Source organism: Pseudoalteromonas sp. SCSIO_11900 (assembly GCF_000576475.1).
Lineage (GTDB): Bacteria > Pseudomonadota > Gammaproteobacteria > Enterobacterales > Alteromonadaceae > Pseudoalteromonas > Pseudoalteromonas tetraodonis.
The window spans coordinates 2,462,155-2,519,825 of record NZ_KK070023.1; the positions used below are offsets into that span (position 1 = coordinate 2,462,155).

52 protein-coding genes and 2 pseudogenes (2 of these 54 only partly in view) are annotated in these 57,671 nt (G+C 41.2%); 25 read left to right on the top strand and 29 right to left on the bottom strand.

Annotation, left to right across the window (positions count from 1 at the left end; translation table 11 throughout):
• The 3 genes in view from BG00_RS11440 to BG00_RS11445 are tightly spaced (at most 3 nt apart) and all read right to left on the bottom strand, a layout consistent with a single transcriptional unit that may run on beyond the window.
• On the bottom strand, positions 1 to 103 hold the beginning of the coding sequence (locus tag BG00_RS11440; RefSeq protein WP_253861384.1) for an alpha/beta hydrolase-fold protein. It extends 251 nt beyond the left edge of the window; 103 of the gene's 354 nt are visible here — the first part of the coding sequence; the start codon lies at positions 101 to 103; the stop codon falls past the left edge of the window.
• A 3-nt stretch (positions 104 to 106) separates the two neighbouring features.
• Positions 107 to 232 (bottom strand): hypothetical protein, encoded by a 126-nt coding sequence (locus BG00_RS18430; protein ID WP_301336082.1) that lies wholly within the window; start codon positions 230 to 232, stop codon positions 107 to 109.
• Positions 229 to 738 (bottom strand): GNAT family N-acetyltransferase, encoded by a 510-nt coding sequence (locus BG00_RS11445; RefSeq protein WP_036982724.1) that lies wholly within the window; start codon positions 736 to 738, stop codon positions 229 to 231. The genes BG00_RS18430 and BG00_RS11445 overlap by 4 nt, the downstream gene beginning before the upstream one ends.
• A 99-nt stretch (positions 739 to 837) precedes the next feature.
• Here BG00_RS11445 and BG00_RS11450 point away from each other — a divergent pair, with 99 nt between their 5' ends.
• Positions 838 to 1,041, top strand: a complete 204-nt coding sequence (locus tag BG00_RS11450; RefSeq protein WP_036982727.1) for a hypothetical protein — start codon at positions 838 to 840, stop codon at positions 1,039 to 1,041.
• A 357-nt stretch (positions 1,042 to 1,398) separates the two neighbouring features.
• Here the strand turns inward: BG00_RS11450 and BG00_RS17445 are convergent.
• Together BG00_RS17445 and BG00_RS11455 are read right to left on the bottom strand one after the other, a co-directional pair.
• Positions 1,399 to 1,590: pseudogene (locus BG00_RS17445) on the bottom strand (DMT family transporter); the annotation flags it as partial.
• A gap of 179 nt (positions 1,591 to 1,769) precedes the next feature.
• Positions 1,770 to 2,264 (bottom strand): exonuclease/endonuclease/phosphatase family protein, encoded by a 495-nt coding sequence (locus BG00_RS11455; protein WP_202807721.1) that lies wholly within the window; start codon positions 2,262 to 2,264, stop codon positions 1,770 to 1,772.
• Here BG00_RS11455 and BG00_RS18150 point away from each other — a divergent pair.
• Positions 2,236 to 2,340: pseudogene (locus BG00_RS18150) on the top strand (integron integrase); the annotation flags it as partial. The gene BG00_RS11455 and the pseudogene BG00_RS18150 overlap by 29 nt on opposite strands.
• Before the next feature lie 86 nt (positions 2,341 to 2,426).
• On the opposite strand, the gene BG00_RS11460 reads toward BG00_RS18150, so the two are convergent.
• The 7 genes from BG00_RS11460 to BG00_RS11490 form a co-directional block, all read right to left on the bottom strand.
• Complete coding sequence (locus tag BG00_RS11460; protein WP_036982730.1) at positions 2,427 to 3,197, bottom strand: SDR family oxidoreductase; 771 nt, start codon at positions 3,195 to 3,197, stop codon at positions 2,427 to 2,429.
• A gap of 9 nt (positions 3,198 to 3,206) precedes the next feature.
• Positions 3,207 to 4,106, bottom strand: coding sequence for a 3-hydroxyisobutyrate dehydrogenase (mmsB, locus tag BG00_RS11465; protein ID WP_036982733.1), 900 nt, complete (start codon positions 4,104 to 4,106; stop codon positions 3,207 to 3,209).
• 4 nt (positions 4,107 to 4,110) lie between these two features.
• Positions 4,111 to 5,268: an enoyl-CoA hydratase/isomerase family protein gene (locus tag BG00_RS11470; RefSeq protein ID WP_036982735.1), complete on the bottom strand. Its 1,158-nt coding sequence runs from the start codon at positions 5,266 to 5,268 to the stop codon at positions 4,111 to 4,113.
• A complete protein-coding gene (locus tag BG00_RS11475) occupies positions 5,268 to 6,047 on the bottom strand; it encodes an enoyl-CoA hydratase (RefSeq protein WP_036982737.1) in 780 nt (259 codons plus the stop codon). Before BG00_RS11475 ends, BG00_RS11470 begins: the two co-directional genes overlap by 1 nt.
• A gap of 10 nt (positions 6,048 to 6,057) precedes the next feature.
• The gene (locus BG00_RS11480; protein ID WP_036982739.1) at positions 6,058 to 7,215 is read right to left on the bottom strand and encodes an acyl-CoA dehydrogenase family protein; all 1,158 of its coding nucleotides are present in this window, start codon (positions 7,213 to 7,215) and stop codon (positions 6,058 to 6,060) included.
• Between the two features lie 118 nt (positions 7,216 to 7,333).
• Positions 7,334 to 8,824 (bottom strand): CoA-acylating methylmalonate-semialdehyde dehydrogenase, encoded by a 1,491-nt coding sequence (locus BG00_RS11485; RefSeq protein WP_036982741.1) that lies wholly within the window; start codon positions 8,822 to 8,824, stop codon positions 7,334 to 7,336.
• 70 nt (positions 8,825 to 8,894) lie between these two features.
• Entirely contained in the window at positions 8,895 to 10,076 is a 1,182-nt protein-coding gene (locus BG00_RS11490) for a thiolase family protein (RefSeq protein WP_036983450.1), read from the bottom strand.
• A gap of 329 nt (positions 10,077 to 10,405) precedes the next feature.
• Between BG00_RS11490 and BG00_RS11495 the strand changes: the two genes are divergently transcribed.
• The 9 genes from BG00_RS11495 to BG00_RS11535 all read left to right on the top strand — a co-directional run bounded on the left by BG00_RS11495 (position 10,406) and on the right by BG00_RS11535 (position 19,876).
• Positions 10,406 to 10,840, top strand: coding sequence for a MerR family transcriptional regulator (locus BG00_RS11495; protein WP_008114692.1), 435 nt, complete (start codon positions 10,406 to 10,408; stop codon positions 10,838 to 10,840).
• A gap of 37 nt (positions 10,841 to 10,877) precedes the next feature.
• The gene (locus BG00_RS11500; RefSeq protein ID WP_036982743.1) at positions 10,878 to 12,053 is read left to right on the top strand and encodes an isovaleryl-CoA dehydrogenase; all 1,176 of its coding nucleotides are present in this window, start codon (positions 10,878 to 10,880) and stop codon (positions 12,051 to 12,053) included.
• Positions 12,054 to 12,063: 10 nt separating this feature from the next.
• The gene (locus BG00_RS11505; protein ID WP_036982745.1) at positions 12,064 to 13,671 is read left to right on the top strand and encodes a carboxyl transferase domain-containing protein; all 1,608 of its coding nucleotides are present in this window, start codon (positions 12,064 to 12,066) and stop codon (positions 13,669 to 13,671) included.
• A 12-nt stretch (positions 13,672 to 13,683) separates the two neighbouring features.
• Entirely contained in the window at positions 13,684 to 14,454 is a 771-nt protein-coding gene (locus BG00_RS11510; RefSeq protein ID WP_016899945.1) for an enoyl-CoA hydratase/isomerase family protein, read from the top strand.
• Between the two features lie 8 nt (positions 14,455 to 14,462).
• Positions 14,463 to 16,454: an acetyl/propionyl/methylcrotonyl-CoA carboxylase subunit alpha gene (locus tag BG00_RS11515; protein ID WP_036982748.1), complete on the top strand. Its 1,992-nt coding sequence runs from the start codon at positions 14,463 to 14,465 to the stop codon at positions 16,452 to 16,454.
• Positions 16,454 to 17,350: a hydroxymethylglutaryl-CoA lyase gene (locus tag BG00_RS11520; RefSeq protein WP_036982749.1), complete on the top strand. Its 897-nt coding sequence runs from the start codon at positions 16,454 to 16,456 to the stop codon at positions 17,348 to 17,350. Before BG00_RS11515 ends, BG00_RS11520 begins: the two co-directional genes overlap by 1 nt.
• 29 nt (positions 17,351 to 17,379) lie before the next feature.
• Positions 17,380 to 18,078: a CoA transferase subunit A gene (locus BG00_RS11525; protein WP_013464896.1), complete on the top strand. Its 699-nt coding sequence runs from the start codon at positions 17,380 to 17,382 to the stop codon at positions 18,076 to 18,078.
• Between the two features lie 15 nt (positions 18,079 to 18,093).
• Positions 18,094 to 18,750, top strand: coding sequence for a 3-oxoacid CoA-transferase subunit B (locus BG00_RS11530; RefSeq protein WP_013464895.1), 657 nt, complete (start codon positions 18,094 to 18,096; stop codon positions 18,748 to 18,750).
• 247 nt (positions 18,751 to 18,997) lie between these two features.
• On the top strand, positions 18,998 to 19,876 hold the full coding sequence (locus BG00_RS11535; RefSeq protein WP_036982750.1) for a LysR family transcriptional regulator: 879 nt from the start codon (positions 18,998 to 19,000) through the stop codon (positions 19,874 to 19,876).
• An 842-nt stretch (positions 19,877 to 20,718) separates the two neighbouring features.
• On the opposite strand, the gene msrA is transcribed toward BG00_RS11535, so the two are convergent.
• Complete coding sequence (msrA, locus tag BG00_RS11540) at positions 20,719 to 22,005, bottom strand: peptide-methionine (S)-S-oxide reductase MsrA (RefSeq protein ID WP_036982751.1); 1,287 nt, start codon at positions 22,003 to 22,005, stop codon at positions 20,719 to 20,721.
• Between the two features lie 360 nt (positions 22,006 to 22,365).
• On the opposite strand from msrA, the gene pxpB reads away from it, so the two are divergent.
• The 6 genes from pxpB to BG00_RS11570 all read left to right on the top strand — a co-directional run bounded on the left by pxpB (position 22,366) and on the right by BG00_RS11570 (position 29,687).
• Positions 22,366 to 23,022 carry a 5-oxoprolinase subunit PxpB gene (gene pxpB / locus BG00_RS11545; RefSeq protein ID WP_036982753.1) on the top strand — a complete coding sequence of 219 codons (657 nt, stop codon included), beginning with the start codon at positions 22,366 to 22,368 and terminating at the stop codon, positions 23,020 to 23,022.
• Complete coding sequence (locus BG00_RS11550) at positions 23,019 to 23,960, top strand: 5-oxoprolinase subunit C family protein (RefSeq protein WP_036982755.1); 942 nt, start codon at positions 23,019 to 23,021, stop codon at positions 23,958 to 23,960. Before pxpB ends, BG00_RS11550 begins: the two co-directional genes overlap by 4 nt.
• 287 nt (positions 23,961 to 24,247) lie before the next feature.
• On the top strand, positions 24,248 to 25,915 hold the full coding sequence (gene asnB, locus BG00_RS11555) for an asparagine synthase B (protein ID WP_036982757.1): 1,668 nt from the start codon (positions 24,248 to 24,250) through the stop codon (positions 25,913 to 25,915).
• Between the two features lie 770 nt (positions 25,916 to 26,685).
• The gene (locus BG00_RS11560) at positions 26,686 to 28,266 is read left to right on the top strand and encodes a BCCT family transporter (protein WP_036982759.1); all 1,581 of its coding nucleotides are present in this window, start codon (positions 26,686 to 26,688) and stop codon (positions 28,264 to 28,266) included.
• Between the two features lie 78 nt (positions 28,267 to 28,344).
• Positions 28,345 to 28,845, top strand: a complete 501-nt coding sequence (locus BG00_RS11565; protein WP_036979831.1) for a transposase — start codon at positions 28,345 to 28,347, stop codon at positions 28,843 to 28,845.
• A complete protein-coding gene (locus BG00_RS11570) occupies positions 28,842 to 29,687 on the top strand; it encodes an IS3 family transposase (RefSeq protein WP_250653896.1) in 846 nt (281 codons plus the stop codon). The genes BG00_RS11565 and BG00_RS11570 overlap by 4 nt, the downstream gene beginning before the upstream one ends.
• 78 nt (positions 29,688 to 29,765) lie before the next feature.
• Here BG00_RS11570 and BG00_RS11575 read toward each other — a convergent pair whose 3' ends face one another.
• From BG00_RS11575 to BG00_RS11590, 4 genes are all read right to left on the bottom strand, one after another.
• Positions 29,766 to 30,467, bottom strand: coding sequence for a 3'-5' exonuclease (locus tag BG00_RS11575; protein WP_036982761.1), 702 nt, complete (start codon positions 30,465 to 30,467; stop codon positions 29,766 to 29,768).
• Positions 30,468 to 30,470: 3 nt separating this feature from the next.
• Complete coding sequence (locus BG00_RS11580; RefSeq protein ID WP_036982762.1) at positions 30,471 to 32,366, bottom strand: DUF294 nucleotidyltransferase-like domain-containing protein; 1,896 nt, start codon at positions 32,364 to 32,366, stop codon at positions 30,471 to 30,473.
• An 86-nt stretch (positions 32,367 to 32,452) separates the two neighbouring features.
• Positions 32,453 to 35,533 (bottom strand): efflux RND transporter permease subunit, encoded by a 3,081-nt coding sequence (locus BG00_RS11585; protein ID WP_036982763.1) that lies wholly within the window; start codon positions 35,531 to 35,533, stop codon positions 32,453 to 32,455.
• 2 nt (positions 35,534 to 35,535) lie between these two features.
• Positions 35,536 to 36,552 carry an efflux RND transporter periplasmic adaptor subunit gene (locus BG00_RS11590; protein ID WP_036982764.1) on the bottom strand — a complete coding sequence of 339 codons (1,017 nt, stop codon included), beginning with the start codon at positions 36,550 to 36,552 and terminating at the stop codon, positions 35,536 to 35,538.
• A gap of 221 nt (positions 36,553 to 36,773) precedes the next feature.
• Between BG00_RS11590 and BG00_RS11595 the strand changes: the two genes are divergently transcribed.
• The gene (locus tag BG00_RS11595; RefSeq protein WP_036982765.1) at positions 36,774 to 37,211 is read left to right on the top strand and encodes a hypothetical protein; all 438 of its coding nucleotides are present in this window, start codon (positions 36,774 to 36,776) and stop codon (positions 37,209 to 37,211) included.
• Positions 37,212 to 37,270: 59 nt separating this feature from the next.
• Here BG00_RS11595 and trhO read toward each other — a convergent pair whose 3' ends face one another.
• Positions 37,271 to 38,278, bottom strand: coding sequence for an oxygen-dependent tRNA uridine(34) hydroxylase TrhO (trhO, locus tag BG00_RS11600; RefSeq protein ID WP_036982766.1), 1,008 nt, complete (start codon positions 38,276 to 38,278; stop codon positions 37,271 to 37,273).
• Positions 38,279 to 38,483: 205 nt separating this feature from the next.
• On the opposite strand from trhO, the gene BG00_RS11605 reads away from it, so the two are divergent.
• A complete protein-coding gene (locus BG00_RS11605) occupies positions 38,484 to 39,806 on the top strand; it encodes a DEAD/DEAH box helicase (protein WP_036982767.1) in 1,323 nt (440 codons plus the stop codon).
• A 2-nt stretch (positions 39,807 to 39,808) separates the two neighbouring features.
• A complete protein-coding gene (locus tag BG00_RS11610) occupies positions 39,809 to 40,639 on the top strand; it encodes a CvfB family protein (RefSeq protein ID WP_036982768.1) in 831 nt (276 codons plus the stop codon).
• Between the two features lie 55 nt (positions 40,640 to 40,694).
• On the opposite strand, the gene BG00_RS11615 is transcribed toward BG00_RS11610, so the two are convergent.
• The 10 genes from BG00_RS11615 to gyrA all read right to left on the bottom strand — a co-directional run bounded on the left by BG00_RS11615 (position 40,695) and on the right by gyrA (position 51,450).
• Positions 40,695 to 41,069, bottom strand: a complete 375-nt coding sequence (locus tag BG00_RS11615) for a hypothetical protein (RefSeq protein ID WP_190276269.1) — start codon at positions 41,067 to 41,069, stop codon at positions 40,695 to 40,697.
• 90 nt (positions 41,070 to 41,159) lie between these two features.
• The gene (gene pyrF, locus BG00_RS11620; RefSeq protein ID WP_036982770.1) at positions 41,160 to 41,864 is read right to left on the bottom strand and encodes an orotidine-5'-phosphate decarboxylase; all 705 of its coding nucleotides are present in this window, start codon (positions 41,862 to 41,864) and stop codon (positions 41,160 to 41,162) included.
• Between the two features lie 33 nt (positions 41,865 to 41,897).
• The gene (lapB, locus tag BG00_RS11625) at positions 41,898 to 43,034 is read right to left on the bottom strand and encodes a lipopolysaccharide assembly protein LapB (RefSeq protein ID WP_036982771.1); all 1,137 of its coding nucleotides are present in this window, start codon (positions 43,032 to 43,034) and stop codon (positions 41,898 to 41,900) included.
• Between the two features lie 2 nt (positions 43,035 to 43,036).
• A complete protein-coding gene (locus BG00_RS11630; RefSeq protein ID WP_036982773.1) occupies positions 43,037 to 43,318 on the bottom strand; it encodes a lipopolysaccharide assembly protein LapA domain-containing protein in 282 nt (93 codons plus the stop codon).
• Positions 43,319 to 43,339: 21 nt separating this feature from the next.
• Positions 43,340 to 43,627: an integration host factor subunit beta gene (gene ihfB / locus BG00_RS11635; protein WP_008114744.1), complete on the bottom strand. Its 288-nt coding sequence runs from the start codon at positions 43,625 to 43,627 to the stop codon at positions 43,340 to 43,342.
• Between the two features lie 67 nt (positions 43,628 to 43,694).
• Entirely contained in the window at positions 43,695 to 45,362 is a 1,668-nt protein-coding gene (rpsA, locus tag BG00_RS11640) for a 30S ribosomal protein S1 (RefSeq protein ID WP_002961176.1), read from the bottom strand.
• A 95-nt stretch (positions 45,363 to 45,457) separates the two neighbouring features.
• Positions 45,458 to 46,168 (bottom strand): (d)CMP kinase, encoded by a 711-nt coding sequence (gene cmk / locus BG00_RS11645; RefSeq protein ID WP_036982775.1) that lies wholly within the window; start codon positions 46,166 to 46,168, stop codon positions 45,458 to 45,460.
• A 107-nt stretch (positions 46,169 to 46,275) separates the two neighbouring features.
• Positions 46,276 to 47,553 (bottom strand): 3-phosphoshikimate 1-carboxyvinyltransferase, encoded by a 1,278-nt coding sequence (gene aroA, locus BG00_RS11650; protein ID WP_036982777.1) that lies wholly within the window; start codon positions 47,551 to 47,553, stop codon positions 46,276 to 46,278.
• Positions 47,553 to 48,635 (bottom strand): 3-phosphoserine/phosphohydroxythreonine transaminase, encoded by a 1,083-nt coding sequence (serC, locus tag BG00_RS11655; protein WP_036982778.1) that lies wholly within the window; start codon positions 48,633 to 48,635, stop codon positions 47,553 to 47,555. The genes aroA and serC overlap by 1 nt, the downstream gene beginning before the upstream one ends.
• 115 nt (positions 48,636 to 48,750) lie before the next feature.
• The gene (gyrA, locus tag BG00_RS11660; RefSeq protein ID WP_036982779.1) at positions 48,751 to 51,450 is read right to left on the bottom strand and encodes a DNA topoisomerase (ATP-hydrolyzing) subunit A; all 2,700 of its coding nucleotides are present in this window, start codon (positions 51,448 to 51,450) and stop codon (positions 48,751 to 48,753) included.
• Between the two features lie 178 nt (positions 51,451 to 51,628).
• On the opposite strand from gyrA, the gene ubiG reads away from it, so the two are divergent.
• From ubiG to yfaE, 5 genes are all read left to right on the top strand, one after another.
• Entirely contained in the window at positions 51,629 to 52,339 is a 711-nt protein-coding gene (gene ubiG, locus BG00_RS11665; protein ID WP_036982780.1) for a bifunctional 2-polyprenyl-6-hydroxyphenol methylase/3-demethylubiquinol 3-O-methyltransferase UbiG, read from the top strand.
• Positions 52,339 to 53,019 (top strand): HAD family hydrolase, encoded by a 681-nt coding sequence (locus tag BG00_RS11670; protein WP_036982782.1) that lies wholly within the window; start codon positions 52,339 to 52,341, stop codon positions 53,017 to 53,019. Before ubiG ends, BG00_RS11670 begins: the two co-directional genes overlap by 1 nt.
• Before the next feature lie 410 nt (positions 53,020 to 53,429).
• A complete protein-coding gene (gene nrdA, locus BG00_RS11675) occupies positions 53,430 to 55,712 on the top strand; it encodes a class 1a ribonucleoside-diphosphate reductase subunit alpha (protein ID WP_036982784.1) in 2,283 nt (760 codons plus the stop codon).
• A 73-nt stretch (positions 55,713 to 55,785) separates the two neighbouring features.
• Positions 55,786 to 56,916 (top strand): class Ia ribonucleoside-diphosphate reductase subunit beta, encoded by a 1,131-nt coding sequence (nrdB, locus tag BG00_RS11680; protein WP_036982786.1) that lies wholly within the window; start codon positions 55,786 to 55,788, stop codon positions 56,914 to 56,916.
• Positions 56,916 to 57,188: a class I ribonucleotide reductase maintenance protein YfaE gene (yfaE, locus tag BG00_RS11685; RefSeq protein ID WP_013464872.1), complete on the top strand. Its 273-nt coding sequence runs from the start codon at positions 56,916 to 56,918 to the stop codon at positions 57,186 to 57,188. The genes nrdB and yfaE overlap by 1 nt, the downstream gene beginning before the upstream one ends.
• 110 nt (positions 57,189 to 57,298) lie before the next feature.
• On the opposite strand, the gene BG00_RS11690 is transcribed toward yfaE, so the two are convergent.
• A protein-coding gene (locus BG00_RS11690) for a DUF1287 domain-containing protein (protein ID WP_036982788.1) crosses the window boundary here: on the bottom strand, positions 57,299 to 57,671 show its 3' portion. Its footprint extends 224 nt past the window's final position; 373 of the gene's 597 nt are visible here — the last part of the coding sequence; its start codon lies off the right edge, out of view; the stop codon is at positions 57,299 to 57,301.

Below are 57,671 nucleotides of genomic sequence, written 5' to 3' on the forward strand. Positions count from 1 at the left end.
CTAAATTAAAATAACCATCTGTTTTTATAATAAGTGGATACGCTTTATTTTTGTCAAAATCATCGGGTAACCTTATAAATACCTTACAAGACTCATTAAGCACTTTCTAATCTAGGGTTACATCAACAAAGTCTGAAACATTATTTTGATAATAACTAAACCCAGTTATTACAAACCCAAATACACTAACAACTAACAATACATTTAAAATAATCGATTTTTTAATTCTCATGTGCCATCCATTTTAGTTAATTGCTTATGCCATACGCCGTTATTAAGTTGCTGGTTAAATACAAAGCCAAGTTTAGTGAGTAAGTTATAACAGCGAACATTTTTGCCATGAATTTCTGCATATAAGTGCTCAATGTTTAAAGAGCTATGCACTTCACTGACAAAGCCTTTAAGTACTTCTTGCATTAAGCCTTGCTGCCAATAGAGTGGATCCAGTTCAAAACCAATATAAGCACTTTTGGTTTGTTTACATATTTTATATAAGCCACATGTACCCAGTAGTTTGCCACTCATATTATGTTCAATTGCAAGCCGAACACCTTCACCTTGGTAATAACTCGATATATCATCTTGAATTAACTGCTTAATATGCTGTTTATTTAGCGGGGTTTTATAATCGTTAAACTCATAAACGAGTGGATTATTTAAAATTGTTAATAGCGCTGCGCCGTGTTTGTGGGTAATTAAACGTAAGGTAACGCGGGGTAATTTTATAGTTTTAAACATGCCTACGCCAAATAAAGTAAACGCGCTTTAAATAGCACTTTATAGAGCGTCATTATTAACTTACCATACCGTATTCACAAGCATTAATTGAGATAAACTATGAGTGACAATTTTAAAGTAATACAACCCACTACTACTGTTTACTGCCCAAAACGTGGTGAAGGTTGGACCCTTACCGGCATTACTAATATTAACGAGTTTACATCGGTTATGTTTGATGGCGTGCGTTACACTTTGCCAGCACGTGAAATTGTAGAGCAGTTATTACCTAATCAATTAGCGCGTGAACAACAAGATAAGTAAGGTACTTGTAATAGAAAAAAGGCTGCAGTTATTTGTAGCCTTAAAGATTTTCATTATTAACGTTTTAAAACATAAATACCGAGTGGGGAATCTAGACGAAGGTTATGCTCATCAACATGTAACACTTCCCATTTTCTAACTACTTCTCGCGAAATTACATGTAATATTTTGCCTTCCCTCGTGTAAGGGTAGTATCTATTCCGATGTTTTTTCATTATTTGGAGAATACCTCAATTATCAATTTTTATTGTATCTATATCTGATGCAATAATTTCAATTAACTTCCATTTAAACTGAATATCATTCTCTTTCGAATAAAGTAAAGGTGAATAGATCAGCGTAATTAAAATAGCGAAACATTCCAAGCCCTGACCAAATTGCATATGCCATTCCAACAGGAATAGATTTGAGATTGAGTGAAAGCAGATAAAACGCTGCACCATAACCAGCAACAACAAGTAACGAAGGAGCTAATTTAGTAAAACCCTCACTAGACTTCAGACTAGATGTTGCAATTACCTCACAAATGATAGCCGCGGATAAAAATATTCAGTTCTTCATAGCTTTCTCCGGTTTTTATATCTCGCGCAAGAATATACTAATATTCAAGAAATAAGCAGTCTTGTTCTTTCAAAAAAACTGTGAGCACATGAAGCATCTAACGCCCGGCTCACGCGCCGGTTTGGAGCCGCGAAGCGACGGAAAATCGGTCGCTGTGCAGCCGATTGTTAATTGTTGATGCTCAGCGTCAACGGCACGTGAACACTGATTGAAATCCACTCATCGTGCTGACCGATCTTCAAATCACATTTTTCTGGAAAGTCTGAAGAGATAAAAATGTAATCAATGTGGTACGCCTTCTCGCGGTTCCGCTGCAAGAAGAATGTTGGCCTGGACTCATTGCCCTGCTCTTCCTCAAAGGCACGATGATACGCGCTCTTGAAACCCATCTCGCCGAGTTCAGCTACTACGCCTGAGTGATTCCACCATCGGTCCGGCTTATCCCACCGCACATTGCTATTAAAATCGCCGAGAATGATTGTCTTTGGCTGACTCAGATCTTCACGATGAATTTGAAGGTATTTCCAGAATTGCCCCATGTAGCCAAATGCTTCGTCATTCCGCCCCTTCGTCCAGACTGCCAGCACAGTGACATCTCTGTTGATAGTGAAAGGGAGAAAAAGCCTAAGATCGCCCCAAACACAGTTAGGCCACAGTGACATACGTACTACACAGATTTATACGCATGTTTTACAACAAGGTGCTAACGGGGTTGTTAGCCCTTTTTCAAGGTTATAATCAAGGTTATAAACCTCCCCTATTGAAAACAAAAAAGCACAACTCGCTTGAGCTGTGCTTCCAATAAATAAATGAGAGCTGACAAATTACAAACGAATACCGCCGTCTATTTCTACCACGCGGCCAGTAAAAAAGTCGTTTTCGATAATATACTGAGCAGTATGGGCTATTTCAGCGGTTTCACCTAAGCGCCCTACAGGGGTTACTGCTAGCATGCGCTGTTTGGCTTCTGGCTTCATTGCATCGGTCATGGCGGTGCTAATAACACCTGGGGCAATGGCACCAACGCGAATACCAAAACGGCCAAGTTCTTTAGCCCATGTAGTGGTTAGTGCCACAACACCCGCTTTTGAGGCGGCATAGTTAGTTTGGCCAATATTACCTGCACGCGCTACGCTCGACATATTTACAATTACGCCGCCTTTGCCTGATTCAATCATGTGGCTAGCCGCTTCGCGGCCGGCTAAAAATACACCTGTTAGGTTAACGTCAATCACTGATTGAAATTGATCAAGCGACATTTTTTTAACCACTTTGCCATCTTTGGCTTTTATAAACATGCCATCGCGTAAAATGCCGGCGTTATTAATTAATACCCCAATGTGACCAAAGTCACTGTTAATGGTATTAAATACGTCTTCAACTTCGCTCTCAACGGTTACATTAGCGCTGTAGCCTTTTATAGTACCCGTTACGCCTTGTAATGCAGATAGCTGCTCGGTTGCTTCATTTAACTGTGCTTGTGCCATATCAATTAAGGCAATATTAGCGCCCATTAAGGCAAACCTTTGCGCCATTGCAAAACCTAAGCCTTGTGCGCCACCGGTAATCACTACGGTATTATTTTTTATTTCCACGATACTTTCCTACTTCGAAAACAATTTAAAAATGGCACTAAAATCATCACTGCCCGCACCTTGGTGCTGCATCATAGTGTATAAATTTTTAGCCATTGAACCCATTGGCGTTAGTGAATTACTCTGCTGCGCTGCTTCCATAGCAAGGCCTAAGTCTTTAGCCATTAAATCAACCATAAAGCCAGGTTTATAATTATTACTTGCAGGAGCGGTATCCATAACACCTGGACAGGGGTTATAAAGTTCTAACGTCCAGTTTCGACCCGAGCTTGCGCTCATTATATCGCTGAGTACTTTTGCGTCGAGGCCGTTATTAATGCCCATTTGAATGGCTTCACTGGTGCCTGCCATTAAAATACTCAACAGCATATTGTTACATATTTTGGCAACTTGCCCTGCACCAATATCACCAGCATGGAATATGTTTTTACCCATATCGACTAATACAGAATTCGCTTTATCAAATGCAGCTTGCTCACCACCAACAATAAACGTAAGCGTTCCTGCTGTTGCACCTGCTACACCACCCGAAACCGGTGCATCAACAAACGCAATACCTTGTTCGCCAAGTGCATGGCCTACATCACGGGCTGATTGTGCATCTATAGTTGAACAATCAATCACTAAGGTACTTTTACTCAGTACTTTAATTAAACCCGATTGCTCGTCTGTGCCTAAATAAAGTGATTTAACATGTTTGCTTGCCGGTAGCATGCTAATTAGCACATCAACGTTGGTTGCACAGGTTTGTGCATCTTTTGCTGCATTGGCACCTTTTTCAACTAGCTCGTTCACTGCATTAGCACTTAGGTCGAACACGCTCACCGTATGGCCAGCTTTAATTAAATTAGCCGCCATTGGGCCGCCCATGTTACCTAAACCAATAAATCCTATATTGAGTTTACTCATCGCTTTACCCTTGTAAATTAAGTTGAGAAAAGTACGGCTCTAGCGGATGTTGCTCGCCAAAGCGATTTGCAAAAAAGCTCTCTACCACTTCTTTTGGTACATCAGCTAACGTTTTAAACTGCCAGTGTGGCGCACCGTCTTTATCGATTAGTAAGGCACGTACACCTTCTTGAAACTCGCCCACTTCACCGGCACGAACCGACATCGCAAGCTCCATTTTAAAACACTCTGCCAACGTTTTACCTTTGCTGTGTTTGAGCTGCTCACTCACTAAGGCACAACTTAATGGGCAACCATGCGCCAACGATTTTTGTGCGCGTTGTAGCCATTTGTCATCAGTGGTTAGGTTTAAAATGTAATCTACCTGCTGCTCTAATGTGTCAAACTCACCAAGCTTTTGAATCAAGCTTAAGTTTGCTTTTAAATTACCTTTGGGCATACGGCTAGAGTTGTTATCTAACTCAATTAGCAAGTTACTTAGCTTGTCGTGGTTTAAGCTTGCTGTTTTACCCCATTTTGTATTGAGTAATGCTTCAACAAGCTCTGGGTACTTATCGGCATTTACAAAGTGGTCGGCAAGCGATACAAGCTTAGCGTCTTCACAATTTATAGATGCCGAGGTTAGCCCTAAAAACAAACCAACATGGGCGGGCATTTTATGTAAAAAATAACTGCCGCCTACATCAGGGTAAAGCCCAATAGTTTGCTCTGGCATGGCAATGCGTGATGTTTCGGTAACCACACGATGACTGGCACCGGCCATTAAACCTAAACCGCCGCCCATTACAATCCCGTTACCCCAGACTAAAATGGGTTTGTTGTAACAATGAATAAGGTAATCGAGCTGATACTCTTGAGTAAAAAACTCTTCAACCAGTGACGTTGGTTTACCTTCACTCATTGCTTTGTGTAAGCTCACTACATCGCCACCGGCGCAAAATGCTTTTTCACCTGCGCCTTTAAGAACCACTAATGCAATGTTATCGTCTTTGTCCCATTGCTGTAGTTGCGGCTCGAGTAAGCTGATCATTTCAAAATTTAACGCGTTTAATGACTTAGGCGCGTTAAGCGTAGCAATACCAATGAGTCGGCCATTGTCTGTGGTTGCCGTTTCAAATACCACGGCAGCATCAGCTGAATTTAAACGGGTTAATTCACTCATTAGCCATTCACCCAATTAGCTTTGCGCTTTTCTAAAAAGGCGTTCACGCCCTCTTGCTGATCTTCGGTATCAAATAAACCAACAAACAATTCACGTTCCAGTGGCAACGCATTTGCCATAGGTTGATGACGCCCTTTTTGAATCAATGTTTTACACGCAGCAACCGATGATGGGCTTTGCTCTGCCACTTGGTTTGCCAGTTTTAGCGCTGCTGCAAAGCTTTCACCTTGTGCAACCACTTCTTCCACTAAGCCAATTTGTAGGGCTTTATCGGCTTTTAAGCGCTCACCGCATAAAATCATGCGTTTTGCCCAGCCCTCGCCAACAAGCCATGCTAAGTTTTGCGTTCCACCAGCACAGGGTAATAAACCCACTTTTGCTTCAGGCAATGCCATTTGTGCTTGCTCTTCTGCAATACGAATGTCGCAAGCAAGTGCTACTTCAAGGCCGCCACCCATTGCATAACCATTAATGGCTGCAACCGACACGCCTCTAAAATTAGTTAACGCTTCAAACGCTTCACCAAATACACATGACATATCTGCAGCGACACCTTTATCGCCACTGGCAAATACATTGAGGTCGGCACCGGCGCTAAAAAACTTCTCGCCTTCACCAGTCAGTACTAATGCATAAATATTTTTATTGGTATTTAATTGGTTAACCGTGTCTTTAAGCGCCACTAAGGTGTCTTTAGTCCAGGTATTCGCTGGCGGATTCGACATAGTTAAAATAGCTACATGGCCTTCAATAGTTAATTCAATGCTAGGATTTGACATACTAATCTCCTTATAAAACTTCGCTGGCTGATTCGGCTAAAATACGACGCGCAATAATCACACGCATAATTTCGTTAGTGCCCTCAAGAATTTGATGAACACGTACATCTCTAACATGGCGCTCAAGCGGGTATTCTTTTATGTATCCGTAGCCACCATGAATTTGCAGCGCATCGTTACACACAGTAAAACCAACATCGGTTGCAAAGCGTTTAGCCATCGCACAATAAGTGGTTTTTTCACTGTCGTTAGTATCAAGTTTAAACGCCGCGAGTCTTACCATTTGGCGCGCTGCTACAAGCTCGGTATTCATATCGGCAATTTTAAACTGTAGCGCTTGAAACGCAGCCAATGGCTTACCAAATTGGGTACGCTCTTTTAAATACTCACGTGCGGTATTAAGTGCCGCTTGTGCTGTACCAATAGAGCAAGTAGCAATATTAATACGGCCGCCATCTAAGCCTTGCATGGCAAATTTAAAGCCTTCACCTTCTTGGCCTAATAAGTTTGCGGCTGGAATACGCACATCTTCAAAACTAATTAAGCGTGTTGGCTGTGCATTCCAGCCCATTTTTTCTTCTGCTTTGCCGTACTCAATGCCTTTGGCATCTGCTGGTACAACAAACGCTGAAATGCCGCTTGGGCCATCTGCCCCTGTACGCGCCATGACCACTAATATTTCTGTTTCACCGGCACCTGAAATAAACATTTTTGAGCCGTTAATAACATACTCATCGCCATCGCGAACTGCTTTAGTTTTTAATGACGCAGCATCAGAGCCAGAACCTGGCTCCGTTAAACAGTACGATGCCAGTAATTCACCCATTACCAATTGCTCAACGTATTTTTCTTTTACTGCATCGGTGCCAAAGCTTGCGATCATCCAGGTTGCCATATTATGAATGGTCAGCATAGCCGTAGTAGCTGTACAACCCAGTGCAAGTTGCTCAAAAATAATGCTTGAATCTAAACGAGATAAACCTAAACCACCGGCTTCCTCTGGGGTGTATAAACCACAAAAACCAAGCTCACCAGCGGCTTTAATTGTGTCTTTTGGGAAAATATGTTCGCGATCCCACTTGGCAGCGTGTGGTGCTAGTTCAGATTCTGCGAATTGACGCGCCGTTTGCGCAAAAGCTTGTTGATCTTCAGATAAGTTAAAGTCCATGGTAGACCTCTTGTTGTGTTTTGTTTGTTGTCGGTGCATCCCATCAAGGGAGTAATTAGTGAGGAGCGACAACACTGTGTGTTGTGCCCCTCTTTTTTATTAATTATTCAGTGCAATATTATTTAAGATTAATACTCATGTTTGGACCTGAGGCAATGTCATCCTCAAACCAACGAGAGGTAATAGTTTTAGTTTCTGTGTAAAAACGAATACCTTGTTTACCATAGGTGTGAGTATCGCCGTAGAATGAGCCTTTCCAGCCAGTAAACGAGAAAAATGGCAACGGCACAGGAATAGGCACATTAATCCCCACTTGACCCACTTCAATTTCGTGTTGGAACTTACGTGCAGCTGCACCACTTGATGTAAATAGTGAGGTACCGTTACCGTAAGGGCTTTCGTTAATAAGGGCGATGGCTTCTTCAAGGGTATCTACAAACATACACGCCAGTACTGGGCCAAAAATCTCTTCTTTGTACAAGTTCATCTCTTTGGTTACATCAGTAAATAACGTTGGACCTACCCAGTTACCTTGCTCAAACCCTTCAACAGTAAAGTCAGAGCCATCAATTAAACAGGTTGCGCCTTGCGCTTTACCATCGGCAATCAATGATAAAATACGCGCTTTTGCTGCAGGTGATGTTTGCGGACCATAAGCGGCGTCTGCATCATCCCAAACACCTGGGCGTACACCTTCAAAGCCAGCTTTAATTTCATCAACCCAGTCTTTTGATTGGCCAACAAATACCGCCACTGAAATACCCATACAACGCTGGCCTGCCGCACCAACTGATGCGCCTACTAAGTTATTAACAACATGCGATTTACTCGCGTCAGGCATAATCACCATGTGGTTTTTAGCGCCAACACACGCTTGCACACGTTTTAGGTGTTGTGTGCCTTTAGAATAAATGTATGCACCCACACCACACGAGCCAACAAACGAAATAGCGCGAACCGCTTTGTCTTCTAATAAGCGGTCAACTTGTGGTTTTGTACCGTGTACTACTTGTAACACGCCTTTAGGTGCACCGGCTTCAATAAATAGCTCAGCTAAGCGCATAGGCGTAAGTGGGTCTTGCTCAGACGGCTTTAAAATAAAGGTGTTACCACACACAATTGCCAGTGGGAACATCCAAAGTGGGATCATGGCCGGAAAATTAAATGGGGTAATACCTGCACATACACCTAGTGGCTGCATGTATGAATAGGTATCGATTTTACGCGCTACGTTTTCCATCGTCTCGCCCATCATTAACGATGGTGCATTAGCAGCTTGCTCAACTACCTCAATACCACGCCACACATCGCCTTTTGCATCTTCAAATGTTTTACCTAGCTCATGACAAATAATAGTGGCTAATTCATCATGGTTTTCTTTTAACAGCGCCGCGTATTTCATCATAATGCGCGCACGTTCTGTAATTGGTACGTCTTTCCAGGTTTTAAACGTTTCACTGGCAGAGGCAATAGCCGCGTCCATTTCAGCGTCTGTAGCACAAGGTACTTGCGCTAACACTTCTTGATTAGCAGGATTTACAACATCAATTAGTTCATTTGAAGTTGATTGAATAAATTCGCCGTTAATGAGTAAGGGTACTTGGTGCATAATTAAAATCCTATTGATTAAATTGGGGACCGCAGCGTTTTTGTTATAGTTGCTGCGGCTTTATTATTAGTTAAAGTGCTTCTACGGCCATGGCAACGGCTTCACCGCCACCAATACATAAAGAGGCTACGCCCTTTTTAAGACCCCGGTTTTTAAGTGCATGGATAAGTGTTACTAAAACACGCGCACCGCTAGCACCAATAGGATGACCCAATGCACAGGCGCCACCGTTAACATTAACTTTGTTCTCATCAAGCTTTAACTCGTTAATAGCTAGCATGGTAACCATGGCAAACGCTTCGTTAATTTCCCATAAATCAACATCTGCGGTTGTCCACCCTGCTTTTTCAAGCACACTGTTCATTGCACCAACAGGCGCTACGGTAAATTCACTGGGTTTTTGAGAATGCGTGCTGTGAGCAACAATTTTGCAAAGTGGTGTTAAACCCTCTGCTTTTGCTTTTGATTCGCTCATTAAAATCAGTGCTGCGCCACCATCTGAAATAGACGATGAGTTTGCCGCAGTAATGGTGCCGTCTTTTTTAAATGCTGCACGTAAACTTGGGATTTTTTCAGGGCGAGCATTACCAGGTTGCTCATCAATTGAAACGGTGACATCGCCTTTACGTGTTTTAATAGTGTGAGGGGCGATTTCGTTGTCAAAGCTACCATTTTCTATGGCTGCGTTTGCTTTACTTAACGAACCCAGTGCAAACGCGTCCATTTGCTCACGGCCAATGCCGTATTCATCAGCCGTGTCTTGAGCAAAACAACCCATTGCTTTATTGTCGTAAGCATCTTCAAGGCCATCACTCATCATATGATCTTTTATTTCACCGTGGCCCATACGCATACCGCCACGGGCTTTAGGAATAAAATACGGCGCATTAGTCATACTTTCCATACCACCGGCAATGGCTGATTCAATAGAGCCTGCTTTAATAAGGTCATTCGCTAACATGGCCGCTTTTAAACCCGAGCCACATACTTTATTAATTGTGGTAGCGCCTGTGCTTAGTGCTAGCCCTGCTTTAAGCATAGCCTGACGTGCAGGCGCTTGGCCTAAGCCAGCTGGCAATACACAGCCCATAATCACTTCATCAATTGCATCATTGCTTAAACCCGTTTGAGCAAGTGCACCTGCAATAGCTGTAGCACCTAGTTCGGTAGACTGCGCATCACTTAGTGCGCCCATAAATCCACCCATTGGGGTGCGTTTTGCTGCTACAATTACAACGCTTTCGAAAGACATAAAAGGCTCCATTTTCAATTAACGCAAACATGTTTTATTATGTTTAGCTTAATGTTTAAACTAATCTGATAAATACGAGCATACATAAAATTTACGTTTACGCCAACGTAAATCTAAAATCAACTTTCTAATTAGTGTAAAAACTGTAAAGCAAGCTTGCTAAAAATGTATTACAACCTCCATAAATGGCTTATAACGTTTATAAACACTCAACTTCTACTGTAAACCCGCCTTTATTTTGTACGTCTAAAGTATAACAATTAAATCGCACTTTACCTTTACGTAAACTTCACTTATATTGGTGATATTCGAATGAGGTAAACATTACAATGAAATCAGATAATCAAACAAACTTTGCAAATTCAGCCAACGAGCCGGCTAAAAACGAACAAACTTTTAGTATCAGCGAATTGGCTAAAGAATTTGATATTACTACCCGCTCTATCCGTTTTTACGAAGACCAAGGGTTAATATCGCCAGAGCGCAATGGCCAAACACGTATTTACTCAAAGCGCGATAAAGTACGCCTAAAGTTAATACTTCGTGGTAAACGTTTAGGGTTTACCTTGGCTGAAACCGGTCGTTTGTTTGAACTGTATGATGCAGACAAATCAAGCGCTAAACAGTTAGTTACTATGCTTGACCTCATCAGCGAAAAAAAGGCCGACCTATCTCAACAAATGGACGACATTAAAGTTGTACTAATGGAGTTGGTTACCGCAGAACGTCGTTGTCGCGACACGCTTAGCAAAATAGATGAATAAAATATAATAAACGTCATCAAACACACAGGAATGAATCATGAGCACTATTTCACTATATAAAGAAATGAATTTTGGTCTTGGCGAAACAGCGGACATGATCCGCAGTCATGTAAACAGCTTTGCCAGTCAAGAAATTGCCCCACTAGCTGAAAAAACAGATCTGGATAATGCGTTTCCCAATCAACTTTGGCCGCAAATGGGTGAAATGGGCGTTTTAGGCATGACCGTTGATGAAGAATTTGGTGGTGCGGGTTTAGGTTATTTAGAGCACGTTATTGCCATGGAAGAAATTAGCCGTGCAAGTGCCTCTATTGGCTTAAGCTATGGTGCGCATTCAAACCTGTGTGTTAATCAAATAAACCGTAATGGATCACAATCACAAAAAGAAAAATACTTACCTAAACTAATTAGCGGTGAACACATTGGTGCCTTGGCCATGAGTGAGCCTAATGCGGGCTCCGATGTTGTATCAATGAAACTTAAAGCCGAGAAAAAAGGCGATAAGTACATTTTAAACGGTAATAAAATGTGGATCACCAATGGCCCTGACGCAGATACACTGGTTATTTATGCAAAAACAGATTTAAACGCCGGTGCTAAAGGTATTACCGCCTTTATTGTAGAAAAAACATTCCCGGGGTTTTCTACCGCACAAAAACTCGACAAACTCGGTATGCGCGGATCAAACACCTGTGAACTGGTCTTTGATAACTGCGAAGTACCTGAAGAAAACATTTTAGGTAACTTAAACGAAGGCGTTAAGGTACTTATGAGTGGCCTTGATTACGAGCGAGTTGTTTTAGCTGCAGGCCCGTTAGGAATTATGCAAGCATGTATGGACATTGTGGTGCCTTACATTCATGAGCGTAAGCAGTTTGACAGCCCGATTGGTCAATTTCAGTTAATTCAAGGCAAAATTGCCGATATGTATACACAAATGAATGCAGCGCGCTCCTATGTATATACGGTGGCTAAAGCCTGTGACCGTGGTGAAACCACCCGTAAAGACGCAGCTGGCGCAATTTTATACGCTGCAGAGCTTGCAACTAAAATGGCGCTTGATGCAATCCAAATTTTAGGCGGCAATGGCTACATAAACGAATACGCAACAGGTCGCTTACTGCGTGATGCAAAATTATACGAAATTGGCGCAGGCACCTCAGAAATACGCCGCATGTTGATTGGCCGTGAATTATTTACTGAAAGCCGTTAAGGATTAATTTATGACGATTTTAAAATCGAGCGTTAATCCCCACGATCCTAGTTTTGTGCAAAACCACAAAAATATGTCGGCGCTGGTGGATGATTTACGCGATAAAGTTGCCAATATTAGCTTAGGTGGTGGCGCTGCACTTAAAGAGCGCCATGAAAGCAGAGGAAAGCTGTTTGTTCGTGACCGTATCAGTACTTTATTAGATGAAGGCTCACCCTTTTTAGAAATATCGCAATTTGCTGCATTTGGTGTGTATGAACAAGAGATACCTTGTGCCGGTGTGGTTGCAGGTATTGGTCGCGTAAAAGGCGTTGAATGTATGGTGATTGCAAACGACGCGACAGTTAAAGGTGGCACCTATTTCCCGCTTACTGTTAAAAAGCATTTACGCGCACAAGATATTGCTGAGCGTTGCCACTTACCGTGTATTTACTTAGTTGATTCTGGCGGTGCCAACCTGCCAGAGCAAGACGATGTATTTCCAGACAAACTGCATTTTGGGCGTATTTTTTACAATCAAGCACGTATGTCGGGTAAAGGCATTCCACAAATTGCAGTGGTTATGGGCTTATGTACCGCAGGTGGTGCGTATGTACCCGCTATGGCCGATGAAAGCATTATTGTAAAAGAGCAAGGCACTATATTTTTAGCAGGCCCACCACTGGTAAAAGCGGCAACCGGTGAAGAAGTCACCGCAGAAGAGCTTGGCGGCGCCGATGTTCATTGTAAAACATCGGGTGTGGCCGATCATTACGCAGAAAATGATGCGCATGCATTATCGATTGCACGCCAATGTATAGAGCGAATTAATTACACACGCCCTACCGCCCCATTATTAGATGACGTAAAAGCTCCCCGTTACGATATTAACGAGCTTTACGGCATTGTTGGTACTGATCTTAAAAAGCCATTTGATGTGCGTGAAGTTATAGCTCGCACTGTCGATGACTCGTCTTTTGATGAATTTAAACGTTATTTTGGCGAAACACTGGTGACAGGCTTTGCCAGCATTTATGGCAACCCTGTGGGCATAGTGGCTAATAACGGTATTTTATTTAGTGAGTCGGCGCAAAAAGGCGCGCACTTTATTCAACTGTGTGCCCAGCGCAACATTCCATTGGTATTTTTACAAAATATTACTGGCTTTATGGTCGGTAAAAAATACGAAGCCGAAGGCATTGCTAAACATGGCGCTAAAATGGTGATGGCGGTGTCGTGTGCTGATGTACCAAAATTCACCGTGCTTATTGGTGGCTCTTATGGCGCCGGCAATTATGGAATGTGTGGCCGTGCATTTGAACCGACCATGATGTGGATGTGGCCAAATGCCCGTATTTCAGTTATGGGTGGTGAGCAAGCTGCAGGTGTTATGGCACAAGTTAAACAAGATGGATTAGCCCGTAAAGGCGAAAGCATGAGCGAGCAAGAAGTTAGCGATTTTAAAAAGCCAATTATTAGTCAATACGAACAACAAGGTCATCCTTATTATGCCAGTGCCCGCTTATGGGATGATGGCATTATAGATCCTGTCGATACACGCAATGTTCTTGGGCTTGCACTTAGCGCAGCTAAAAATGCACCACAGCGTGAGTCTAAGTTTGGCGTATTTAGAATGTAACCGGAGCGCACAATGTCAGTAACACTACAAATAACAAAATCTAATGTGGCTGTACTCGTTTTAAGCCGCCCAGAAAAACGTAATGCATTTAATAGCGACGTTATCCATGAGCTTATTCAATGTATTGAACATGCTAATACGCTCGATATTCGTGCCTTAGTCCTCAAAACCGAAGGTAAACATTTTTCAGCCGGTGCCGACTTAGCCTGGATGAAATCGATGGCAGATAATAACTATAACGATAACTTAGCTGATTCAATGCAACTGGCTAAACTTATGCAAGTATTAGCACAGAGCCCGCATCCTACAATTTGTGCGGTACAAGGTGCCGCCTTTGGTGGAGCATTAGGGTTAATTGCCTGTTGTGATATTGCGCTTAGTAAAGACGATGCGCAATTTTGTTTAAGTGAAGTTAAACTTGGGCTAATACCTGCCGTGATCAGCCCTTATGTGATTAAGGCCATTGGTGAGCGTGCTGCACGCAGATATTTTTTAACTGCAGAAGTGTTTGATGCCCACACAGCAAAGCAACTGGGTTTAGTGCATCAAATTACTGGGAACTTAGAAACAGCCCTCGATAATTTGCTGCAAACCTTGATTGATAACGGCCCTATTGCCGTTAAGGCCGCAAAAGCACTTATTAACGATGTTGCCAATAAAGAGATAAACGAGGAGCTAATTGCACTGACTGCAGAGCGTATAGCTAAAATTCGTGTATCAACTGAAGGCCAAGAAGGACTGAGCGCCTTTTTTGATAAACGCCCTCCCCAATGGCAACTCTAGGACGCATTATGAACACAGTACAATTACAAAAAATTCTGATTGCTAACCGTGGCGAAATTGCCTGTCGTATTATGCGCACCGCAAAGCAAATGGGCTTAACCACGGTTGCGGTGTATTCAGATGCAGATAAAAACGCGCAACATGTAAAAATGGCCGACGAAGCCTACCATATTGGTGCTGCGCCAAGTAAAGATTCATACCTAGTCGCAGATAAAATTTTGCAGGTTGCTAAAGCCAGTGGCGCTGATTGCATTCATCCAGGCTACGGTTTTTTATCTGAAAACAGTGAATTTGCTAAAGCCTGTGAAGCCCATAACATTGCTTTTATTGGCCCACCAGCAACGAGTATTGAAGCAATGGGCTCAAAAACCCGTGCTAAAGAAATAATGGCCGCGGCAAACGTTCCTTTAGTACCTGGTTACTATGGTGATAAACAAGACCCTGCTTTTTTGCAATCTGAGGCTAAAAAAATTGGTTACCCTGTTCTTATCAAAGCGGCCTTTGGCGGTGGCGGTAAAGGGATGCGAGTGGTAGAAAAGCCGAAAGACTTTATAACTGCACTTGAAGGCGCCCAACGTGAAGCCATTGCCGGTTTTGGTAACGATTTAGTGCTATTAGAGCGCTACGTTAATCAACCTCGCCATGTTGAAGTACAAGTATTTGCAGATAATCACGGTAACTGTGTTTATTTGGGTGATCGTGACTGTTCGTTACAACGCCGACACCAAAAAGTGATTGAAGAAGCCCCTGCTCCAGGTTTATCTGATGCGCTGCGTAAAGAAATGGGCGAAGCGGCTGTACGCTGTGCATTAGCCATTAATTACCGTGGTGCCGGTACCGTTGAGTTTTTACTTTGCGGTAATGAATTTTTCTTTATGGAAATGAACACTCGCCTGCAAGTAGAGCACCCAGTGACCGAAATGGTAACCGGCGTTGATTTAGTAAATTGGCAAATTAATATTGCGGGCGGGCAAACACTGCCGTTAAAGCAATCTGATATTCAACTGCAAGGCCATAGCTTTGAAGCGCGTATTTACGCCGAAGACCCTGCAAATGACTTTATTCCGTGTTCAGGCACCATTGAAGCGTTACACGTCCCCGTTAATAGTGAATTTGTACGCATAGATACCGGGATTGCCCAAGGTGATGAAATAAGCCCTTATTACGACCCAATGATTGCAAAGTTAATTGTTCATGATGATAATCGCGAACAAGCGCTTTCTCGTTTGCAACAGGCGCTTGAACAATTTCATTTAGCGGGCTTTAGTACCAATATTGGCTTTTTACATAACTTAGCTTGCCACGAAAGCTTTAAACAAGGCGCGCCAAGTACACACTTTATTGCTGAACAAGGTGATTCACTCGCTACGGTTGATGAGTCATTATTGCTATCAAGCCAGCTTATTGCTGCTTTTGCCTATTTAGAGTCGTTAAACACGCACCAAGCACAAAACAATAGTGCCAGCCCTTGGCAACAACTTAGTGGCTTTACTTTAAATGCACCGCAGGCAATTAAAATCCCATTTGTAGATTTACCGCTTAGCGCTATCAAAACAGCGCAGGGTTACAATGTGACACACAGTGCGGGCGTATACAGGGTTCAAGGGACGCTAAATAATGGTGTGTGCAACGTATTTATTAACGGTGAAAAGCACAGTGCGCATGTCAACATAACTGACAATGAAATTACTGTAATGAATAAAGCACTGCAAACTAAGTTTGAATGTGTTGATAAGCATTATATTAGTTCACACGAAAGTGACGCGCTGCCGCTTGCTGCGCCACTCAATGGCACGGTAGTAAAACATTTAATTGAAGTAGGTAGCACTATCACCAAAGGTGATGCCGTTGTTATTATCGAAGCCATGAAAATGGAATATACACTTAATGCACCACATGACGGCATATTACAGAGTTACTGCTTTGGTGAAGGTGAACTTGTTTCACACGGCGCACTGTTAGCCATTGTTGAAGATACGACTGTGCAGGAAGGTGCTTAATGAGTGCCTTTGCAAATAAAGTTCGTATTGTTGAAGTGGGTGCACGTGATGGTTTACAAAATGAAAAAACCGTCAGCACTGAAGATAAAGTAACACTAATTAATGCCCTCGCCGGTGCGGGATTAAAAGACATAGAAGCTGGTGCGTTCGTATCCCCAAAATGGGTGCCACAAATGGCAGACTCAAGCGAGGTGATCAATGCGCTTGACCTTCCAGAGATAAATTTAAGTGCCTTAACGCCAAATTTAAAAGGCGCACAAGCTGCGCATGCTGTTGGTATTAAAGAATTTGCTATATTTACGGCGGCCAGCGAAACGTTTTGTCAAAAAAATATAAATTGCTCAATATCGCAAAGTATTGATCGTTTTAGCGAGGTAATGACTTTTGCTAAAGCGAATAATATACGCGTTCGTGGTTATGTAAGCTGTGTTTTAGGCTGCCCTTATGAGGGAGACGTTGACCCTCAGGTTGTTTTAAACGTGGCACAAAAGTTATTAGCGCTTGGCTGCTATGAAGTGAGCCTTGGCGATACTATTGGTGTCGGCACCGCAGGTAAAGTGACTGAGCTGCTTACATTGCTGCTCAAGCATATTGATAAAAGTAAGCTTGCAGTACATTTTCATGATACATATGGACAGGCGCTCACAAATATTTACGCTGCCTTAAGCCTAGGTATTTCAACAGTTGACGCTGCCGTTGCTGGCCTTGGTGGCTGCCCTTACGCTAAGGGTGCGTCAGGAAATGTTGCCACCGAAGATGTTGTTTACTTACTGCAAGGGCTTGGCATTGAACATGGAATTGATTTAAAAAGGCTTGCACAAGCAGGTTGGCAAATTACTAATGCGCTTAATAAACAGCCTGTTAGTAAAGTTTCAGTGGCATTACACACACAATAATTGCAATAGCATAGAATGAGGAGTCACTCATGGCCGGTTTTGATAAAGTAGTTTCGAGTTACGAAGCTGCAATGGAAGGTTTAAAAGACGGCGATACTATCATCGCTGGTGGTTTTGGTTTATGCGGTATTCCCGAGGGACTAATAGCCCAAATTAAAAAAATGCAAACCAAAGAGTTAACGGTCGTATCGAACAATTGCGGCGTTGATGACTTTGGTTTAGGACTTTTATTACAAGACAAACAAATTAAAAAAGTGGTTGCCTCTTATGTGGGCGAAAATGCTCTTTTTGAACAACAACTACTTAATGGCGAAATTGATGTAGAGCTAACACCACAAGGGACTCTAGCAGAAAAAATGCGTGCTGGTGGTGCCGGTATTCCTGCTTTTTATACCGCCACGGGTTACGGTACGCCAGTAGCTGAGGGTAAAGAAGTAAAAGAATTTAATGGTCGCCCTTATATTTTAGAAGAGTCAATCACGGGTGAATTTGCCATTGTAAAAGCATGGAAAGCAGACCGCTACGGTAATTTAGTGTTTCGCCATACCGCAATGAACTTTAACCCCATGGCTGCAACCGCAGGTAAAATTACCGTTGCTGAGGTGGAAGAGATAGTTGAACCCGGTGAACTAGAGCCAAGTCAAATTCATACCCCTGGCATTTTTGTAAATCGCGTGATCAAGGGTAACTTTGAAAAACGTATTGAACGTGTTACCACACGAGATTAAGCAGGAGCACTTAAAATGGCATTATCACGTGAACAAGTCGCAATGCGCGTCGCTCAAGAGCTACAAGATGGGTACTATGTTAATTTAGGCATAGGTATTCCGACACTCGTCGCAAACTATGTACCCGATGGCATAGAAGTTATGCTACAGTCCGAAAATGGCCTATTAGGTATGGGTGAATACCCAACCAAAGACACAGTAGATGCAGATATGATCAACGCGGGTAAAGAAACCGTGACGGCAGCTACCGGTGCAGCTATATTTAATAGTGCAGATAGTTTTGCCATGATACGGGGTGGTCATGTAGACTTAACGGTTCTGGGCGCTTTTGAAGTGGATCAAAACGGGTCTATAGCTTCATGGATGATCCCTAAAAAATTAATTAAAGGTATGGGCGGTGCGATGGATTTAGTCGCCGGTGCAAAAAACATTATTGTTACCATGACCCATGCCAGTAAACACGGCGATTCTAAATTATTAGAAAGCTGTACGTTACCGCTGACGGGCGTTAACTGTGTTAAAAAAATAGTAACCGATTTAGCTGTATTAGAAGTTAAAGACGGCGCATTTCATTTGCTAGAACGCGCACCAGGCGTATCAGTTGATGAAATTATTAGTAAAACGGCAGGTAAGTTGCTTGTCGACGGTGATATTCCTGAGATGGTGTTTTAAACCACTCACAATTTCACCCTGTACCGACCTCATTCCCAGTGCCAATGGCGCTGAGTTACCCAAAATCCCTCGCAAGAGGGATTTTTTTTGCCTTTATTTTAGTTTTTGCACTATAGTGAGAATTTAACGCACCACTTAGGTGAATTCACCCTAATAAAAAAATTAAATAACTGATATAGTTAGCTTTTATTTTTGGTTTAATAATTGCCTGTAATAAGGTGATTGAAATAACTTTATATTGGATACCATGCAAACACCTATTCGCGGCCTTCGCTCTTTTTGTTTTGCCGCAAAAAGCTTAAGTTTTAAACATGCCGCCAAAGAGCTGTATTTAACGCCATCGGCGGTCAGCCATCAAATAAAGCAGCTAGAAGAGCAGCTGGGCATTGATTTATTTCAAAGGCAAACCCGTTCCATAAGCTTAACGCCAGCTGGTAAAAACTTTTTTGAAGCGATTTACCCCATTATAAATATGCTGGAAAGCACCATCATCGAATTTAGTCAGTTACAACAAAATGTAAATTTAACCATTACCCTGCCCGAGTTCTTTGCCAGTGAATTGCTAATGCCAAAACTGAGTGAGTGGACGAGTGAGCATCCTAATATTAATTTACACATGGACACCCTTAAAACACGAAAAGAGTTGACTCGTCAAAGTGATTTATCAATCATTTTATCTTCAAGCAAACCGCTTGATGGGCTAGCTACTGAGTTATTTAATTTAGAATATATTCCAGCGTGTAATAAAAAGCTGCTCGATCAGTGGCAAAACGATCACTGCCAGGCGCTCAATCAAGTGCCGCTTATTGTTCACAAAGCCCGGCCTTGGGCATGGCACCAATGGGCTGAAAAAGTCGGTATTGATGACTTTTCCCCTGCACAAATTATTCAAATAGACAGTATGTTTGGCGTAGCACGGGCTGCACAGCAAGGTATGGGCATTGCACTTATTCCTTTGCCAATAAGTCAAAGCTGGCTGGATGAGCAATGGCTCTACAAACTGTTTGAGCAACCACTAACAACAAAAGACAAATACTATTTAGTTCAGCATGGCTCAAGTACCGCTAATCACCCTCTCGATTTGTTTGCAAAATGGGTGATTAACACCTTTAGGCAAACTAAATAGCAGATTCAAATAAGCGCTCCTTGTTGAGCGCTTATTAGCTAATTTTAAAGTGTGCAACTTTTATTTTTAAAATTCCCCTACCGGAACAACAACAAAAGCGACTATTTATCAGTGATTTATTTATTAAAAAAATCTAAAACCCCATAAGTTAGTTTTTTTCACTTATTAGTTTTGTTTTTATCGCTTGTCGAAATTGAGTAAAAGCTCTAAAGTTAACTCAACCAAACGGCAACACGCTAAAAAATATAAAACGTGTTACTTAAATCAGATTTCATTAGTTTGTAACAACGAGCTAGTAAAAAAGAATCTTTATTGTGTGTGAAGATGTTGTCAGTGTAAAAAACAACTCAAGTTCGGTGGTGACTTAGCTTGAGTTGTTTTTATTTTTACCCTTACACCCGCCAATAAACTTAAGAATCTTTATTGTGTGTGAAGATGTTGTCAGTGTAAAAAACAGCTCAAGTTCGGTGGTGACTGAGCTTGGGTTGTTTTTATTTTCATTCTCATCAACAACAATAAGCCAGAATTAGTTTTGTACTAATACCCCCCCCCCGAATCTTTATTGTGTGTGAAGATGTTGTCAATTGAAATGCAGCGACCGTTAAGTATCTACTTAACCTGAACTTTGGTTAAGAGATTTACTAACGTATTGAATCAAAATTGATATTTATGTTTATTTTCTCTAGCCAGAGATTTCCAGTGAAAACAAGGCGAAATTACGCGTCAATAGCTCGCCTATTGCAAGTAAATTCAACGTAATTAGCGCTGTAAATAGCTGCTTGAGATAGATTTATTATCCAGAGTTCAGGTTACTTAATCATCGCTGCTTTTTTGCTTAAAATTTACTGTTTTCTGGCTACAAATTCTAAAACAGTCGCATTAATACAATATCTATCTTGCCCTCTAGGCCCCTCACCCGGAAATAAATGCCCTAAGTGAATACCGGTACTTTTAGACTTAAGCTCAATGCGCTGCATTCCCCAGCTATTATCTTCATGTTGGGTTACACTGTCTTTTATTGGGTGGGTAAACGAAAGCCAACCGGTGCCTGAGTTAAATCTATCACGGGTATCAAATAATGGCTCACCGCTTAATTTATCAATAAAGGTGCCATCGGGTGTGTTTTTAAAAATAGCATATTCTTTGCAGTAAGGGCTGTCGGTTTTAGCATTAAAAGCCACCTTATAAGCTTCACTGTTGCCAAGCTTAAATGCACCTAATGCTTTATAAAATTGCTCTGGGTTCATGTAGCCTTGGCGAGAATAAACCTCAACCCCATTTTCTAAAAATAATATGGTAGGCGTAGCCCATGTCGCCGATTTAATCGTTAACCCTGCAAGCTGATCAGCATGGCGAAAAGACATTGGAATTGTGCCTTTATAGTCATTGGCAACCGCCGCTTTAAACTTTTCGCAGTAAGGGCAATAACTTTGCGAGTCTAAAATGACAATCTGTTTGCCATTTAATAATGCAGTATTATCTACCTTAGGTTTATCACTTTGGGTAAATACAACGCCGGTTGAATGATCAGGGCAATAGCCGTTTGGATTTTTTTCAAGGTAATTTTGATGATACTCTTCAGCCGAATAAAAGCGTTCAAGTGGCTTTATTTGCGTCACTATTTTTCCATAATCGGCTTTACTTAATAATTGCTGATACTCACTCGTGACGGCTTTTGCGATACTCGCTTGCTGATCGGTAGTGGTTAAAATAATAGAGCGATATTGCGTGCCTACATCATTACCCTGACGATTCTTTTGCGTTGGATCGTGGCTCTCGTAGTAATTTTGCAATAACTCTCTTGCTGAAATAATATTACTATTAAAGGTAACCTTCACCACTTCGGCGTAATTATCTTCATCAAAGCGACGGGATAACTTAGTGATATTTCTATAGGTTGGCTTAAATCCTTGGCCATCGACGTAACCCGATTCAGCGTCTAACACACCATTAAGTGCTTCGTAGCGTTTTTCTGCCCCCCAAAAACAGCCCGAACCCAGCACTATTTTTTCAACATGCATGGTTGCATCTAAATCAGTTGGTTTGATTATTTCATCTGACGATATAGCACTCATTGCACTTAGTAAGCCCACAATGGCAAACGCCGATAGTATTACCCGCTTAAACATACGATGACCTCTTAGTTTTAGTTACTCTAGGGTCTGTTGACCTTCCAAGGTTAAATTTGCAGCAGTTTGTTTGGTGTTTAGACAAGGCAGAGCCTATGTGGTGTGGTTATTCCCCATAAATAGGCGATAACGAAGCATCAATGCCAAACAGGCGCTGCCCTTCGGGTTCTGCCTAGGAGCGATTTTAATCCGCAAAGGTCAACAGACCCTAAAGCAGACCTTTAAACGCAAGAATAAATTTCACACACAATAAAACTTTACGAAGACGGGAATTTAATCGATCCCAGTTTGTCTATTAATATCGTAATAGCACATCGACTGTGATAGCTTAAATACAAACAATATTAATAAGTTATCTGTATGAGCACTTTGCCAAGTATAAAAATATTAACAAATTCTAGTCTGCTTTTTGATGTTTCTCACTACAGTGAACAACATATACTTGCGACGCAAAAAAAACTCTGGGCGCTGTCACAGTATTGTAAAAACACCAATGAGTTTATAGATTTAGTCCCCGGGATGAACTCATTAACCTTGTATTTAAAATCTGCCAGTGATTTACATCAATGGCAAAACACCTTAACCAAACTATGGGATGAGGTTGATGATTACGCCTTTGAAAGTCAGCATCATAAAATAGACACCTATTATCAAGGTGAAGATTTAAACTATGTGGCTAATTATCACCAGCTAACAAAAGATGAGGTAATTAATCTACACAGTAAAGAAATTTACCATGTGTTGTTTTTAGGTTTTGTGCCCGGTTTCCCTTATTTACATGGGCTCAACGCTCAACTGTTTACCCCAAGGCGTGATAACCCACGAGTCAGTGTTCCTAAAGGCGCAATTGCGATTGGGGCAGACCAAACAGGCATTTACCCTGAAGACTCACCCGGTGGCTGGCATATTATTGCTCATGCTGATGCCTGTTTATTTGATGCAACCGCCTCAAACCCTTGTTTATTTAAACCCGGTGACACCCTTGAATTTGTGCCTGTTAAAAGGAGTAAACAATGATTAAAGTAATCAAACCCGGTATACAGCTTACAATCCAAGATTTAGGCCGTGTGGGTTTTCGTCATTTAGGGGTTAGCCGCTCGGGTAGTCTAGACACCTATGCGCACATTATTGCCAATCGCTTAGTAAATAATCACGATAACGATGCCGTACTTGAACTCACCATTGGGTTATGTGAATTACAATTTGAGTGCGATACCGTCATTGCTCTGCATGGAGCCGACTTAAATGCTAAACTTGACGCTCAAGCCGTTTACCCCGGGTGGAGTTATCCGGTAAAAGCAAAACAAACACTTAAATTTGATACAGGACGCGGTGGCTCCAGAGCTTACATTGCCGTAAAAGGTGGAATTGAATGCCCTGAAGTTATGGGTTCTAAATCAACTGACTTAGGGGCAGCCATTGGTGGTTATAATGGCCGAGCATTACAAAGCGACGATATTATAAAAATAACCCCCTATACTCAGCCTTGGCTATGCAATAAAGGCGCATTAACACCGCCTAAACGAAAAGTTATTCGGCTACATCAAGGCCCACATCATGAACTACTTACACCTGAGTGTATAAACGCTTTCTGTACCACCTCATTTACTATTAACCCGAATAGCAATCGAATGGGAGTACGCCTAGATCATAATAATAGCCAAATAATGCAACACTCGCTTTCGCTACACTCACTCGCGGTAGCACCGGGAAGCGTGCAACTCCCACCCGATGGCAACCCAATTGTGCTATTAAATGATGCACAAACTACGGGGGGCTACCCATTGATAGGCCATGTAATAGAGGCGGATTTACATCAGTTTGCTCAGTTTAGAACCGCCGATTCAATTACTTTTGAGTTTGTAACGCTTGAACAAGCAAACGCGGCAAAAAACAAACTCGATGCACATCTATCTCAGCTTAAACTGAGTTTAAATCGCTATTGGGCTAATTAACTTAAAGCTATTTTCTTAACGATTATATTTGCACCTACTTGGTGCAAATATAAATTTTCATGAGCATTAAATGCTTATCCCTGCCTGTTTTAAATTAAAAATTGTACAATCAGTTGCTATCACACTATCAACTTCACCATGTTGGTGCACCAGCAACTTATTTGGTGCATAAATTATTCTTATTAATTTAAAAAAGCCGTGTGACTTAGTTATTTATTTCTGATAAAACAAGGTTAGTCTTTAGCAAACTCGCTATCGTAGGCACTTAATAGGAATGAGGAAAAATTATGTGTTCAATTTTTGGTGTACTCGATATTAAATCGGATCCCAGCCAGTTACGCACTCAGGCAATCGAAATGTCTAAACTGTTACGTCATCGTGGGCCTGATTGGTCTGGTGTGTATTCATCTGATAAAGCAATTTTAGTGCATGAGCGCTTAGCCATTGTTGGCGTATCGAGCGGTGCTCAACCCCTTTACAATCCAGAAAAAACCCATATTTTAGCGGTTAATGGCGAAATTTATAACCACAAAGAGCTGGCCGCTAATTTAGAGGTCGACTTTGATTTTCAAACCCAGTCAGATTGTGAAGTGATTTTAGCCCTGTATAAACAAAAAGGGCCGGCATTTTTAGATGACTTAAATGGTATTTTTGCTTTTTGTTTATATGACGAAGAGCAAAACGCGTACTTAATTGGTCGAGATCACATTGGTATTATTCCACTTTACACAGGTCACGATGAGCACGGTAACTTTTATGTAGCGTCAGAGCTCAAAGCACTCTCACCTATTTGTAAGCACATTGAAGAGTTTCCGCCGGGGCATTACCTTTACAGCAAAGACGGCAAATTAACCCCTTACTATCAACGTGATTGGCAACGCTTCGACGCTGTTAAAAACAACGATGCTAAAGCAAAAGATGTAAAAGATGCATTGGAAGCGGCGGTTAAGCGCCAGCTTATGTGTGATGTACCCTATGGCGTATTGCTATCGGGTGGCTTAGATTCATCGGTTATTTCCGCTATTACCCAGCGCTTTGCTGCAAAACGTATTGAAGATAACGATGAAAGTGATGCTTGGTGGCCTAAACTGCATTCCTTTTCGGTGGGTTTAGAAGGCTCCCCCGATTTAGCCGCAGCGCAAAAGGTAGCTGATATGATAGGAACTATTCACCACCCCATTATCTTTACTATTCAACAAGGTATTGATGCACTTAAAGAAGTGATTTACCACATTGAAACTTACGATGTAACCACCATTCGTGCATCAACCCCAATGTACTTAATGGCCCGTCAAATTAAAGCCATGGGTATAAAAATGGTGCTCTCAGGTGAAGGTGCAGATGAATTATTTGGCGGTTATTTATATTTTCATAAAGCGCCTAATGCACAAGAGTTTCATGAAGAGCTGAACCGTAAAGTTTCAAAACTGCATATGTTTGATTGTTTACGTGCTAATAAATCAATGGCGGCTTGGGGTGTTGAAGCACGCGTACCATTTTTAGATAAAGAGTTTGTTGATGTGGCAATGCGCATTAACCCTGAAGCTAAAATGTGTAAAGACGGAAAAATTGAAAAACACATTTTACGTGCAGGCTTTGACGGCTACCTCCCAGATGAAGTGTTATGGCGTCAAAAAGAGCAATTCTCTGATGGCGTTGGCTACAGCTGGATAGATACCTTAAAAGAGTTTGTTAATGAGCAAGTAACGGATCAAGAATTGGCGAATGCCAAATTTAAATACCCAATTAATACCCCAGACTCTAAAGAAGCGTATTTTTACCGCAGTATTTTTGAGTCGCACTTCCCAGGCGATGCATCGGCTAAGTGTGTACCACATGGTAAATCAGTTGCGTGTTCAACCCCAGAAGCACTTGCATGGGATGCATCATTTCAAAATAATGCCGATCCATCAGGGCGCGCCGCGGGCGTTCACAATGAAGCATATATAAAATAGTTCACACACTACCTACGCTGCAGGTTAAATACTGCAGCTTTACTTCGCTATTTTTTGTACATAATTTTCTTAAAAATTTTATAGTACTGAGAGAAGTAAATAAGAATACAAAAGCCATTCCATCTCTTTTTAGTTTCTGTTGTTTGTCCCTTCTCTAAAAGCGAAGCGTCACTTTGCCATTTTTGTGAATTAAATCTCACAGGTAAGATAAGCCTTCAACCAAATTAGTTTTAATAGCAGAATAATTTAGTCGCTTTTTACAAAAACTATTTCAATCCAACTTTTCATTAGCCTCATTGAAAAATGTTTAACTGGCTCATAACCCTAAAAAATAAAAATATTATTAAAATGTAACTAAAAAATCATTTTAACAATTAATAGTAATTTAAAACCCTGGCTTGGGTTTTTACGTATACAATAGCGCTTTTAGTTATTTTCTTGCCTGATTAGGCCGAATATTCACTTACTTAGCTTTGCATTCATTGCTATTTACGACTATAAAATAAAGTGCTACGCGTTAGTTTTCATTTTCTCAGCGACCAGACATGTACAAAAAAGACAAAGTCAGCTCAAAATTTTAGCAAAGTGTTAATTCTTTCGTATTTAATATTTAACTCCCCTAGCAGTAAAGGTATGATGGGCAATTGAATTAGTTAGTCTTCTAATTATTCGTGTTGTTAGCTTTGACAAAGAATCTAATAACACGAATACAGTGAACTATAAAAAACTGGCATTAAGCCAGCCTGTTTCATTAACCAATGAGGTATTGCATGAGCGAGAATCATGACAAGTACAGTATTGACAATACGGACTACACCGTAGGTCAAGACAACGTGCAAAAATGGGGGTTTGATATACATAACCCTGTATTCGGAATAAGTGCAGGGTTAATAGCGCTGTTTTTAATTGCCGTATTAGTATCTGATGCCGAAGTTGCTAAAACGACGCTAGATGGTATTAAAACCGATATTATTAATAATTTTGACGGCCTGTTTATGTGGGCTGCTAACTTCTTTGTTATTTTTTGTTTAGTTTTAATTTTTTCGCCTTACGGCAATATCCGTTTAGGCGGCGACGATGCTAAACCATCTCACTCTCGTATTTCTTGGCTGGCAATGTTATTTGCAGCAGGTATGGGTATTGGCTTAATGTTTTGGGCGGTTGCTGAACCAGTTGCATACTACACTGGTTGGTATGAAACACCACTCAATGTAACAGCTAACACACCAGAAGCCGCAAAAATGGCAATGGGTGCAACTATGTTCCATTGGGGTCTTCATCCTTGGGCCATTTATGCGGTTGTCGCGCTTTCGTTAGCGTTTTTTACTTACAATAAAGGCTTACCGCTTTCTATTCGTTCGATTTTTTACCCAATTTTAGGTGATAAAGCGTGGGGATGGCCTGGTCATATAATTGATATTTTAGCTGTATTAGCAACCTTATTTGGTTTAGCTACGTCGCTTGGGTTAGGTGCACAACAAGCTTCTGCCGGTATTAACCACGTATTTGGTTTAGAAGGTGGCGTAGGTTCGCAAATTCTGGTTATTACAGGTGTTACTTTACTAGCAGTCGTCTCTGTTATTCGAGGCATTGATGGTGGCGTTAAGTTACTTAGTAACGTCAATATGCTTATTGCTTTAGTGCTACTGGTATTTGTATGTTTAGTTGGTTTTGCTGTATCTATGGGTAATATACCAAACACGGTAATGGGCTATGTAGAAAACATTATTCCGTTAAGTAACCCACATGGTCGTGAAGATGAAACATGGATGCATGGATGGACAGTATTTTATTGGGCTTGGTGGATATCGTGGTCACCGTTTGTAGGTATGTTTATTGCCCGTGTTTCACGTGGTCGTACAATTCGTGAGTTTTTAACCGCTGTACTACTTATTCCTACAGCAGTCACTATCCTGTGGATGTCTATTTATGGCGGCATCGCAATTGACCAAGTAGTTAATGGAATTGGTGCCCTAGGAACTGACGGTTTAACAAGTGTGCCTATGGCGATGTTCCAAATGCTTGATGAAATGCCAATGGCGAACGTTTTATCTTTCATTGCTATTGTTTTAGTACTGGTATTCTTTATTACCTCTTCTGATTCAGGGTCACTTGTAATCGATTCAATCACAGCAGGTGGTAAGATTGATGCGCCGGTACCACAGCGTATTTTTTGGGCGTCTGTTGAGGGTGCTATCGCTGCTGCATTACTTTGGATTGGTGGCACTCAAGCGATTGAAGCACTGCAAGCGGGGGCTATATCAACCGGTCTGCCATTTACCATTGTATTGTTATTGATGTGTGTAAGCTTAATTTTAGGTTTACGAACTGAGCCTCGCCCAGTTAAATAACACACATTTCATAATAAAAAAGCCGCAAATTGAAGTGACCCCCAATAGTTGGACATTCCAATTACTGGGGGTCTTTTTATGTCCAAACATCATCGAGCTTTTAAGCTCAAAATAGCAGAGCTCGCTTTGTCTGAAAGCTCTTCGACAGTAAGCAACAGATTTAATGTTACAGATAGGCAGGTCCGATATTGGACCGCTATTTATCGAATTCATGGCGCTGAAAGCTTCAGGTCTGTTCACAAACCTTATTCTCAAGCATTTAAGGTAGAAGTGTTAAAAACGATGACAGCAAACAGTTGGTCACTCGGTTATACCAGTGCTTTTTTCGATTTATCGTCCCCTGGCATTCTTTTTCAATGGCAAAAGCTTTATGCTCGTGATGGTATATCACGTCTCAAACCACAAATAAAAGGTAGGCCAGTCATGACTAATAATTCTTCTTCATCAAAACCAGTAGAGCAAATGACTGAGGAGGAGTTACGAGAAGAATTAGCATACTTACGAGCAGAGAATGATGTGCTAAAAAAGTTAGAAGCCTTGGCTCAAGCCAGAAAGAAAAAAGCAAAGACAAGACGATAGTCGTCGAAGAGTTCAAGGCAAAACATAGCTTACGACACCTTTTAAAGGCTACAGGGCTGCCAAAGAGTGTTTACTATTATCATCGCACTACTTGTAAGCAACCCTGTGCAAGCAATGATTTACTGGTAAAAATACGTGATATCTATCACGCGCATAAAGGACGATATGGCTATCGCAGAATTACGAGTGCTCTGAGAACAATGGGGGTACTTGTTAATCATAAGCGCGTTCAACGGCTGATGAATGAGTTAGGCCTCAAGTCAAAAGTAAGGCCTAAGCGTTATAAATCCTATAAAGGTGAAGTGGGTAAAATCGCAGAAAATACGCTTAACCGTGAGTTTAGTGCGCAGAAGCCAAATCAAAAATGGGTGACGGATGTGACAGAGTTTAAAGTGAATAATGAGAAGGTATATCTATCGCCTATGATTGACCTATTCAACCAAGAGGTAATCAGTTACGAAGTCAGAAAATCCGTTGCACTCCCTTTGGTAACTGACATGCTTAAAACAGCAACTGCTAGGTTGAAGCCAAATGAAAAGCCAGTTGTACACTCAGATCAAGGGTGGCAATATCAAAACAAACAATATCAAAATCATCTCAAGGAAAAAGGGTTGCAACAAAGTATGTCTAGAAAAGGAAATTGTTTAGATAATGCGGTTGCTGAGAACTTCTTCGGCATATTGAAGAGTGAGATGTACCACAACGAAACGTTTAAAGACGTGAATGAGCTTATTGAAAACATCAAAGAATATATCGACTATTACAACAACGAGCGTATTAAGCTGAAACTAAAAGGCCTGAGTCCGATACAGTATCGAAATCAGGCCTTGGCAGCCGCTTAAAAATGAGTCCAACTTTATGGGGTCACTTCAAATTGCGGCTTTTTTTGTGCTCTATTTTTAACAGTAACGCTTCAATAGCTAAAGCCAAATTTCACTCAGTGGCGTGTCTGATCTATAGTGGTAACTCAGCTGCGCTTGCAGCAGCTCGGCAGTGGCTAGTGCATCAGTAAGCGCGTTATGGTTTTGATACAATGGCAATGAATAACGCTCCCGTGTATCACTTAACCTAAGTGATCCTAGCTTTGAATTAAACAGCCTGCCTAATAGCCCCTGCCGTGCTTTAAGCGCCCGCCTTTCTATTTCCATCGTATCAACTAGTGCAAACTCAATGCCCTCTTTTATACGCATAAGTAACGCGTTATAAAAAAAATGACGTTCTATTGCGGCATAATGTACCACCACCACTTTGCCTTTAAGGGCATCAAGCAGTGGCGCTAAAATTCGATTAAGATCAGGGGCTTCATCCACTTCTGAATGAGTAATTCCATGAATAACTATTGACTCTTCACTTAAATCTCGTCGAGGTTGCACAACCCAGTGGCGGCTCTCTTTACAATAAATACGATTTACATTAAAAGGCACCAGCCCCACACTAACAATATCATCGCTATTCGCATCAAGGCCGGTTGTTTCAAAGTCGAGCGCCACAAAAGGGACATCTTTAAGTGGAGCAGCCTGATTGGTAAACGCTTGTTGATAAAAGTCTTTAAGCAGCGGGTTTTGCGCAGTTTGCAATAACTGCTCGTAGCGCTGTGGCCACCTTAACGTTGATTTACTCATAATTTATTTCACACCCGAATGCGCAGAATAACTAAATTTTAAAAAGCTCTGGGCTTTCTCTAAAATAGCAAAAGCTTCTTTTAAATTACTTTGCTCAAAGGGTGAAAGTAAGTGGGGGTCTAAATCATTATCTGGGGCTTCACCCTGCTCTATTTGCCATGCCTGATGACGAATACGCACTGTGGCAATATACTCAAACGCATCACGCAAATCTTGTGCTTTACCTTTAGGCAGTAAATTTGCCTCTATAATATCTTCTAAGCGCTCAAAGGAGTTTTGTTTACGTGAGCCAACCGCTAACGCGTGCACGCGCACCACATCAGATAGCGGCGCCGTACCACGGCGTTTTAAGTTCATTGAGCGCTTATGCTGGCCATTATGCTCAAGTACAAAGCCGTTAAAGAATCCTAATGGTGGAGTTCTGTTGCGAGCATTAGCAGCAAGGTTTGCTAAAAAGCGCTTATTTACTTTGCTTTCTTTGGCCACCAGCGTTTTAAGCTCATCGGCCCATTTTAGCTTGCCCCATACACCATCTAAGTCAAAAAATATCGAGCTATTAAGCAGTGCTTGCGGTTTCGGCTCGGCCATCCAGCTAGCAAATTTTTCTTTCCATTGTGTACGGGTCATACGCCATTTTTTAAACGACGCCATAATTTCACCGTCACAATAGGTATAGCCACATTTAGCTAAACCATCACACACAAAATCTGATAGGTTTTGAAAATACTCATCGTGCAGTGCCTCATCAAAACTATTATCCAAAATGAGAGCATTATCTTGATCGGTCACAATTAGCTGCTCGTCGCGGGCCATTGAGCCTAAGGCTATAAAACAATAAGGAACAGGCGGCTCGCCAAATTTTTCTTCGGCCAATGCTAATAAACGCTGTTTAAAGGTACGCCCTATGACCGCCATAGCGGTTCCGATCATATGCGAATTTGCATCTTCATTAACCATACGTACAAATACATTAGGTAATTGGCGTGCGTAATGAACTAGGTCATCAACTGATTGCTGCGCTAAAATACCGCGTACTAACAGTAAGCTACTTTGTGATTCATAACGTAAAATGTCAGACAGTGATATTACCCCAATTGGCCGTTTTTTATGTACCACAGGTAAATGATGTAAGTTATCTCTTAGCATGGCTAATACGGCTTCAAACACATAGGCGTTGCTATCAAGTAGTACTAAGCTTGATGTCATTACTTCTTTGGCGGGTGTATCATATGTTAACCCTTGGGCAACTACCTTAGTGCGAATGTCTCTGTCGGTTATAATTCCAACGACTTGACCGTCGTCTTCTTCTGGGTCGTCGCTTATTTGTTTTTCTATGTCAGTAACTAACACTGAAGACACTGATTCTTGGGTCATTAAAAACGCGACGTCTTTAATGGGTGTTAACGTAGTTACCGTAACCACATCACGGTGCAATAATGACTTCACTTTCGCGGTGGTTAAATCATTACTGTCGGCTTGCTCTACAATGGCTTGATGCAAACGTACGTTACCATCAACTTCGAAAAAATCGGCAAAGGTTTCGTATTTATCACAGTATTCATTGAAGGTATTAACATTAATACAATAGGTTAAGGTGTCTTCAAGCGCACGAGCCGGAAAGCGCACTTTGCGGTTCATCAATAGGCCCATTTGGCCAAAAATGCCGCCTGTGGCTAAACGATTATAGAGCTCGCCATTACGACGTGAAATTTCAACCGAGCCACTACGAATAATATATAAGTCACTAATATCTTGGCCTAAATGTAAAATATCAGTTTGTGCACGAAAATAGGCAACTTCAATTTGCATTGCTAGTTCGTTTAGTGCCTCGCTCTCAAGCGTATCAAAGGGGGGGTGTTCAACTAAAAATTGGGCTATTTCAACTTGCTCGGCCTGCATGGGTGGTCCTTGTGGCTTTAATCTAGTTGAATTGTGGGCTTAATTGGCTATTTTTTCAAAGAAAAATAGCCAATTAGCGTAATTAGTTAGTCTAGCTGCTCCAGCTCTTGGGCTAATTGCTTTGATTCATCGCCACGAGGACTGGTAAAGCGGGCTAACCCTAAATAAATCACCGGTGTTAAGTAAAGCGTAAACAATACCGCTAACGCGAGTCCACCAAATACCACCCAGCCAATGGCCTTACGTGCTTCTGCTCCGGCACCTGTGGACATAATTAGGGGTAACGCACCGAGTAAGGTCGATATTAAGGTCATGGTGATTGGTCTTAAACGTACCAATGCAGCTTGTTCAACCGCTTTTCGAACACTCAGCCCCTGATCTCTTAATTGATCAGCAAACTCGACTAATAAAATTGCATTTTTAGCGATTAACCCAATTAACATCACTAGGCCTATTTGCGAGTAAATATTTAGTGAGGTGCCGGTTAAATATAGCGCTAGAATGGCCGATGTAATCCCAAATGGTACAGTGATCATTACTACAATAGCGCTGTTAACATTTTCAAATTGCGCCGCAAGTACTAAAAACACAATTAAAAATGCCAATACGTAGGTCATTAATACTTCGTTGGAGGTTTCTTCAAATGTCAGTGCTTCCCCTTTAAATGCAAGAGTAATACCTGCTGGTAATGATTGCTCAGACACTTGTTTTATTTGTTCCACTAAGGTGGCAATTGTTAAGCCCTCAGGCAGCTCCATACTGAGCTCTATGGCACGGCGCTGAGCATGACGCTCAAGCTCTGCGGCAACCCCTTCCTCTGAAATGTTAGCGACACTACTTAGCGGCACCAATTGATTATTACGGGCTCTAATAAACAAGTTTGCTAAATCACTTGGGTCGTTAATAGTTTGATTTTGTGCCTGTAGCATAATAGGAATAGATTGATCGCCTATGTTTAAATCAGCGATATCGTCACCATTAATAGCGGCTCTTAAAGTAATTGCGATATCACTTAAAGACACGCCAAGTTCTTCTGCGCGTCGTCTGTCGATATTAACACGCAATTGTGGCTGCGATGGCTGATACGATACTCTTACTGGCGCAACGTCTGGCACGGCTTTTTCAAGATCAGCTGAGAACTGCTGTGCAGCCTTAAATATTTCAAGGTAATCTTGTCCCAGTAAAGCGATTTCTATGCCGCCACCTTGGCCACGTAAATTTAAGCTATTTGCACCACCTGGGTAAGCAGGTGCACCAGGGATGTTGCCTAAAGGCTGGCGAATTTTATTAATAATTTCTTGTTGGCTAAAGTTACGTTCATCCCAATGCTTTAATGGCACAGTAATAAACACAATATTGGGATCCCATTGCCCAACCACAGTGTAAATAGACTCAATTTCACCACTTTCAACGAAAGGCAGTAAGGTATCTTCCATTTTAATGGCTTGTCTATCCATAAAATTTAAGCCTACGCCATCAGGTCCGCGGGCAAATATTCTAATTTTACCGCGGTCTTCAGTAGGGAGCAGTTCGTTATCTAAACTCATATACAACGCACCCGAACCGCCTGCAACTAATAAACTAACAATAAAGGTAACCCAAGCATGCTCCAGTACTTTATGAATTGTTTTGGTATAAATATTGGCAAGCACGTTACCAAATTTAGCAAAGGGGTGAAAACCACCTTGTTTGAGTTTTAATTTTGAGGTGAGCGCCGGCACTAACGATAACGCAACAAAGCTAGATATAATTACCGCACCAGCTAGTACGCCACCAAACTCCCTAAATAAACGCCCTGCTGTAGAGGGTAAAAATGCGATGGGTACAAACACAGCCGCTAATACTGCAGTGGTGGCAATAACGGCAAAAAATACTTCGCGGGTACCAACAACCGCTGCGGCACGCCTTCCAAGGCCTAACCCTCGCTGGCGTTGAATATTTTCACTCACTACAATTGCATCATCAACAATTAATCCTGTCGCTAATACCAGTGCTAATAAGGTTAAAATATTAATTGAAAAACCAAGTGCCCATATCAGTGCTAATGAACCTATAAGCGCAACAGGAATGGCAAATGCTGGGACTAATGTTGCACGCCATGAGCCAATAAACACCCATAAGGTGATGATTACTAGCAGTACCGTCAATACCAATGAGTTAATCACTTCATCTACTGAGCTTCTAATAAACTGCGCGTCATCTGATGTTAGCGTAAACTCCATCTCAGGAAAGCGCTCACGCATTTCCTCTATAAGGTTGAGTACTTCATCAGAAATTTCGATAGTGTTGGACTGTGCTTGGCGAATAATTTCCATACCAATAACAGGTTTACCATTAAGCCTTACCATAGAGCGCGGATCGGCAGGACCAAAGTACACGGCAGCAATATCGCTAATACGAGTATCTCCCTGAATTATAATATCGCCCACCTGTGCGGGGGTAACAGACGTTGCATCAGCGCGCACTATTATTTGCTGGTCGTTTGATTTTAAACTCCCTGCAGGCACATCAAAGGGGGCTTGCCTGAGTACATCGGCGACATCTGGAATAGTTAAGTTAAAGCTGCTGAGCTTTAATGGATCAATGCGAACCCTGAGCACACGTTCTCTATCGCCGTTTAATCGTACGTCGGCAACGCCAGGGATAGTTAAAAACTGCGGCGCTAAATCAACATCAACCCGCTCTGTTAATGCCTCTAACGATAAACTTTCGCTTGATACTGTTAATGAAACCACCGCTTCAGCGTCGTTATCAGCCTTAATAATAGAAACGCGCTCTACCTCTTCAGGGAGCTCTCTTTGCACTCGAGCAACTGACTCACGCGTTTCATTAGCGGCATCATCCAGATTAACACCCGGTCTAAATTCAACCACAATGCGTGAATTACCTTCTTCACTTTGTGCTCGAATCGATTTAACACCGCTCACGCGGGCCACGGCACCTTCAAGTTTACTGGTAACTTCGGTATCAACGGTTTCAGGTGAACCACCAGGGAACGAGGCTGATACGGTAATACGGGGTCTGTCTACATCTGGAAGCTCTCGAACTTCTACGCCTGCTATGGCGGCAATTCCGGCAATAATAATCAGTAAATTCAGTACCACAATAAGCACTGGGCGGCGAATAGCCATTGATGGCAAGTCTTGCATCATAGGTTGCTGTTTCATGGCTACTCCTGCGTATTAGCGATTGGCGCTGAGAAGCTTAGCTCTTGGTTAGCTCGTAAGCGTTGTACGCCCTCTACCACTAAGTTATCTTGTTCTTTTAAAGCCCCCGAAACTAATAAACGACCTGCAAGGCGCTGTTCAATTTTCACATCAATTCGAGTGGCTTTTTTACCAACACTTGTCCAAACGTAAGGGCCTGTTGCTCCCCACAGTAATGCCGCTTCAGGTACAGCAGCAAAACGTTGTCCTTCTACTTCAATATGAACACGAAAACTCATGCCGGGTAAAAACTTTTGCTGCGGGTTTTCAAGCTGCGCTTTTACACGTAAGGTGCGAGTTTGTGGGTCTATTCGTGAATCTAGATAAGCAATTTTTGCGTTTACAGCATTTTGTGACTGCCAAGGGAATACTTTTACATTGCCTTTATTGCGCAGCATATAAACGGCCGATTCTGGGGCGTTAAAGTTTATATATAAAGCACGCGTATCATCAATACTTGCAATCGCCGTTTGGGGAGTAATTCTGTCACCCACTTCAACGTCGGTAAGTCCCATAGTGCCGTTAAAAGGCGCACGAACTTGGCGGTCTTCAAATTCTGTTTCTGCTTGGGTAAGGGTCACTTTTGCTAATTCAACAACTGTTTTTGCATCATCCACATCACTCTGTGGCACAGCCCCTTTTGCTTGGCTTTGCTTTAAACGTGCGAGGGTTCTTTGGGTGTCAGCAAGTTTTATTTTTGCCTCTTCAAGTGCCGCTTTTTGTCTGCGTGAATCAAGTTCGAGTAACACATCACCGGCCTTTACGCTATCACCCGGTTTAAAATGCACCGCCGTTACTTTATCGCCCACAGCCGGATATAAAATAACCGAATGAATTGCTTCGGCGTTACCGACAGCCTGAACTTGCTCTTTAGCACGTTCCATCGCTACCTGCTCCACCACGACATTGGCACTCTTTACAGATAAACTTAACGACATTAAAGGAAAAAACACGCTGGTAAAAAGAATTCGCGATTTCAAAGGAGCACCCTAATTAATTATTATTTGCATTATGTTACGCAGTTTAACAGCTCTATGATCAATAAATAGCTAAGTACGATAAATTAGCAAAACAATAAGCTGAAATTAAGCATGCTTGCCACTCTACATATTTTTACAGCAGCATACAAAATCCACACATATTTAAATTACATTTATGACTATGATTTAGCACATCAATATTTTTAATAAAGGCAATATTTATGAAAAAGAGTTTAATTATGGTGATCTTGCTATCAGGCTGTGCATCATCAGGGACTGATCGGGCAGATCAAAATCAAGTTGTTAAACGTTATTATGCGTCTGTTGAATCAATACAAAAAGTAACACTCTCCTCTGAAGTGGGAACTGGAATAGCTGCTGGTGCGGGGTTTGGCTTTGTAGATAGCTTAGATGGCAACAAAGAAGAAATGATTGGCGGCGCGATTGTTGGTGGACTAGTCGGTGGATTATTTACTGCTTTATTTGAAGGGGGTAACAGCGCGTATCAGTATAATTTATATGCTGCTAATGAAGGTGAATTTACCGTTATTCAAAAGAAAAAGCTCGATAAAAACACAAAATGTGTGCTCGTCAATGCTGCCAATAAGGTCACGCTATCTACTACAGATACAAGCAATTGTGAAAAGAGTTTAAAATAATAAAACCTCAGTTAAAACTGAGGTTTTATTATTAATAACGTACAAACAAAAAGTACCGCTTATTTATTTCGCTGTGCTTCTTTTTGCGCCTTTTTAGCTTCTTTACGTTGTTGTAAAACAGCTTGTGCTTCGTTACCAATGTGGCCTTCACCGCGCGCTTGAGCAAGCTCTATTTGCTTTTGGCGCTCTGCAAAGCGTGCGCGTTGTTCATCGGTTACATTGTCAATACAGTGGTGACACGACACCCCTTCCATGTATTCTGGCTTTAGCTTTTCTTCTTCTGTGATAGGCATGCGACATGCGTGACACTGATCGTATGAGCCTTTTTGTAAGTCATGATTTACCGCTACACGGTTATCAAATACAAAACACTCGCCTTCCCACATGGTTTCTTCTTTTGGCACTTCTTCTAGGTATTTTAATATGCCGCCTTCAAGGTGGTATACCTCATCAAAACCTTGCTCTTTCATATAGGCTGTTGATTTTTCACAGCGAATACCACCAGTACAAAACATGGCTACTTTTTTATGTTTTGATGGGTCTAGGTTTTCTTTGGCCCAACGAGGGAATTCACGGAATGTTTTAGTGTTTGGGTCTACTGCGTTTTGAAACGTACCAATTTCAATTTCGTAATCATTACGGGTATCAACAAGGATCACCTCTGGATCAGAAATAAGAGCATTCCATTCATGTGGTTTAACATAACTGCCCACTACTTTTAATGGGTCTACGCCTTCAACACCCATAGTCACAATTTCTTTTTTCAGCTTAACTTTTGTACGGTAAAACGGGCATTCGTCATCGTATGATTCTTTCGTTACGATGTCATTTAGATTCTCTTGTGTATCTAACCATGCTAGTAAGTTATCTATTCCTTGGCGTTTAGCTGATACAGTACCGTTAATACCTTCAGCAGCAAGTAATAAAGTACCACGTACTTCGTTGGCTTCCATTACTTCTAAGAGTGGTTTACGTAGTGCTTCAAAGTTTGGTAAAGCTACAAATTTATACATAGCACATACTACAAAGTGCTCGTTTGTTACATCATTTTTATGAACAGCAGTCATTTTGCTTCCTATTTTGCTTTGATAGCCTTAAGTGGCGTTTACCGAATCGTAAATCCGGCGCATATGGGGCGCGTATTTTACGCTTTTTTTATTTAAATGCAAAAAAATGGATGATAATGCGCTTTTTACTGTTAGCGCAGTAGCTCAGTGGGCTATAATGCGCGGATAAATTTATACAGACTTGCTCATATTGGAGAAACATACATTGCACTTTACTGATCTTGGGATTGATACTCGCCTAGAAACACAATTAGCGCACCAAGGGATCACCCAGCCTACCGATATTCAAGCTCATGCTGTGCCAACGGCACTGGCGGGTCATGACATTTTCGCTCAGTCAAAAACTGGGTCAGGCAAAACTTTAGCGTTTTTATTACCGGCTGTGCAGCGTGTAATGAAACAAAAAGCACTCAGTAAACGTGATCCTCGTGTACTTATTGTTGCTCCAACTCGTGAGCTTGCGACCCAAGTTTTTACTCAACTTCGATTACTTATTGCCGGTACCAACATAAAGGCCGTTAAAATCCTCGGTGGCGAAAATTTTAACGACCAAATTAAAGCACTGCGTAACGACCCTCATTTTGTTGTCGCCACACCTGGGCGTTTAGCCGATCATTTAAAGCAACGTTCATTACAATTAAGTGGCCTAGAATTACTTATATTCGATGAAGCTGACCGTATTTTAGATTTAGGTTTTACCGATCAACTTAAACTAATTAATGAACTGGCCGATCATCGTCTTCGTCAAACTTTATTGTTTTCGGCGACATTAGATCATGCTCAAGTTGATGCGTTATCGCGTAATTTACTAAAAAAACCAAAACAAATTATGCTCAGTGCAGCCAATGAACAACACAGTGATATTAAACAAACATTGTACTTAGCTGACCACCTTGATCATAAAGAAGCACTGCTTGAGCACTTTTTAAACCAAGATAACGTTGGCCAGTGCATTATATTTACTGCCACACGAGCTGATACCAGCCGTTTAAGTGAATCATTAAATAGTAAAGGCTTTAAATCTGTCGCATTAGCTGGGGATTTAACTCAAGGTAAGCGCCTTGATATTATGGATGCGTTTAGCCGTGAAAACTTTAAAATATTAATTACTACAGATGTTGCTTCGCGCGGTTTAGATTTACTCAGTGTTACCCATGTTATTAACTTTGATTTACCGAAACACGCAGAAGAATACGTTCATCGTATTGGTCGTACTGGTCGTGCTGGTTTTAAAGGTAACGCATTATCACTTGTGGGCCCTAAAGATTGGGCAAGTTACTTGGCAATAAAATCATTTTTAAATGATGAATTATCGTTTGCTGCTGTTGAGGGTTTAAAAGCGAAATTTAAAGGCATTAAAGAGAAAAAAGTAGCGCCAATTAAACCGACTAAAAAAGCAGTGACTACTGATAAGCCACAGCCAAAACGAAAAGCAAAACCGAAAAAGCCAACGCCCCCAATTAAAGCACCTCTTAATATTGATGGTGATACCCCGATGCGTCGTAAAAAAAAGCCTGAGCAGGAATAATTATGAGTTACCTAGGAACCACCCAAACCCTTTTTGTTAAAGAAGTCAGCAACGAAGGTGCCTATTTAGATGGGCATGACTTAGGTGAAGTTTTTTTACCTAAACATGAAATAAAACATGAGCTTGAAGCTGGCGATAGCATCAGCGTATTCACATTTTTAGATAATGCAAACCTGCCGACAGCCACAACTAAAAAGCCGCATGCTCAAGTCGGTGAATATGCCCTACTGCGTGTGAAAGAAATAAACAGCATAGGCGCGTTTTTAGATTGGGGCTTAGAAAAAGACGTACTCGCACCGTTTAATGAACAAAAACCACGTATGCAAGAAGGCTACTCATATTTAGTACGTTTATATCTTGATAACGCCAGTCAGCGTATTTGTGCCTCAACTAACTTTAACCGTTTTTTATCAAAAGGTGAGCCTCAGTATAGTCATTTACAAGAAGTTGACTTAATTGTTGCAGGCAAAACTGATATTGGTTACAAGGTGCTTATTGAAGAATCTCATTTTGGCGTCGTGTTTTACAACATGGTGTTTAAGAACCTGTTTGTTGGTCAAAAGCTAAAAGGATTTATTCAAAAGGTACGTGAAGACGGAAAAATTGACGTCATACTTGAAAAACCAGGCATGGGTAAAGTAAGCGAGCTTGGTGAAAAAATAATGGAAAAACTAAAAGATGAAGGTGGCATATTAGCCATAGGCGATAAGTCTGAACCTGAATTAATTAAAAAAGTATTTTCGACCAGCAAAGCAAACTACAAAAAAGCCATTGGCGGTTTATTTAAACAAGGCTTAATTGATATTGAAGCTAAGTCTATTCGTTTAAAATAATTAAATAAAAAGCCACTTAAATTTTAAACCTAAGTGGCTTTTTAGTATCTGAAATTTATAACCTAATGTTTTTATAAGGTAAGGTACAGCGAGAATATTCATTTGAATATTCAATTAATTCTTTTTTAGAATCTAAATTTAATGGCGCTAGCCTAAAAACTTTTTCTGTACACTCATTTTGCATTTCATCATGTGTCGCAACACAGTCTCTGCTGCTAACATCTATTTCTGCTAACACACCTTCATTGGAGTAACACAGATGCTGGGCATAATTTTGAGCAATTTTTTTAAACTTGAATAAATCAACGGGGTAACCAGATACCAAGTCAGTAACGTTTGAAACATCATCATACACTTTAGTTGAAAAAACATATTTATTAACAGCAAGGCCACTAATGATAATTACAACTAAAAATATTATTATACGCAAAGCAAATCCCTCACTGCACACCCGTAATTTAAATGTAGCACAAAGAAAAGCAGTTGTAAGGAACTGCTCTTAATTATGCTAATTTTAAATTTAAGCTATTGATTCATTTACATCATTTAGTACTTTTACAGGGTTTTGTGCCTGGGTGATCGGACGCCCAATCACTAAATAGTCACTACCCGCTTCAATCGCTTCTTTAGGTGTCATAATACGTTTTTGATCGCCCGCATCACTGCCCGCTGGGCGAATGCCTGGCGTAACTAATTTAAACTCTTTCCCTAAAGTAGCCTTTAAACTTTGCGCTTCTTGCGCGGAACAAACAACACCATCAAGCCCTGCTTGCTTTGTTAATTTAGCTAAATGCATAACTTGCTCTTGGGGAGATTTAGTTATACCTAAACGCTCAAGTTCAGCTTCGTCCATGCTGGTTAATACAGTTACTGCAATAAGTAATGGCGCTTTGTCGCCAAACTGCTCAAGTGCTTGTTTAGCTTTATGCATCATTTCATAACCGCCCGATGCATGTACATTGACCATCCATACACCCATTTTAGCCGCAGCAGTCACCGCTTTAGCAACGGTATTTGGAATATCGTGAAACTTTAAATCTAAAAATACATCAAAACCTAAATCGACCAATTCTTTAACAAATGCAGGACCAAAATAAGTAAACATTTCTTTGCCCACTTTTAATCGACAGGTATCTGGTGATAACTGTTTTACAAATGCTAAAGCAGTTTGCTGATCATCATAATCAAGCGCGATAAGAATTTTTTTTGATTTTTCGAAAGACATAACTATCCTACTAGTGAGCGAAAAGTATAAAGATTAAAATCCGTCTAAGCCTCTGCTAGGCACAATGGTTTCCCAGTGTTTACATGAAGGGCAATTCCAATAAATGGTGTAGCTAGTAAAGCCACAATGCTGACATTGAAAGTCGGGCTTAGTAGCAATATATGAGGTAACAAGTTTATCTATTTGATTAAGCACATCTTTTGTATTTTTATTTTCGGCGCTCATTAACTGCAATAAAAAACTAAAACCACGAATTGTGGGCTGACGTTTTAAATTATCAGTTAAAAACTCAAAGGCTTGTTCTGTATGGCCTTGCTCAAGCAACGCTTGGCAGTGTTGTATTTTTATCATTACTCCACCTTTTTCTAATAACTCCGCAACGAGTTCATGAAACTGATGGGTTAATTTTAGTTGCTTATAACTATGCGCTAACTTTTCAATAAACAATGGCGCAAAAAAAGTAAATTGGCAGATGAGTTCTCGCCAATAGTAAATTGCTTTTACGTAATCTTCTTTGGTGTAAGCTGACAGTCCAAGCTCATATAAAGGCCTAATTGTTTTAAAGTTTAAGCTGATGGCTTTACGCATAAGTTGTGGGTTACTACTGGCAATGGCATGCTCACAGTAAAAATTAGCGATGGCTTTAAAGTGTTGTTCTTTTGAAAAAAGCTCAGTATGCGCTTCAAACATATTAATGCCTTTTTCCCATTCACGGGTTTGTGAATATAAAGAAATAATAGGATCGAGTGCATCTGCATGGCTATTTTTTACCAGCCATATTAAATGTTCTTCTGCGCTGTCTAATAAGCCAGCCATAATATAATCTTCGGCTAGTTCTAAACGGCTATTAGCGGCTTGTTTTTCGTTAAGGCTTGGGTGTTTTAGCAGTAGTTCGTGAATTTTTATTGCGCGGTCAAGCTCACCACGACGGCGAAACATGGTTGCTAAAGTGGAATAATGTTCAACAGAGTCAGCAGCTACTTCGAGCAAATTAATTAAGTGCTCAAGCCCCTGATCTTCTTCTCTATCCAGTAAAAACTTTAAGCCTTTACTGTACTCAGAAGTAATTTGACGGTTAAACTGATGAGCCTGATTTTTTGCACTGTTTTTCCCCATGATCCAACCATATCCGGCAGCAACGGGAAGCAGTAAAAACAACAGCTCAATCATAATTAGGTGTCTTTGTTGGCAATACGCTTATTATTATCTTTTTCAGGCGTTAATTGCTTTTTTAAACGGTAATTTTGCCACTTTAATTGCGTGAACAATTTAAAACTCACAAAACAACCCACTACAACACCTAGCAAAAAGCAGATACTTAGTATAACGGCTAAAGGTAATGTATTACTGGCTATTATGTAGTTAATTTGTGTTAATTGTGGATTTTGCGAACCCAATACAAACGCACCAATTAAAAAAAGTGCCGCCAGAATAATTTTTAATACCTTGAACAAGTAACTACTCCAATAATTTTACTAAGCAATGCTCTCGTTTACACGGTCACGTAGTTCTTTGCCTGGCTTAAAATGAGGTACATGCTTACCATCTAACTCTACAGTTTCTCCTGTTTTAGGGTTACGGCCTGTACGAGGCGCACGATAATGCAAAGAGAAACTTCCAAAACCTCGGATCTCAATACGATCTGAAGAAGATAATGAGCCGGCCATTTGTTCAAGAATTTCTTTAACAGCGTTCTCAACATCTTTCACAGGAATATGTGAATGTTGTTCAGCAAGTGTTTCTATCAGTTCTGACTTAGTCATAGCGTTTCCTTAAAAAGAAATAGTGGAAGGGCATAAACTGCCCTTCCAATTAAAAGACTATAATTAATTAGTCTTTTTGTGCATTTGCGAAAGCAGCTGCCATTGCGTTTTCAAACACTGGCTCTTCTTTCTTAAGCTTCTCTAGTACTTCTTTCTCTTCTGCTTCGAAAAGAGCTTTAACAGATAAGCTTAAAGTGCGGTTCTTACGATCAACACCAACGTATTTAACTTCAATCTCGTCGCCTACAGAAACAACAGTAGTTGCATCTTCAACGCGCTCTTGAGCGATATCAGCTACACGGATGTAACCTTCAACGCCTTCGATAAGTTCAACAGTTGCGCCTTTCGCATCAACTTCAGTCACTTTACCTTTAACAATAGCACCTTTTTTGTTTGCATCAAGGTAGTTATTGAATGGGTCAGCTTCGATTTGCTTAACACCTAGAGAGATACGTTCACGCTCTGGGTCAACTTGCAATACGATAGCAGTGATTTCGTCGCCTTTCTTGAATTCACGTACAGCTTCTTCGCCAGGTGTATTCCAAGAAATGTCTGAAAGGTGTACAAGACCATCAATACCACCGTCAAGACCGATAAAGATACCGAAGTCAGTGATTGATTTGATCTTACCAGTAACTTGGTCGCCTTTGTTTTGTAGACGAGCAAATTCCTGCCAAGGATTAGCAATACATTGCTTAAGACCAAGAGAAATACGACGACGCTCTTCATCGATTTCAAGAACCATAACCTCAACAGTGTCACCTAGTGAAACAACTTTTGAAGGGTGGATGTTCTTGTTAGTCCAATCCATTTCAGAAACGTGTACTAGACCTTCAACGCCTTCTTCGATTTCTACGAAGCAACCGTAATCAGTAAGGTTAGTTACACGACCAGAAAGCTTAGAACCTTCTGGGTAACGACCAGCGATAGCTGCCCATGGATCTTCGCCAAGCTGTTTAAGGCCTAGAGATACACGAGTTTTATCTTTGTCGAATTTAAGAACTTTAACTGCGATTTCGTCGCCAACATTAACGATTTCTGAAGGGTGCTTAACACGCTTCCACGCCATGTCAGTGATGTGTAGTAGACCATCAACACCACCAAGGTCAACGAATGCACCGTAGTCAGTAAGGTTCTTAACGATACCTTTAACTTCTTGACCTTCAACAAGGTTAGCAAGAAGCTCTTCACGCTCTTGTGAGTTTTCAGATTCGATAACTGCACGACGTGAAACAACAACGTTGTTACGTTTTTGATCAAGCTTGATTACTTTAAATTCAAGCTCTTTGCCTTCAAGGTGAGTTGTGTCACGTACTGGACGAACATCAACAAGTGAACCAGGTAGGAAAGCACGGATTGAATCAACTTCAACTGTGAAACCGCCTTTAACTTTACCGTTGATAACACCAGTAACAGTTTCTTGCTCTTCACATGCTTTCTCAAGACGGATCCACGCTTCGTGACGCTTCGCTTTCTCGCGAGAAAGGATAGTTTCACCGAAACCGTCTTCGATTGCATCTAGTGCAACATCTACTTCGTCGCCTACAGCAACTTCTAGTTCACCAGCAGCATTTTTGAACTGCTCTGCAGGGATAGCACTTTCTGATTTAAGACCAGCATCTACAAGTACAATGTTATTCTCGATAGAAATAACTGTACCTTTAACGATAGAGCCTTGCTCTGCTTCAAAACCCTTTAAGCTTTCTTCAAATAACTGCGCAAAATTTTCTGACATACGAATATACGTCTCATATATTAATACCAATAAGCAACCATGCTGCATGGGGTTGTTAAAATAGCACTGGCATCCTGCTGGTGCATAAAATGTATTTAGCTTCGTTTAGGAAGCTTACCTTCTGAGATGCTCGCATCTAATAAAGTTATAACTTTATCAAACACTTGCTGAGCGTTAAGCTCGCTAGTATCAAGCTCAATCGCATCCTCTGCAGGTACAAGCGGCGCAATGGCACGATTCATATCGCGATCATCACGTGCTTGAATGTCCTGTAATAGACCACTTAGTGTAACATCAAGCCCGCGCTCATTCAACTCAACAAAACGTCTGCGAGCACGTTCTTCTGCACTTGCGGTTAGAAATATCTTTAATGGCGCATCTGGAAATACCACAGTGCCCATATCGCGGCCATCGGCAATTAAACCGTTTTCTGTTCTAAACGCACGCTGGCGGCGAAGCAACGCTTCTCGAACACGCGGTAATGCGGCTACTTTAGACGCTGCAGCACCTACTTCTTCATTTCGAATAGTGGTTGTGACATCTTCGCCTTCTAAAATAATCTTTCCTGCATTAGTGTCATTGTCTATCAAAAACTGCACATCAAGATTTGCAGCTAGTGGGACAAGTGCTTCCTCGTTATCTAAAGCAATTTGGTGATGAAGTGCTGCAAGTGATAGTACGCGATAAATTGCTCCGCTATCTAACACATCCCAGCCTAATTTTTCAGCCAATAGGCGACAAACAGTTCCTTTACCAGAACCACTTGGGCCATCTACGGTGATTACGGGCATTAATAACGCCGGCATTTAAAACCTCCTTCAATGCACACCAAAATAAACCGCCACATTATACGCTAATTAATAAAGATTATCCGCTTTTAGTATGTAACTTTTTATAAATACTTATAAATAGCTTATTTACTGACAGATGCTAACACGTTGAAAAATTTTGGGAATGTCTTATAAGTACAAGCAGGATCGTTAATCGTTATAGGCTTGCCCCCTACCGCTACCATTGCAAAGCACATGGCTATACGGTGATCGTCGTAGGTATCTACAGCCACATTATTAAAATGTTTTGGCGGTGTGATCTCAATAAAGTCGTGCCCTTCAACCACGTTAGCCCCTACTTTTTTAAGCTCGGTGGCCATCGCATGTAAACGGTCAGTTTCTTTTACCCGCCAGTTATAAATATTACGAATAGCGGTTGGCCCTTTGGCAAACAAGGCAACAGTCGCCAGGGTCATTGCAGCATCAGGTATAGCATTAGCATCAATATCAATACCGTTAAGCTCACCTTTACGAACAACTAAACGCTCGTCATACCAATCAATTTTGGCACCGACCTGCTCCATCACTTTAGCAAAGCCAATATCACCTTGAACTGATTTAGCCCCGACACCTTTAATTTCTATTTCGCCACCGGCAATTGCTGCAGCAGCAATAAAATAAGAAGCCGATGAAGCATCACCTTCAACCATTATGCGCTCAACAGCTTGGTATTGCTGAGCACCTTTAACGAAGAACGTGGTGTAATTATCATGCTCAACAACCACACCAAAGCGCGCCATCACATCCAGAGTAATATCAATATAAGGCTTAGAGACTAAGGTGCCTTTAATTTTAATGTGTGTATCGCCTTTAAATAACGGCGCAGCCATGAGCAGCGCCGTTAAAAATTGACTTGAAATACTGCCGTCAATTTCGACTTCACCGCCGGCTATTTGCCCACCGATAATTTTAAGTGGTGGGTAATCTTTATTTTTTAAATAACTAACATCCCCCCCGAGCGCTTGTAAAGCATCAACTAAATGCCCTATAGGGCGCTCTTCCATGCGCGGCTCGCCTATTAATTCATATTCACCAGATACTGCAGCAAGTACCGCAGTTAGAGGACGATACGCAGTGCCTGCATTTCCTAAAAATAATGGCTCATTGGGCGTTTTAAATACACCGCCGACCCCTTCCACAGTTGCCACAGTACGATCATCATTAAGGGCTACATTAACACCTAATAATTTTAATGCACCTAGCATATGGCGAATATCATCGCTATCAAGCAGGTTTTCTACAACGGTAGTCCCTTGAGCCAGCGCAGCTAATAATAAAATACGATTTGATAGGCTTTTAGACCCAGGTAGAGTAACACTGCCATTAACACGAGAAATTGGCTCTAAACGTAGTTGTTCCATTAGCTGTGATCCTTAGCAAATGCCGCCATAAAATCTACCAATGCTTGTACACCTTCAAGTGGCATAGCATTATAAATGCTAGCACGCATACCACCCACTATTCTGTGCCCCTCTAGGGCAAGTAAACCGGCTTCTTTAGATTGCGTTACAAACTTTTCGTTTAAGCTTTCATCATTTAACCAAAATGGTACATTCATACGAGAGCGACAATGCGGCGCTACTTTATTGGTATAAAAAGGCGATTCATCAATAAAGTCATAAAGCAGCTTAGCTTTAGCAATATTTTGTGCTTCCATTGCTTTGACGCCACCATTTTGCTCTAGCCATTCAAATACTTCGGCTGCTAGGTACCACGCAAAAGTAGGCGGTGTATTAAACATGCTGCCTTGTTTTGCCTCAAGGGCGTAATCTAAAATACCCGGCTTAGCGAGCCCTTCACGCTCAAGTAGCGTTTTGCGAACAATCACAATAGCAATGCCCGACGGACCGATATTTTTTTGTGCACCCGCGTAGATTAAATCAAATTTATTAACGTCGATTTCGCGCGATAAAATAGTCGATGACATATCGGCCACAATCGGCGCCGTTGGATGACTGGGTACATCAAATATTTCAAGGCCGTCTACGGTTTCATTCGGGCAATAGTGAATGTAAGACGCATCTGTAGGTAAAACCCAATCGGCTACCTGCTTAATAGAAAACAGGCCGTTATCATCATTGCGCACATCAACTGCGTGTGTATTGGTAAACTTATCGGCTTCGCTGGTTGCACTTTTTGACCACACCCCATTCTCACAATACACCGCTTTTTTTCCATCAACGTGGAGGTTTAAAGGCACGGCACTAAATTGTCCTCGACCGCCGCCGTGCATAAACAGCACTTCAAACTCATCACTAATATTCATTAAACGACGCAGACTAGCTTCACACTTAGCCGTTAATGCTAAAAATTCTTTACTGCGATGACTCATTTCCATTACTGAAACGCCAAGCCCTTGCCAGTCTAAAAACTCTTTTTGTGCTTTTTGCATTACAGCCGGTGGTAACATTGCAGGGCCTGCACAAAAATTATATATACTCATTACCTTTTCCTCATTCCAGTAATTTACTGTTTAACTTGAATTAAACTAATTCAAGTGTCTTTAGTTTTTTTCAACCATATAAAAAAAGCGGCCAAGGCCGCTTTTTTCAATCTAATTATTCTGAAGGAGGATTGTCATCCGCCACTTCATCAATAACTGTATCTACTGTTTCAACGTCTTCGATATCAACTAAGTCACTTTCAGTCACTTCAATCTCTTCGATACGTTGTAAACCAACTACTTGCTCTTCGTCAATAGTTCTGATCAAAATAACACCTTGGGTGTTACGTCCAACCGTAGAAACTTCATTAACGCGAGTACGTACTAAGGTACCACGATTCGAAATAATCATTATTTCGTCGTTGTCATCAACCTGTACAGCACCAACAACAGCACCGTTACGCTCACTCACTTTGATTGATACAACACCTTGTGTTGCACGACTCTTCGATGGGTAATCTTCAAGTTGAGTACGCTTGCCGTAACCATTTTCTGTCACTGTTAATATTGCGCCATCATTCTTTGGTACAATAAGTGATACAACACGCTGATCGTCTGGCATCTTAATACCACGAACACCCGTTGCAGTACGACCCATAGGACGTACACCTTTGAAACGGATTTCAGGTTTGCCTTCTTCGTCTAGTACTGGGTTACCATTTTCATCAACGACAGCCGTTTCTTCAGCCTCTTTAAAGCGAACAACTTTACCCGCATCAGTGAACAACATAATTTCGTTGCTGCCATCGGTAATATCAACACCGATTAAGCTATCACCTTCGTTTAAGTTAACCGCAATGATTCCGCTTGCACGTTGACGACTGTATGCCGTTAATGGCGTCTTCTTAACCGTACCGAACGCCGTCGCCATAAAGATGTATTTATCATCTTCATAATCGCGTACTGGCAGGATTGCAGTAATACGTTCATCTGCTTCAAGTGGTAATAAGTTAACAATTGGCTTACCGCGCGCTGCACGACTGGCAAGTGGCAACTGGTATACTTTAAGCCAATATAAACGACCCGCTGTAGAGAAACAAAGAATAGTATCGTGAGTGTTGGCAACCAATAAACGTTCAATGAAATCTTCATCTTTCATCTTAGTTGCTGACTTGCCTTTACCACCACGACGCTGGGCTTCGTAATCACTTAACGCTTGGTACTTAACGTACCCTTCGTGTGAAAGCGTAACAACTACGTTTTCTTCGTTGATTAAATCTTCAAGGCTTATATCGTGTGCAGCGGCATTAATTTCAGTGCGGCGCTCATCACCATATTGCTCTTTAATTTCAACTAACTCGTCACGAATAACTTCCATTAAACGTTCCGGACTTGCCAAAATTAATAATAGTTCGGCAATTAGGTCGAGTAACGATTGATATTCGGTAAGAATTTTTTCGTGCTCAAGACCAGTAAGTTTGTGTAAACGTAAGTCTAATATTGCTTGGGCTTGCTGCTCAGAAATATAATACTGACCATCACGAATACCCAGTTCGCTTGCTAACCAATCTGGGCGTGCTACGTTGTCTTCGCCTGCTTTATCAAGCATGGCTTTAACATTACCTAATTCCCAAGGACGCGCTGTTAGTGCAACTTTTGCTTCAGCGGGCGTAGGCGACTTACGAATAAGTTCGATAATTGGGTCAATGTTTGCCAGTGCAATCGCTAAACCTTCTAGCGTATGTGCACGGTCGCGAGCTTTGCGTAAATCAAATACCGTACGACGGGTAACAACTTCACGGCGGTGAATAATAAACTCTTCAAGCATTTCTTTTAAGTTGAAACACTTGGGCTGGTTATTAATTAACGCAACCATATTCATACCAAACACAGTTTGTAACTGAGTTTGTGAATAAAGGTTGTTTAGAATAACTTCACCTACGTCACCACGTTTGATCTCAATAACGATACGCATACCGTCTTTATCTGATTCATCACGTAATGCGCTGATCCCTTCAATTTTTTTATCTTTAACTAGCTCGGCGATTTTTTCAATCAAACGAGCTTTGTTAACTTGGTAAGGGATTTCATGAACAATAATTGTTTCACGGCCGGTTTTCTCATCGGTTTCAATCTCAGCACGCGCACGCATGTACACTTTACCGCGACCGGTTTGATAAGCTTGTTCAATGCCTTTTTTACCGTTGATAATTGCCGCAGTTGGGAAATCTGGACCTGGAATATAATCCATTAACTCAGTAATGGTTAACTCAGGGTTTTGAATAAGCGCTAAACAGCCATTCACTACTTCTGATAAGTTATGTGGCGGAATATTTGTCGCCATACCAACAGCAATACCTGACGAACCATTAACTAACAGGTTAGGTATTTTAGTCGGTAATACATCAGGAATTTGCTCTGTGCCATCGTAGTTAGGCACAAAATCAACCGTTTCTTTTTCAAGATCGGCTAATAATTCGTGCGACATTTTTGCCATACGTACTTCTGTATAACGCATTGCCGCTGCTGAATCACCATCAACCGAACCAAAGTTACCCTGACCATCAACTAACATATAACGAAGAGAGAATGGCTGAGCCATACGTACGATGGTGTCATAAACTGCACTGTCGCCGTGTGGGTGGTATTTACCGATTACGTCACCGACCACACGGGCCGATTTTTTGTAAGGCTTGTTCCAGTCATTACTAAGCTCGTTCATTGCAAACAAGACGCGGCGGTGAACAGGTTTTAAACCGTCACGTACGTCTGGTAATGCACGTCCTACAATTACACTCATGGCGTAATCTAAGTAGGAATTTTTTAACTCGTCTTCAATATTGACTGGCAGAATTTCATTGGCGAGATCAGTCATTTGATATCACATTCCTTCAGTATCAGCTCTTAACAACCCAGTATTAGGTATTAAGAGTGTTTGTTATTATTTCTAAATAACCATGCTATCACAATTAATTTTAATTTACAGGCGCAAAACTTTGCGATTTATCAATTTAGCCCTATATAATGGCCTCAGATTGACGAGGAAGTATTTTATGACCGAACATCAAAATGTAGATAACGCAGAAATAGCAAAGTTTGAAGCCATCGCAGAACGTTGGTGGGATTTAGAAGGCGAATTTAAACCCTTACACGAAATTAATCCATTACGATTAGATTTTATCGCTGACAAAACTAAAGGGTTATTTGATAAAGAAACCCTCGATGTTGGGTGTGGTGGCGGTATTTTAAGTCACAGCATGGCGCGAATGGGCGCTAAAGTAACTGGCATCGATATGGGGCAAGAGCCTTTAACTGTCGCCAAGTTACACAGCTTAGAAACAAGTGTCCCCGTTGAATATATAAAAGTGCCTGCAGAACAATTTGCTGATGAGCACCCTGAGCGCTTTGATGTGATCACTTGCATGGAAATGTTAGAGCACGTCCCCGACCCCGCTTCTATTATTCATGCGGTCGCTAAATTAGCAAAACCTGGGGCCGATGTTTTTTTCTCTACTCTTAATAAAACCCCAAAAGCTTACTTATACGCTATTGTCGGTGCAGAAAAACTGTTAAAAATGGTCCCTGAAGGTACCCATGACCATAAAAAGTTTATTAAACCTGCGCAATTAATTGCATGGGCAGAGCAAGCTGGCTTAAAAGTACGTGCCAGTGCTGGTTTAAGTTATAACCCGCTTTCTAAGCAATACACAATGAATGATGATGTAAGCGTAAATTATATGCTGCATTTTGAGAAGTTAGTGTAATGGCAAGCTCGCAAACACCTGCTAGCCCAATTGAATATCAAGCACTGCTGTTTGACTTAGATGGCACTTTACTTGATACCGCTGATGATTTAGGCGCTGCACTTAATAGTGTGCTGCATAATCATCAACAACACCAAGTAGGCAGTGATATATATCGCCCCGCAGCTTCAAATGGCGCAGCAGCCTTACTTGCTGCTGGTTTTAAAGAAGGCTGGGCGCAACAACCGCAAGAGCAACTTTTAGCAGAGCTAGTTGCACACTACGCTGCCAATATTGCCACCCATACCCAATGTTTTGTTGGTATAGAGCAACTACTCATTGCACTTGATAATAAAGGAATACCTTGGGGCATTATGACAAATAAGCCTGGTTTTTTAACCGATCCTTTAGTCAGGGCCATTCCTGCGTTAAAGAGTGCGCAAATTGTGATAAGCGGTGATACCTTAGCAGAATCTAAGCCTTCACCCCTTCCTTTAATACATTGTGCTGAGCAAATGAGTGTTGATCCTTCGCGTTGCCTATATATAGGTGATGCACAGCGGGACATACAAGCAGGAAAAGCTGCGAATATGCACACCGCTACCGCACTGTGGGGATATGTACCGAGTGTAGACGAAGCACTGGCTTGGAATGCAGATTTTAATTGGCATAGCCCTATAGATGCTTTTAACCACATATAGTGCCATGTTAATTAATAAACACTACATATTGTGATTGTGTTAGTTTTTACGCAAAGCTTGATGATAAAAAAAGCAGACAAAATTTATTTTTAAAAAGCGTAAATTTAATCTTTCCTTAGTTGATTTTTACAAATTTCAACTTAACCGAATGATCAAAGGTTAATGCCTACTAACACAATTACGTTATCCCAACGTTATCCACAATGAGAGCGGTTTCTGTCCCTTGCAAAAGATCACAGACCACACTATCTTGTGATCTCTAATTTGAACAACACCAGATATTGTGGCTAAATGTTATTCAATTAAATTTACCTAAGCGGTATAAATAACAATAAAATAATAGGCACTAGGCATTTTAAGTGCACTCATTGGTCAAAAATATTTAATTCCCAAGGAATACAGGCAAAACTATGAACCAACAGTTATCTGTAAGCAAACGTGACGGCCGTAAAGAGCCGCTTGATCTAGACAAGATCCATCGCGTTATTGAATGGGCCGCCGAAGGTTTAAATAACGTTTCGGTTTCACAAGTTGAACTTAAATCGCATATTCAATTTTATGACGGTATTCGTACTAAAGACATCCACGAAACGATTATCAAAGCCGCTGCGGATCAGATTTCTAAAGAATCGCCTGATTATCAGTATCTTGCTGCTCGTTTAGCTGTATTCCATTTACGTAAAAAAGCCTATGGCCAGTTTGAGCCACCGCGTCTTTTTGACCATGTTACTAACATGGTTGAACAAAAACGCTACGATGCACATTTACTCGTTGATTACACAGAGCAAGAATTAGATGAGCTAGATGCGTACTTAGATCATTCTCGCGATCTTAACTTTAGCTACGCAGCAGTAAAACAGCTTGAAGGTAAATACCTAGTTCAAAACCGTGTAACCGGTGAAATTTACGAAAGCGCGCAGTTTTTATATATCTTAGTGGCTGCAAGCTTATTCGCTGATTACCCTCGTGAGACACGTATTGATTACATCAAACGTTTTTATGATGCGGTTTCATTATTTAAAATTTCTTTACCTACGCCAATTATGTCGGGTGTACGTACGCCAACGCGCCAGTTTAGCTCATGTGTACTTATTGAATGTGGCGATAGCTTAGACTCAATTAATGCTACATCATCAGCAATTGTTAAATACGTCTCTCAACGTGCTGGTATTGGTATTAATGCAGGTCGTATTCGTGCATTAGGTAGCCCTATTCGTAACGGTGAAGCGTATCACACTGGCTGTATTCCGTTTTATAAGCACTTTCAAACAGCGGTTAAAAGCTGTTCGCAAGGCGGTGTACGTGGTGGCGCAGCAACCCTTTTCTACCCGCTTTGGCATTTAGAAGTTGAAAACTTATTAGTGCTTAAAAACAACCGTGGTGTTGATGATAACCGCGTACGTCACTTAGATTACGGCGTACAGTTTAATAAACTCATGTACTCACGTTTAATTAAAGACGATTACATTACGTTATTCAGCCCCTCTGACGTGCCCGGCCTTTACGATGCATTTTTTGAAGACCAAGACGAGTTTGACGCGCTATATGTAAAATATGAGCAAGACGAGTCAATTCGTAAAAAACGAATTAAAGCGATTGAGCTGTTCTCTATGTTTGCTCAAGAACGTGCTAGCACGGGTCGTATTTACTTACAAAACGTTGACCACTGTAATACACACAGTCCGTTTATCTCAAAAGTGGCTCCGATCCGTCAATCTAACTTATGTTTAGAAATTGCGTTACCAACTAAGCCTCTTAACAACGTGAATGATGAAGAAGGTGAAATTGCACTTTGTACATTATCTGCGTTTAACTTAGGCGCCATTGAGTCTTTAGATGAACTAGAAGAGTTAGCTGAGCTTGCAGTTCGTGCACTTGATAACCTACTTGATTTTCAAGACTACCCTGTGCCGGCAGCCAAAAATGCCACTATGGGACGTCGTACGCTAGGCATAGGCGTTATTAACTACGCATACTACCTAGCTAAAAACGGTAAGCGTTATTCTGATGGCAGCGCAAATGCGCTTACGCACAAAACATTTGAAGCGATTCAGTACTACCTAATGAAAGCGTCTAATGAGCTGGCAAAAGAGCGTGGAGCGTGTCCTAAATTTAACGAAACAACGTACTCACAAGGTATTATGCCAACGGATACGTACAAGCGTGATTTAGATAAAATTTGTGATGAACCACTGCACCTTGATTGGGATACGTTACGTGCCAGCATTAAAGAGCACGGTATGCGTAACTCAACACTGAGCGCATTAATGCCATCAGAAACATCATCGCAAATATCTAATGCAACCAATGGCATTGAGCCACCGCGTGGCCATATTAGTGTTAAAGCAAGTAAAGACGGTATTTTAAAGCAAGTTGTCCCTGAGTACGAACGCCTTAAAGATAGCTATGAGTTACTGTGGGATATCCCATCTAACGATGGTTACTTACAATTAGTAGGCATAATGCAGAAATTTATCGACCAAACGATTTCAGCGAATACTAATTATGATCCAAATAAATACGAAGGCGGTAGAGTACCTATGAAAGTCTTACTAAAAGACTTACTTGGTGCCTACAAGCTAGGTGTTAAAACACTGTACTACCATAACACCCGTGATGGCGCATCAGATGCACAAGAAGACGCTCCAGAAGTGGAAGATGATGATTGTGCAGGCGGCGCGTGTAAAATTTAATAGTTAAACTTAAAGCGGGCGCCTTGCCCGCTTTGTCCTGACAGTTTTAGTGATAGTTTTTTGAGTGATAAACATGTCTTATACTACTTTTAGCAGAAATCATAATAACCAAATGCAAGAGCCAATGTTTTTTGGTCAAACCGTTAACGTGTCACGTTACGATCAACAAAAATACCCTATTTTTGAAAAGCTGATTGAAAAACAATTGTCTTTCTTTTGGCGTCCTGAAGAAGTTGACGTAAGTAAAGACCGTTTAGACTTTCAAGCGCTTCCCGAACACGAAAAGCATATCTTTTTAAGTAACTTAAAATACCAAACGTTGCTTGATAGTGTTCAAGGCCGTTCGCCTAACGTTGCACTATTGCCAATTGTGTCAATTCCTGAGCTTGAAACATGGATTGAAACATGGGCGTTTAGTGAAACCATTCACAGCCGCTCATACACACATATTATTCGTAACGTAACCCAAGCGCCTGAACTCATCTTTGACGACATTGTTAGCAATGATAAAATTAGTGAACGTGCCGATGCCGTAACCACTTATTACGACGATTTAATTAACTCAGTGTCGCTTTACAACCTTTACGGTGAAGGCAAACATGACATTAATGGTGAAACTGTTGTGGTTAACCTATTCGAGCTGAAAAAGAAATTGTACCTGGCAATGATGTCAGTGAACATATTAGAAGCCATTCGCTTTTACGTGAGTTTTGCGTGTTCATTTGCGTTTGCAGAGCGTGAGCTAATGGAAGGTAATGCTAAAATTATTAAGCTTATTGCCCGTGATGAAGCGCTTCACCTTTCAGGCACTCAGCATATTTTAAATATTATGCAAGATGGCAAAGACGACCCTGAAATGGCAATTGTTGCTGCACAGTGCCGTGAAGAAGCAATCAAAATGTTTGTTGACGCTGCAGAGCAAGAAAAAGAATGGGCAGAATACCTGTTTAAAGATGGTTCAATGATTGGCTTAAATAAACATATTTTATGTCAGTATGTTGAATACATTACCAATGCTCGCATGACCGCGATTGGTCTGCCTGCACAGTTTGATAATAACAGTAACCCTATTCCATGGATCAACTCATGGCTTGTTTCTGATAACGTGCAAGTTGCTCCACAAGAAGCGGAAATTAGCTCATACCTTGTAGGTCAAATTGATTCACAGGTTGATGCAGCTGAATTTGGTGACTTTGATTTATAATGACTGATAGAACCACTGCAAGTGTCACGCTTGCAGATAACAGCCAGTGCTTAGATTTTACCGCTGGCTGCCCTTCTCTTTTACACTGCTTAGAATCGAATAAAATTGATGCTGCTTACCAGTGCCGTGAGGGATATTGTGGTGCGTGTCGTGCTACGCTTGTCTCTGGTGAAGTAAATTACAATGAAGAACCATTAGCCTTTGTGCGTGATGGTGAAATACTGTTGTGTTGCTGCAAGCCCAATGGTGATATCAGTATTAATTTAAAGTAACTAGCATTGAGGTTAACAAACCACACAGTGTAATGCCTAACAGTTCACTTTATTCACTTACCTGTTTGCTGCAATTATTACTCAAGTAATCACGATTATAGCCGTGTTATTTACTCTGAATAAGCAGTAGGTACAAATCGGTAATGACCCGTAATTGTATGAGCAAAAAGCATATCGCTCATTTCAGGTCCGCGACCAATATTGTGCACAATAAGCGGGTGACCACTGTCCTGCGATATTTGATTAACAACCATACCTATGTGCGGTAAATTGCCTGGCAGCATCCAAGTGACTATGTCACCGGTTTTATATTCTGCTGCATTAAGCGATTTAGTTAACACTTGTGCATGCCGCTCAAAATAAACCTGTAAGTTAGGTACACGTCGATGATCAATGTTTTTATCTGGCTTGGTTAATCCCCAAATACGCTTAGAAGGATATGCGTGAAAATTGGCCTGCATGTCTTCATGTACTAACTTTTGT

Coding starts and splice junctions, on each gene's coding strand:
- BG00_RS18430 (WP_301336082.1), bottom strand. CDS start 232: ATGAGAATTAAAAAATCGATTATTTTAAATGTATTGTTAGTTGTTAGT.
- BG00_RS11445 (WP_036982724.1), bottom strand. CDS start 738: ATGTTTAAAACTATAAAATTACCCCGCGTTACCTTACGTTTAATTACC.
- BG00_RS11450 (WP_036982727.1), top strand. CDS start 838: ATGAGTGACAATTTTAAAGTAATACAACCCACTACTACTGTTTACTGC.
- BG00_RS11455 (WP_202807721.1), bottom strand. CDS start 2,264: ATGTCACTGTGGCCTAACTGTGTTTGGGGCGATCTTAGGCTTTTTCTC.
- mmsB (WP_036982733.1), bottom strand. CDS start 4,106: ATGAGTAAACTCAATATAGGATTTATTGGTTTAGGTAACATGGGCGGC.
- BG00_RS11470 (WP_036982735.1), bottom strand. CDS start 5,268: ATGAGTGAATTAACCCGTTTAAATTCAGCTGATGCTGCCGTGGTATTT.
- BG00_RS11475 (WP_036982737.1), bottom strand. CDS start 6,047: ATGTCAAATCCTAGCATTGAATTAACTATTGAAGGCCATGTAGCTATT.
- BG00_RS11480 (WP_036982739.1), bottom strand. CDS start 7,215: ATGGACTTTAACTTATCTGAAGATCAACAAGCTTTTGCGCAAACGGCG.
- BG00_RS11485 (WP_036982741.1), bottom strand. CDS start 8,824: ATGCACCAAGTACCCTTACTCATTAACGGCGAATTTATTCAATCAACT.
- BG00_RS11490 (WP_036983450.1), bottom strand. CDS start 10,076: ATGTCTTTCGAAAGCGTTGTAATTGTAGCAGCAAAACGCACCCCAATG.
- BG00_RS11495 (WP_008114692.1), top strand. CDS start 10,406: ATGAAATCAGATAATCAAACAAACTTTGCAAATTCAGCCAACGAGCCG.
- BG00_RS11500 (WP_036982743.1), top strand. CDS start 10,878: ATGAGCACTATTTCACTATATAAAGAAATGAATTTTGGTCTTGGCGAA.
- BG00_RS11505 (WP_036982745.1), top strand. CDS start 12,064: ATGACGATTTTAAAATCGAGCGTTAATCCCCACGATCCTAGTTTTGTG.
- BG00_RS11510 (WP_016899945.1), top strand. CDS start 13,684: ATGTCAGTAACACTACAAATAACAAAATCTAATGTGGCTGTACTCGTT.
- BG00_RS11515 (WP_036982748.1), top strand. CDS start 14,463: ATGAACACAGTACAATTACAAAAAATTCTGATTGCTAACCGTGGCGAA.
- BG00_RS11520 (WP_036982749.1), top strand. CDS start 16,454: ATGAGTGCCTTTGCAAATAAAGTTCGTATTGTTGAAGTGGGTGCACGT.
- BG00_RS11525 (WP_013464896.1), top strand. CDS start 17,380: ATGGCCGGTTTTGATAAAGTAGTTTCGAGTTACGAAGCTGCAATGGAA.
- BG00_RS11530 (WP_013464895.1), top strand. CDS start 18,094: ATGGCATTATCACGTGAACAAGTCGCAATGCGCGTCGCTCAAGAGCTA.
- BG00_RS11535 (WP_036982750.1), top strand. CDS start 18,998: ATGCAAACACCTATTCGCGGCCTTCGCTCTTTTTGTTTTGCCGCAAAA.
- msrA (WP_036982751.1), bottom strand. CDS start 22,005: ATGTTTAAGCGGGTAATACTATCGGCGTTTGCCATTGTGGGCTTACTA.
- pxpB (WP_036982753.1), top strand. CDS start 22,366: ATGAGCACTTTGCCAAGTATAAAAATATTAACAAATTCTAGTCTGCTT.
- BG00_RS11550 (WP_036982755.1), top strand. CDS start 23,019: ATGATTAAAGTAATCAAACCCGGTATACAGCTTACAATCCAAGATTTA.
- asnB (WP_036982757.1), top strand. CDS start 24,248: ATGTGTTCAATTTTTGGTGTACTCGATATTAAATCGGATCCCAGCCAG.
- BG00_RS11560 (WP_036982759.1), top strand. CDS start 26,686: ATGAGCGAGAATCATGACAAGTACAGTATTGACAATACGGACTACACC.
- BG00_RS11565 (WP_036979831.1), top strand. CDS start 28,345: ATGTCCAAACATCATCGAGCTTTTAAGCTCAAAATAGCAGAGCTCGCT.
- BG00_RS11575 (WP_036982761.1), bottom strand. CDS start 30,467: ATGAGTAAATCAACGTTAAGGTGGCCACAGCGCTACGAGCAGTTATTG.
- BG00_RS11580 (WP_036982762.1), bottom strand. CDS start 32,366: ATGCAGGCCGAGCAAGTTGAAATAGCCCAATTTTTAGTTGAACACCCC.
- BG00_RS11585 (WP_036982763.1), bottom strand. CDS start 35,533: ATGAAACAGCAACCTATGATGCAAGACTTGCCATCAATGGCTATTCGC.
- BG00_RS11595 (WP_036982765.1), top strand. CDS start 36,774: ATGAAAAAGAGTTTAATTATGGTGATCTTGCTATCAGGCTGTGCATCA.
- trhO (WP_036982766.1), bottom strand. CDS start 38,278: ATGACTGCTGTTCATAAAAATGATGTAACAAACGAGCACTTTGTAGTA.
- BG00_RS11610 (WP_036982768.1), top strand. CDS start 39,809: ATGAGTTACCTAGGAACCACCCAAACCCTTTTTGTTAAAGAAGTCAGC.
- pyrF (WP_036982770.1), bottom strand. CDS start 41,864: ATGTCTTTCGAAAAATCAAAAAAAATTCTTATCGCGCTTGATTATGAT.
- lapB (WP_036982771.1), bottom strand. CDS start 43,034: ATGATTGAGCTGTTGTTTTTACTGCTTCCCGTTGCTGCCGGATATGGT.
- ihfB (WP_008114744.1), bottom strand. CDS start 43,627: ATGACTAAGTCAGAACTGATAGAAACACTTGCTGAACAACATTCACAT.
- rpsA (WP_002961176.1), bottom strand. CDS start 45,362: ATGTCAGAAAATTTTGCGCAGTTATTTGAAGAAAGCTTAAAGGGTTTT.
- cmk (WP_036982775.1), bottom strand. CDS start 46,168: ATGCCGGCGTTATTAATGCCCGTAATCACCGTAGATGGCCCAAGTGGT.
- aroA (WP_036982777.1), bottom strand. CDS start 47,553: ATGGAACAACTACGTTTAGAGCCAATTTCTCGTGTTAATGGCAGTGTT.
- serC (WP_036982778.1), bottom strand. CDS start 48,635: ATGAGTATATATAATTTTTGTGCAGGCCCTGCAATGTTACCACCGGCT.
- gyrA (WP_036982779.1), bottom strand. CDS start 51,450: ATGACTGATCTCGCCAATGAAATTCTGCCAGTCAATATTGAAGACGAG.
- ubiG (WP_036982780.1), top strand. CDS start 51,629: ATGACCGAACATCAAAATGTAGATAACGCAGAAATAGCAAAGTTTGAA.
- BG00_RS11670 (WP_036982782.1), top strand. CDS start 52,339: ATGGCAAGCTCGCAAACACCTGCTAGCCCAATTGAATATCAAGCACTG.
- nrdA (WP_036982784.1), top strand. CDS start 53,430: ATGAACCAACAGTTATCTGTAAGCAAACGTGACGGCCGTAAAGAGCCG.
- nrdB (WP_036982786.1), top strand. CDS start 55,786: ATGTCTTATACTACTTTTAGCAGAAATCATAATAACCAAATGCAAGAG.
- yfaE (WP_013464872.1), top strand. CDS start 56,916: ATGACTGATAGAACCACTGCAAGTGTCACGCTTGCAGATAACAGCCAG.